Consider the following 57671-nt stretch of genomic DNA (forward strand, 5'->3'; position numbering starts at 1 on the left):
AGCTTCTACAAAAGGGTTTTAAGACCAAGGTAGGCAACGGCATTACATTTATTCAGAAGTCGTCAGGTGTTATTATCAAAGGATCTGATTTAGGACGAGAGTATTCTAAGCTCAACCTTGAAAAAAGGATAGCTGGAAGCTATCTGCCCGATGATAAGTTTGGTGTCGATAACCCCAAAACCACTGAAAAGGATAAATTGAAACAGTTGATTAAAAGTACAGCGCCTGTTTCTAAAACATTCCCAGATTTTGTGACTGCATTAAACAAGGAAGGTTATGGCGTTCAAACGAAAGACATGATTAATAAAAAGTCGGGGAAACCTTTTACAAGTATTCTCTTTACAAAAAATTTCAGTATCCCTGATGAAAGCAAAGCTGATCTGCCAACCAGGAATTCGAAAATGATCACGGGAGCGCAGCTTGGGCCTGAATTCAAATATTCTGTCATCGATGACAACATTAATAAGGGAACCTGGAACGATATCGGACACGGTTCTCCAATTACGAAATCTAACGTCAAACCTGAAAGCGAAAAGCCACTGATTAACAAACCGAATAAATCTGCCCTTGAAACTTCCAGTAGCGCGGGAAGCCTAGGATTAGACTATACAATTGAACGATTGCTAACCAGCAATAATGCAGGACAAATTGAAGCCGATTCAGCTAAATCACGTGGAAAAATTGCAGCAGAAGTAAAACGAAATGCTTCTGGTTATGATAATGAGTTTGGAACACGAGGACTGGAAGAAATGAAAGAAGAAAAGAGGAAGAATCTTCGGGCAAAACCCAAGAAGAAAAACAAGCTCTAAAAGTGACACGCTGTCACTTTATGACAAAATAACAAAGGGGAAACAAATCAATACAAAATATATATAAAATATCAAATCTATAATTTGGTACTATGTAGTTCTTTTTGTACATTTGAGTATAATATTTAGAACCAAATATATCTTTTTATGGTGACCTCAGAAAAAATAGTTGCGTTCATTCGATCTAGGGACGGTCTTAATGTATCAAAAATTGAAAAGGATGCCAAAGTACCTGCAAAGACTATTGCAAAAGCAATGATTGCTGATCCAATAGAAATTCCTTCAAAGCACTTAGAGGCTATCGAAGCTGCATTGGCTAAATATGGGTACAGCGATGAACAAAGGAAAAAGAATGCAAACATCATTTCAGTAGTTAACCATAAAGGAGGAGTTGGTAAAACTACAACTGTAATTAATCTAGCGAAAGCGTTAAGCTTGGAAGGGTTTAAGGTATTAATGGTGGACATGGATGGACAAGGAAATCTATCGCAGTGCTTTAATATTGGAGAACCAAAAGAGCAAGTTATTGATAGCTTATTAGGAAGGACTCCCCTACCTATATTAAGAATTGACGAAAATTTGTTTCTAACGCCATCTGATATACGCTTGGCTGAAAAAGAGAAAGATTTGGTTAGTGCAGTCGGAGCCGAGACTAGACTTTCGAGAAAGTTGGATGCTTTAAAGGGTGACTACGATTACATTTTAATTGACTGTCCACCATCGCTAAATATTTTAACAACAAGTTCGCTTATTGCGTCTGCATCTTGTATTGTACCGATTCAGCCTGAAGCATCAGCTTATCATGGAGTAAATAACTTGATAACATTGATTTCAGAAATACGGGAGCATTCAAATACAAATTTATCTCTGAAAGGCTTTGTCTTCACTATGGTAGATAAACGAACTAAGATACACTCAAATATGATGGACTACATTAAAGAGTCATTTAAGGGTATCCATACATTTGAAACAGTTATTACTCAGTCAACTGCAATCAAAGAAAGTCAGGTAGCGAAAGAAGATTTGTTTAAGTATAGCCCGCAGAGCGCTCCTTGGAACCAGTATGTAAGCCTAGCAAAAGAATTAATTAACTTATAATCAAGATATTATGGCAAAGGTCAAAGTTAATCCAATGGATAAATTCAAGGAAAAGACAAGCGATGTTAAACCATCTGCATTTGTAACTGAATCTCTTATTAAATCTGAAATAATTATTCTTCCTGAGTTAAAGAACTTGATTCCGGCCCTGGCAGAAGACGAATCCAAGCAATTAGAGGAAAACTTAATCAAATATGGTATCAAAGACCCACTTTCTGTTTGGGAAACTGATGTAATAACGGTTCTTAATGGATTAGAGGCAAATAGCCCATCCCATGAGCTGTTTGCAAACTTAGATAATGATTCGACCGTATATGTCCTTTTTGATGGCCACAATAGATATGGAATAGCAAAGGAGCGAAATTTAGATTTTAAGGTTAACAAAATGAACTTCAATGGTCTTTCCGAAGTGAAGGATTATATGATAGATTATCAACTTGGCCGCAGAAATCTTACACCAGAACAGATTTCTTATTTACGTGGATTAAAATATAATGAGCTAAAAAAAGCAGGTAAGGCATCTGGAAAATCAGTTAAAGAAAAAATAAATGTTGCAGAAGAACTTGCTCAGGAGTTTGATGTAACTCCCAGAACTATAAAAAGAGATGGTGAATTTGCCGAAGGAATGGACAAATTAACACCCGAATTTAAGAAGGATGTTCTTTCTGGAAAATCTAAGTTGGCAAAAAAAGACGTTCAAGCGTTAAAATCGGTCAATCCTGATGCGCCAATAGACTCGATGGAAGGTGTGCTGCAACTCCTAAAAGAGCAGGAGGCAGAACAAAATGTTGAGCAAAATCTGCAATCCGTACAAAAGGTCGATGAACTGGTTGATATTACATTCTCTAATTATATAGACTCAGAAGATAGCATAAGTGCAATTCAAACAGAGCCGAATCAACTTAATGCTTTCAATTTAGATGAATTTAAAGACGATTCACAGCAATCTACGCTAATCGAAAATTCGGAACCTGCTGATATTCAGGAAGCTGAGCCTGTCTTAACAGTAGAAGAGATAGAGGGAGATTTAAAGCAACTCTTCGAGCAACACCTATCTAAGGATGTTCTAATTCAAATCATTAATAAAGCAGGAGAGCTTCTAAATCTAAGGGATTAAAGTGACACGCTGTCACTTTTAAAAATTTCTCTGCGTGTAAATCAATATTTTTTATTTATTTAATGCTTTGATTGTATAACTTAAAGAATTTAAAGATGAAACAAATATTGATCATACTATTGGGACTTTTTATGATCTCCTGTTCAGGGAACTCTGAGGGTGACAGCGTGAAAGATGAATACTTAGGCGAATGGGATAAGATGAAAGGGAAAGCAAGCACACTTACAATCTATGAAGAGAATAATGGACTATTTCTTAAATATAGCAAAGGAGACAAGTACCCTCTTAAATTTGAGAAAGAAGGAAATTATTACTCTGCTGTAACTGGATTTGGTGCTACTCCTATACTTATTGAAAACAACGTGTTAGAAATTAACGGCACGAAATATCAGAAAAGGTAAGTTACAATTATATAGAGGGGTTTATTATTTAAAAAAGGGGGCTGATATTCACCCCCTTTTTTTAGTTTTTGAGATTCCTTTCTTGCATTCTCCTGTTAAATTCCTCCTTGAAGGATTTTCTTGATTTCTCGAAATACATCGGATCAGACTGTTCTTTGTACAATTTGGCCGCAGACTCTTCCTCTATCATTCTTTCCTGTTCTGCACCACTAATAATTTTCTGGTACTGAAATTGTTCTGGAACTTCCGGAGCTGGATCTGGCATGTATTCTAAAAGAAAGTAGCTTCTTAAAATCTTCACTTTTGCGAAAACTTCAAGATCATATCCCAGGCTGGCCGGATAAGATTTTTTATAAGATTCTGGGATCACGTAATCGAGGCGATTACTTTCGACCTCTTGTCTATTATCTGCGAAATAATTTCGGACGACATTACTTTCAATCTCCTTCCCGGTAAGTTTTTCCTCTTGTGCATGTGCTGCAAAGGGAATTGATGCTGCGAGTAAAAGAAAAACCCATACCCGTTTTCGTGTTTGTTTCATAGCTGTAATTCAAGCTGTTTGAATTTTTAAAATAATTGACATTTTAAATGTAAAATAAAAATTATAGATTTGAAAATATATAATTTATAATCTATAATTCTTTTAGCTATGAGCGCTACTAATTCTGAAAAGGAAGGGCGTGCTAAGGGTGTTGAACTCGTGCTCACCCTTGCACTCTTTTTGGTTTTCTTACATCATTACTGGTACAATTTTTCATTCTTTTCGCAAATTCCGTCAATTGGAGGAATTAACCCAACTGAGTTTTTTTCAAAAATATTGCTTAGGCTTAATGAAAGATATAGCCTGTTTTTTCATCCACTCATTACTAAAATAACTGTCTATTTCCTTCTGATAATCTATTCAATTGGGTCAAAAGGTCGGATTGATCCAAGCATAACAGTAAAAGATGTATACAAATACGGGGCGCTTGGAACAATCATTTTTTTCGGCAACATCTTTATTCTCTATACAAAAAGTTTATTTCCAGGCTATATAGGAGACTTTTTATACTTGTTCAGTACGTCCTTGGGTATTTTCTGGGTTATTAAAGCAGGACAATATGCTTCACGCATAATGTTCTTCAAGAATAACAATGACATTTTTAACAATGAGAATGAAACGTTCCCGCAGAATGAAGAATATATGGAGAACGATTATTCTATCCACTACAAAACCACGTACTACTTCAACAAAAAATGGAGAACTGGCTGGATTAATATCATAAATCCATTTAGGGCCAATATGATCTTAGGTACTCCCGGATCTGGTAAGTCTTTTACCATACTTAATCCGGCTATTTGGCAATCAACTTGGAAAGGGTATTGTCTCTACGTTTATGACTTCAAATATCCCACGTTAACTATTGAAGCTTATAATGCTTATCAAAAAACCTTAAATGAAAATCCAACGGCGTGGGGCAGGAAGCCGAACGGCGAGTTGCTAATCCCCAAATTCTGTGTGATCAATTTTGATGACATTGAATATTCTCACAGATGCAATCCCTTGCTTCCATCGACAATGACCGAAATCTTGGATGGTTATCAGAGTGCTTCCACAATTATGCTCAACCTTAACAGAACTTGGGTAGATAAACAAGGAGACTTCTTCGTTGAGTCGGCAATTAATTTTCTTGCATCGGTCATTTGGTACATGAAAATGGTAAGTGATAAGTACACAAAATTGTATAACGTCGAGCTAGCGAAATCACCTGCGTCTCAAAATGCTGAGAACCTTGCGCTATACAAGCGCTTTCGAAACGTATGCACTTTTCCTCATATTTTAGAATTTGCCTGCCAGAAAGATTACGAAGAGATGTTTCGGATTATGGCATCTTATCCGGCACTAGAAGCCTATGTGCGGCCTTTTGCTAGCGCTGCGCTAAATGGGGCAGCTGAACAGCTTGAAGGACAAATTGCCTCGGTTCGAATACCTCTTGCTAGGCTTTCATCTGAAACTTTATACTGGATCATGTCAGGTAATGACTTCGGCTTGGATATCAACAATCCGGACGATCCAAAGATTTTGTGCACAGGAAATAATCCGGAGAGACAAGAAGTCTATGGGGCGGTATTCTCATTGTATACTTCCAAGATGATTAAAATGGTTAACAAGCAAGGTAAGTTGAAGTCAGCCCTTTTTTGGGATGAATTACCAACAATGTTCCTGAAAGGAATAGATACGCTTATAGCGACAGCTCGTTCTAATAAAGTAGCTACTTGGCTTGGTTTTCAGGATTTTGAACAACTTACCAGTGCATATGGCGAAAAGGCAGCAAAGGTTGTAATGAACATGCCTGGTAATGTCTTTTCTGGTCAACTCGTTTTTGAATCTGCGAAAAAACTTTCAGAACGTTTTGGGAAAACTCAACAAGAACAGGAAAGCATTGCTTTTGGCAGAGAGGATACAACTGTAACATTGTCTACACAGCTCAATGATACGATACCACCATCAAAAATTTCAACCTTATCCCAAGGCACATTTGTAGGCCAGTTTGCTGACAACTTTGGTGAAGAAACTGAGCTTAAAACATTTAACGCCCTAATTACAGTTGATCAGGATGGGATGAAAAACATTCATAAAAAGCCACCAGTAATTAAAGACATAGAAAAGTTAGTTGCTAGTTATTACCCCGGCGCTAACTACGCTACGATGTCCAAGCAAGACTGGAAGAAAAAGCTTTTGGAGGATAATTATATGAATATCAAAAATGAAGTGAGGGAACTCGTGAGAATTGAAAGTCTAGAATTTCCCAAAGAAAGAGCAGCTACGCCAGCCTAACGAACCACTTATCTTCTAATTCTTTCTTAGGCATTTAATAAGCTCAATCCGAAATATTGGCTATCGAAAGTGATTTTTATAGCTTTTAACCTCCCGTTTGATAGCTTTTTACCGTGTTTTCTTAGTGTTTCTATAAAATTTAAATCTGTAACTGCAGCATTCAACATAAATTATATAATTTTATGACAAATTATTATCTTAGTTCACCGACAATTGATCAAAATGATGTATTAGAAGAATACTTTTCTTTTATAACACTCGATCACCAAAACGACAATATGAATCCTGAAATTTTTGAAAAGCTTGATGCTATTTATGAAGAACCCGAAGCACTTAGATATTACTACAAGATAGTATTCTCAATGTGCCTTAAATTAATAGTATTGCATAAATTCGAAAATGGTGAATTGACCCAGGAAGAATTTGACCAACAGTCTAAAAAACCCAGCGAGAAAAACCTAATGGAGCCTTATGGGTTATCATATCTACAATACAGAGCTTTGAAGGATGCGAAAGGAACTGGTCCTAACATGCTGACTTTAAAAAGGACAGTGGATAGATTAGGGTATAGCTTTGACAAGATCCTTTATTCTGAGAAAGTGATAAAGGTTGTATCAGATGAGCTTGAAAAGATTAAAAATAAGAATCGTGTTATGAATGGTTTGGGTTTAGACATAAAGCCTAAAAAGTAATGCTACCTACCCACAGATTTGGAAAGAGACGCCTTTAAAGCGTCTTTTTTTTGTTTAAATTCCTGATAAAGTGTTAGATAGGGTAGTGGGTTAATTAGTACTCCATTTTTTTTCACAGCGTAATGTAAATGGATGCCCTTTGCAAGGCCAGTTTCTCCCATTACACCGATTACAGTTCCAATTCTTACTTCTGAGCCGCTACGAACATATAATCCGCTCAAATGGCCGTAGATAGTTTCAAAACCACTTGGATGCTTTATTGAGACACTCAATCCTAGGCCACCATTGTACCCAGACTGACTTACAATTCCATCTGCGGTCGCATAGATAAATTGAAAGCCTTTTCGACAGGCAAGGTCAATTCCTTCATGTTTAATGTATCTTTTTTTGATGGGATGAATTCTATGGCCATAAAGGCTTGTAATAAATGGCTTTTCATTTATCTCAATAGGATTTATGCTTGGTATTGCAGTTAAATATGTGCTGTCTACAATGCCTAGATAAATGTATGATTCTAATATCTCCTTCAAATTAAGCTCGTCTCTCAACAGGTTAATAACCGCACTTTTATAATCGACTGAATCATTCTGCTGATTTTCATAATGTCCGTCTTCCTGGTCAATAAAAATTTTTTCTTGCCCTTTTCCGGACAATGAAAGGCACATCGCTATCAAAAAGCTACAAAATCGAATAATCTTATTCAGGGCTAATTTTTTTATGTCTAAACAAATTTATAAATTTATAATTTAATATTTGCTAATCTATAATTTATAACTTTCATAACCATGCAAAAGAATATTAGTCAGCAAAACGACTCAAAAAGACCTATTACAAGAGAGGAAGCGGAAAGTTTAGCTCCGTCAAAAGGAATGGCAGCAAATGACGGTGTTATTATCAACGACCGCATTGAGCATGCCAGAGACATTCAGTTTGCGGGTACTGTAAAGGCCGAAATCAGCAAAACTCAGATTGATATCGCTAGGATAGCACAAATGTATAAAGGTGTTGACCTTTCCCAGGCCATGAACGATCTTGCTCAGGACAAGCAATCCCTTCAAATCCTTTCTCAGAAGAATGTGTATCAAAACTTGATGCAAGGAGAAGTTGTACAAGTGAAGAATGTTTCGAGAGACGGGGAAGGCAAACCGCGACATTTTTTTGGTGTTAAGCTTTTCCAACTGGATAAGCAGATTAATTCGAATATTCCTGTTTTAAAGTTGGGATTTTCCACTTTCGATTCTGTAAATCTGTCAGAGAGCAAGAAGGGATTGAGTCACTCCTTAGTAGTAGATCCTCGATTTGATATTAAGTTGTCAAGCCTGTTAAAAGAAAAGACACACACAAATGATGGCCAGACTAAGGAGCTGGTCAGGGAGATCAAAGATACACTATCATCCAATGCTACTTCTACGCAGAAAGCGCACACGCTTAATCAACAGTTAAATAACGTTGGTGACTACTACTTATCCAATGATCCAAAAGGAAAGAAGCAATTTTTGGATGAATCTGGAAAACTATTCGTGCTTGAACAAAAACAGAAGGTTGCGCTAATAGGAGAGAATGGCGCACCTGGGGGAATTCACAAACGAAAACATGAGATTCCGGTAACTGATCTACCAATCAAATATAAAGGTGTTCAGTTAACAGAAAAACAAGTTCATAACCTACTCATAGGCAACCCTATCGAATTGTCTGGTCTAAAAGACCCAAAGCTCGGCAAGCCATACTCAGCAACGGTGAACCTGAATTTACTAAGTGGAAAAGTAGGGGAATCCGATAAAGCAAGTGGAATTGAGCTTCCGAAAGGGAATAATATAGACGCCAAAAAATCACTTTTAAACAGCACTGCCTCCGAAAGTTATAAAACACCTGAGCAGGCCAAAAAGACCATTGACACGCCGGAAAAGCCTGCTGTCAAACAAAGACTTTGAACTAATCCACAACACCGATGAAAGCCAAAAGCATTTTAACACTGGATTATATTTTCGAAACATACGGGCCAGATGCGCTCGAACCCCAATTTATTCCTTCACGGGAAGACGATGGAGAAGACATATTTATTCCCAAGATCCGGGGAGATATGTCCTATGAAGATTGGAGCCTTCTCCCACAAGAATTTAGACTGTTTGTTACACAAATTTTCATTATGAAATTTCAATAAATATAATCAGATGTCAAAAACTATCTATTTACAGTCTGAAAACAACCAGGAGGTTGCTTATAGCTATGAAAAGTTATCTGACTTGAAAGGCGAATTTGAAAAAAGGAAGATTACCATAGCACCCAACGCAAGTATCGGTACTGAAGTTAGGCTTGGTAATAATATAGCCGTAGGTGAGAGAACAATAATCCGGTCCGGATCTAGTGTTGGTTCAAATACTACATTCGGAGATGATATAGTTGTCGAAAAGAACGTTAAGATCGGGTCTGATTGCCGGTTTGGTGATAATTCAACTGTTTTTGAATCAGCAAGAATAGGGGATAGGGTCCTAATTAAGCAAGATTCTGACATTGGTGCAAGGTCTTCCATTGGTTCTAGTTCTGTAATCGATAGCCATGCAAGTATCGGTAAAGAAAGCATTATCGGAACGAATGCAACCATTGGGTCGAGCGTTATAACAGGGTCAAATTCATCTATTGGTACAGGTGCAGCTCTTGGTGCAAATACCCATATCCATGATAATGGTGTTGTTTATGACAGCGAGATTGTCAAGGCAAATTCGGTAGTGCGGCCACCTATAAAGCCAGTTAATTTGGTTAACGACGAGCAGGTTGAAGTGTTTAATAACATGAATGCAAAAGGTGTCAAGTATGTTGCCTTCGGAAGCTTTGCTGTTGACGCTTATGAGCAAGCAAGAAGTGTAGGGTCAATTAAAGTTTGGGTTGAACCTTCAACCGAAAATATTAACAAACTTAATGAAGCACTTAAAGAATCTGGAAAGGATAGAATTACGACAAACTTTGATCCGGGTATAAAACGTCCAATTAAAAGTGAACTTGACAAAAGTACTTCTCAATCTTTTGGAATTGATTTTTACCCTTCCATCAATGGCTTTAAATCAGAAGAATTTCAAAAAATCCATGATCGGAGTGTACTTGTTCAAGGAGCTGAACAAAACCGTACTCCACTATATCCTGATTCTAAAAAAGAGCAACTTTCCATAAACCACATGTCCTTGCAGGATCTGTTCCATAATGTTGGAAGTACTCAAAGCCAAGCCAAAGAATACAATTTAAATGTGCTACACAAGACGATGGTCGATCTCAAAAAACAAGGCCAGGAGCTTGATATCATTGATCCTTTATTATATTTAGATTCTAATCGAACAAATATGGCAACTAAAAAATCTTATATTTCCTACCCTGGGCATGAAGATAAGCCAAAGGAGTTTGTTCCTAAATACGAAAAGCGAGATTTCGCGCAGCTGAGAAAGGATTTGGATTTAGAGCTGGTACTAAACTACTACGGGTACTCTTTAAGTGATAAATCAAAGCCTAATGACGTTTACCGCGTTTATAAGTCAGGTATCGAAGGAGATAGCCAGCGTCTAGCCGTAATGAATAATCCAAAAGGGGATTATAAAATGTACGTTGATTTGAACAATACAAATTTTAGAGGAGACTCAATTGAATTTGTTAAATTCAAAGAAGGTGGATACAAAGAAGCATTCCCTGTAATGGATTCAATGCTTGGCAATCCAACTTACAAGCAATCTGTATCTCAAATACTGCCAATGAAGCCGGCCACCCCAGGCCAATTTTTAAATGACGAGAAGTTACGTCAAGCAGATATCCTAAAAGAATATAATGCAACCCATATTGGAGAAAAAAGGGCAGGGTATTTAGTGAACGAGAGACAGTTAGATATTAAAACTGTTTTGGCTCCTGAATTTAAACATCAAATTTTAAGTGTAAAGAAGAATGGCGAGTTTGAAAATATAGCTTTTCCTTTAACTTCTCAAAAAGGAAATATTCTTTCATTTGACATCCGAAATAAGGATTATAAAGCTTTGCCGGTCGGCGGCAAATGGGATGGAGTTTGGAAAACAAACGATCATGCTGTATTGCTGAAAGATTCAGAATTCACATTTAAGGACAAGGCAGTTCAACTTGAAAAGGGCACTATTGGTACTTTAAGCAGATCTGCCGGAGTAGCTTCTTTTCATACTGATCATGCAGTTCATGGTCCAATTTCCTTGGTAGCTGATAAAGACAAGCATCAATTTGAGAAAATCCCAGCTAATCGGATTATTATCTCTGAGTCTCCAATAGACTCACTGTCTTATCACCAACTATCCCCTCCGAAAGCAGGCGAATACAGGCAGTATATATCGCCAGCCGGAAACCCTTCAAGGGAACAAAAAATGCACATCTCAAACCTAATTTCCTCCAATCCGCAGGCTCAGTTTGTAATAGGGATGGATGGAAATGCACCCGGTAACAGATTTGCAATCAACTATCTAGCAGTAGATCACCCACTTAGGGATGTGAACAATAGTATTGTACCTAACATTTCCTACATAAATTCTACAAAATCAAAAGTCGAAGACAAACCACAAAAGGACATTGGATACAACATTTTGAAAGTTGAGATCAATCACCCCAAGGTGGATGGCCAAGACAATGCTAAGAAATCAAGCGACTCAATCATTGATCGTTTGGTAGCGGCTATCAATGTGCATTCAACAGATGATTCCAAATTAGCGAAGGAGTCGTTTTTGAGTAGAAATATTGTCGAAAAACCTTCGGCATTTTCCAGTTCCTATGAGATTAAATTTCCTAACATATCCAAAATGCTAAGTTCTGCATTGGATTATTTAGCAAAGGAGATCACTTTGAAAGACGGAAAGCCGCTAATTGCTATTCTTAGACCATCATCGGTTCAAAATGATTTCAATGATGTTTTAAAAGACCGCAAGGGTCAACCATTGCCTGAGTCAAGTAATTTGTCCCTATCTCGTATTCCTTTGTTAAGTGACTTTGCTCAAAAGAATGAGCAAAGTCAAAATAACAGTATCGCTCCATCACCATCGGTTTCTCCGAAAGCTTCATTCAATGAGCCAGCTATGAAAGCAGCTACTCCCGAAGCTCCAACCCCAATCAAGAAGCAGAGAATTTAATACAATTCTTATCTTATTTATTAGTCATGAAAACTGTAATCGCAGAAAAACCTTCTGTTGCTCGCTCTATTGCTGAGTTTTTAGAAGCAACAAATAAAATGGATGGATACTTCGAGGGTAACGGGTATCGAGTAACCTGGGCAATCGGTCATCTTGTATCTCTTGCCGAATTAGATACTTATGCCGGTTTCGGAGAAGTAAATGGACAAAAGCAAACTTGGGCATCTTCCATCCAGCGACTTCCATATATTCCTACGCCCTTCAAACTTGATTGTTCAAAAGATCCTGGATTGAGAAATCAGTATTTCAAAATCAAATCTCTTTTTGAGTCTGCCAGTGAAATTATAGTTGCAACAGACGCAGGGCAGGAGGGAGAGTTAATATTTCGCTACATATACGCCCTTACGGGTTCTCGGACACCATTTAAACGACTTTGGATCTCTTCCTTAACAAACGAAGCATTTCAAAAAGGATTTAGTAATTTGAAGCCAGGACGAGACTATGATAATCTTTATTACGCTGCCAAAGGAAGAAGTGAAAGTGATTGGATCTTAGGTATTAATCTGACTCGCGTTTACACCGTAAAATACGCAAATAGCGACATTAAAGTAGTTTCCATAGGCCGGGTTCAAACGCCAACATTAAATCTTATTTGTCAGCGATATTTAGACAATGTAAACTTTAAAAAGACCGCTTTTTTCATTCCCACATTGTTGCTAAAACACGAGCAAGGGAAGTTTCCTGTAAAGTATCACAAACAATTCGCAACTAACGAAGAAGCAGAAGCTGTTTTAAAGTCCGTCGGTGGATCGATTGTATGTACAGGCGTTGATAAATCAATTGTAAAAACAGCACCTCCCAAGCTTTTTAGCTTAACACACCTGCAACAGCATGCGAACAAAAAGTTTTCTATTTCTGCCCAAGCTACGCTTGACACACTTCAAAGCTTATATGAGGCAAAGTTTGTGACCTATCCGCGAACTGACAGCAATTACTTGTCGGACGACATGGAAGATGATGTAATTAAATCTTTTCAGTTTTTGAAAACACTTGGTTCTCTTTCTGGCCCCGTAACCTCAATTCTTTCAAAAAAGCTTAACAGAGCGCCTTTCGATAATAGCAAGGTTACTGATCACCATGCAATAATTCCAACCGGTGTGAAACCTGATTTCGGCAAAATGACGAAGGAGCAGCAGCTCATATTCCTGTCTGTTGTTGAGCGCTTTATTCAAACTTTTTCAGATGAATGTGTTGAAAGTAAGAAAGTACTATCCTTTAAGGTTGGCTTTGATGGATTGTTTAGAGTTGGAGGAAAAGTCGTTATCCAAAATGGCTGGAAGGCTATAAATCTTCTTGGTAAAGTTGCAGTGGATGAAGATGATTTGATCCCGGACGATGAGAACACGCTGTTACCCGATGTGAAAGAAGGTGATATTTGTTTCGTAGAGAAGAAGGAAGTCCATAAAGGATTTACTACACTCCCACAATTATTTACTGAGGCTAGCTTGTTAAAGCAAATGGAAAATGCAAGTGACACGTTGGATGATACCGAAGAAAAATTTGGGATTGGCACACCGGCAACCAGAGCTAACATTATTGAAACAATTCTTAAAAGGTTTTTTATAAAAAGGGAAGGAAAAAAGCTTATTCCCACCCAGGCCGGTTTAAGTGTTTATAAGTTGACGCATAATGAGTTGATCGGAAAGATCAAACTAACTGCGAGGTTTGAAGAAAAGTTAAAATTGATTGCTTCCGGTGAGTATAGCTATTCTACATTCATTAATGAGATTGCTTCATTAGCTGCAACTTCTGTATTATCTGTTTATACGAATGAGGTAGATCCTAATACGATCTCTATGACATCTCAGACGGATAAGGAGAAAGTTTTATGTCCTGCTTGCAAGAAGGGATCTTTAACAGAAAATCAAAAAGGTTTTGGCTGTACCGAATACAAGAGCGGAGCTTGCAAATATGTAATCTGGAAGGAATTTAGAGGCCGCACCCTAACTTATGCAAATGTCAAGGATTTGGTTTTAAAAGGGAAAACTAAAAAGCTGACTTTTCATTCGAAAGAGGGTAAGCCCTACGAAGCCTTTGTCGTACTTAAAGATGGGAAATTAGAAGTAGAGTTTGAAAAGAAGTTTTCAGTCAAGGCATAATGCCTTTTAATCGAACATTTGGGAAAAAAGGTATATCTATGTCAATGTATTACAATATATTGTAATACTCAATTTTATTTTATATCTTTGTTGTGTTGGAACGGTTGACAGACCACAACATAAACCTCTTATTTTTAACTATTTAACTTCAAAAATCATGCAAAATCTAACAATTATCGGAAATCTAGGTGATGATGCCAAACAGGTGGATCTGAAAGATAGGAAACCGTTTCTTGCTTTCTCAGTTGCTTGCACTCGTAAAAATAAAGCTGGCGAATCCTTGACGCAATGGTACAACTGTCGAACTTCAAATCTTGCGCTATTGGAGCACTTGACAAAAGGAAAAAAGCTTCACATATCAGGAAGACCAGATTTCTCTACATTCACGGACAAGGACGGAGAAGCGAAAGTTTCTGTAAATATTTCAGTTGATCGAATTGATTTAATCTAATATGAAGTGTCTCGTATATTGCATGGCGTTAGCTTGTCTAATGTCATGCATCGCAAGCGTTATCCCACATACTGTCTCCAAGTGTTTATCAAATACCGATGTTATGCACATGAGCCGAAATAGGGTGAGTACGGATGTTATGATATCATCAATCAACAATAATTGTTGTCGATGCTTTACAACGGCTCCGGACGACCTGATTTATTTAAAAGACCAAGGTGTTCCAGACATTGTGATAAAAAGGATGATTCAGCTTAATAATCCCAAACTGACCAAACCTGTTTCAGCCAGACCGAGAAGCCCTCGAATTCCTTCTTCATGGTATAAATAATGCGATGCTGTAAAAGTGACACGCTGTCACTTTTACAGCATTTAGGGTTGTCGGGAATACTACATGTAACCTTTTTTATTATTAAATGGGTTGTCGAGAATACTACATGTAACCTTTTTCATTATAAAATGGGTTGTCGAGAATACTACATGTAAGCACATACCTCGTTATCAGCCGAAGGGAAAACGACTGATTATTGTCCATTAATTAGTTGGTAAAATCCGGTTTTATACCCTTCACTTATTGATATGCTTTTTTGACTAATGTACACCTGTCTTCCGTCGATAAGGTGAATATGAGTCAATGAAATAATGTACGAGCGATGGACACGGCAAAACTGTGCAGCAGGCAGCATTTCCAAAATATCCTTTAATGCCATATATGTCACAATTCGGTGCTTGGTAGTGTATACTGATATATAATTATTTAAGCCTTCTATATAGAGGATATCTTCAAATGCAACCCGGTGAAAAGTGTTTTTAGAATCTCCTTTTAGAAAAATATGGTCTTTCGCTGGAGCAGATGAAGGTGTGGTGCTGGACTTCAAGGCTAGAAACTTAGTCAAAGAATGCTGGAAGCGCTCAAACTCGATCGGTTTTAACAGGTAGTCAACTGCATCTAAATTAAACCCGTCCAATGCATATTCGGGGTATGCGGTCGTGAGAATGACTTTGCAATTGTTACCACAAATTTTTAAGAACTGAAGGCCGTTTAGCTCTGGCATTTGAATATCCAGGAATACTAAATCTATTAACCCTTCATTGACCAACCTTATACCCTCGTACACGTCCGTGGTCGCTTTCACCAACACGAATCCAGGTATTTGAGCCAGATAATTATCAATGATCTGAGTTGCATATAACTCATCGTCTAGCGCCAAACAACGATTCAGAATCTGATTGGTCATAAGCATAATATAAGGGATGAATGAAAAATTTCTCCCTCACTTTTAGTTGATAGGGTATGGCGCCCCGGATAGAGAAGTGCCAGCCGCCGTTCTACGTTTTCCAAACCAATACCAGTGGATTCGACCTGTGAATGCCGGTTGATTCGATTCGACACCCGGAAAGTGAGTTGAGATTCGCAGATCGCTAAATCGATTAAAATAGGTGCGGTCGCATCATTGGTAACACCGTGCTTGAGCGCATTTTCAATAAAGGGCAATAGCAGCAAAGGTGGAAGCTGAATACCTTCAATATTGCCTTTTACCAACAGTTTATACTGAAAAGTAGGGGAAAAGCGCAGTACATGCAGGCTAAGATAATCCTCAATGAATTTAATTTCTTCACTAACAGCCACCAGCTCAGTCCGATTTTTGGCCAGCGTATACTGCAAAGTCTTGGAAAGCTTCATCACCGCCTGCGCCAGTGGACCAGGGATTGGCAAGGCCATAGCATAAATGTAATTCAGTGTATTGTATAAAAAATGTGGATTGAGCTGTAACCTTAATAGCGCAAGCTCAGCCTGTCGAAGCTCCTGAGATAACTGCTGATTGTGTGATTCGGTTGTATAAGACTTGGTCAGAAGAAAAATGATAAAGCCAATAAAGACCCCTGGAAACGAATAATAGATATTTTCGTAAATAAAGAATAGTAAACTAACCCCTTCATTCTTGGCCAAGCCAAACCAGTGGACGAACAAAATTTCTTCAAGCAAATATCGCGTCAAGACAAAAGTTAAAAGCAATCCACTAATGCAGCCGATCAGCTGCGGTAAGGTATTTCGTTTCCAGTATCTGGGAAAGATAACAAGTATACAAGGGAGGATAACACCTAATTGTAATACTTGCGAGCTCACAATGAGCAAGATGCTTTGCCAGGATGCCCGGTTGAAGACCATAGCGCCTACTAGTAAATACAGCATGGACCCAAACCAGATCAGCACAAGGGTTAAGGGCATTTGACTTCGTTTCATTGCTCAAAAATACAGCTTAATCTACCGGTTAGCAGAATATTATGCGAATTGCCTAACCTATTATGCCAATGCAAACCATCCCACTTATGCATAGGCTTTCAGGCCACTGAGATAATAAATTAGTGGCCAAACAGTCAGACACGAATCTTTGCCTAAAACAAAAAAAGTGTCTTATGAAGCAAATTTGGGGATGCGCATCGATCCTGACTATCACCGGTTACCTGGCATGCGTAACTTTCTTATCAATTGGTGTCGCTTTTGGCCAGCGCACTGTCGTTAGCGGCCAGATTAAAAGCCAAATTGATTCATCGATGTTAATAGATGTTCATGCCGTGTTAACATCCTATTTCTCACCAACCATTGTCCGGTATGCTACTTCACAGTATGAAGGGAATTTTACATTTGTCGATGTTAAAGAAGGCATATACCAACTTACCCTGTCTCATATCGGTTACGAAACACGTATCATTGATTCGATAGCTTGCCTTGGGGAAAAAGTTGATTTGGGAGGGCTATATCTTTCATCAAGCCAGCAAGCCTTGGATGAAGTAATTATCCGCGCAAAAAAGCCGATAATTTACTACGAATCCGACCGATTTCGTGTTGATGTTAAGGCCATGAATACGAACGGGGATCAAGGAGTTGATCTTTTGAACCGCATCCCGGGTGTAAAACTGGATCGGGATGGCGAGTTGAGCTTGCAAGGTAAAACCGGCATTTTAGTTTACATCGATGGTAAGCAAAGCTATCTGGCAGGAAGCGCTCTATTGAGCTACCTCAAAAGTTTACCTGCCAGTGATATTGCGTCTATTGAATTTTTGCCGACACCACCTGCTACTTATGATGCTGCCGGCTCTGGCGGTGTGATTGACATTCACCTTAGAAAGCGCAGTGAGGATGGATTTTCTGTGAATTCTAACCTGTCCGTTACTCCGTTAGCCAGGACTAGATCGGGGGTAACGACAATGCTTACAGGGCGATGGAGAAAATGGCAGGGATATGGGCAGGTAGGTCTGGATCATAGCCCCACTTATGAGTTAGAGAAACAGGATAGACAAGCAGCGGGCAATCATTTCCATCAGGAAAGCAATCAAATCACCCAGCCAACAGATTTGACCAGTATGTTAGGGATCAGTTATCAGCTAAATACAAACCAGGTTATTGGACTTGATAGCAAAGCGTCACGCGCATGGAGTAACTTGCAAACTAATGGGAAGTTAGCCCAATCAAATGTATATCTACCCCTGAGTATTGACTTACAACGAAGTAACCAAACACATGGGCAACGCGAGGCTTTCCACATGTTCTATAGCTGGACAATTGATACACTTGGCTCTTGGTTCACAGTTGATGCAGACTATTATCGGAATGAACTTAGTCAATGGGATAAATTCAGCAACAGCTCCACACAGGCTCCCACAGCTGATTTAAGTTTTATTGCTCGGCAAGACCAAATGCGATTCTCCAAAGTTTATTCAATAAAGGCTGACTGGACTAAAAAAAAGAAGTTTGGTATGTTGGAAGCTGGCTTGAAGAGCAGCTATATAACTAACTCTAGCAGCATTGCTCTGGATTCAATTTTAGGGGCTGATCAGCGTCCGCAGACAGGATATAGCAATGCCTTTAATTATTTGGAACAAATTCAAGCTGCCTACCTAGCCATTCGAAAGTCATCCAAGTACCTAGATATGAACATAGGTTTGCGTTATGAACATACGAGGGGAGTTGATCAACCGCGTCAATTTGTTGATCGCCGGTATGGATACCTTTTTCCATCAGCTTCAATTGCAAGCCGGTTGGGGGAGCACCAGATAAATGTGTCATACAGGAAGAGTATTATGCGCCCGGTTTATACCAATTTAAATCCCTTCTCTCATTACTCAGACGCCTTTAATGCAGTGGCAGGTAATCCGGGACTTAATCCTGCACTGGCTCATATTGGTGAGTTTAGCTACATTTTTAAAAATATTCGGCTTTTAACAGTAAATTTTATTGAAATGCAAGATGCCACGCTGGACGTGCTTACATTTAACCCACAGCGGCAAGTCAATCTCTCTCGACCTGAAAGTTTGGGCTTAGTGCAAACTTTATACATTGCCACAGGCCAAGCTCTCAAACTGGCTAAAAGCTGGTCGATTAGTACTGATATAGCTGTTCTTTACAATCGTATTGTCTTACCGATTGATCTGAGACAGTGGAGTATGACAGGTCAGGTCAGTTCAGATTGGCAATTCAGAAAGGGATGGTCAGCTTCATTGCTTGCTAAATATGCTTCACCAACTCTGTACGAGCTGTCTCATGTCTCGTCGGTCGGCACCGTCTCTGTTGGGTTAAAAAAAGCAATTGCAAAAGGAAAGGGATTCATCGCTTTTGATGCGAATGATCTATTTTACAGCGACCGCTATAAAGCGTTTTATCAGTTTGGCGAAATACAGCAAGAAACTTCGAAGAAATGGCAGAGTCGCACGGCTCGAATCACACTCAATTATACCTTTGGCCGATCCAAGGTTGACCTGAATAATAAACGGGAAACCACATCCGAGGAGATTGACCGTTTAAAGTAACATTTAATCTTCCCAGTGTAATTCGTAATAGAAGCTATTGAAAGCTAAAATTGAATTTTGGGTTGTCGGGAATACTACATGTAACTGCTTACCTAAAACTCTAAGCTTTTGATAATCGCATTTATTAGCACCTGGGCTGATCAATGATTACTTACCTAAGAAAATCGTTATCCTGGTCGAAGATCTTTACCAAAAACCTAAGTGATTTACACGCAGCAGCTGGCCGGCCAGGTAATGGAACCCTAGCTTTTTATGATTTGTAAAAATTTGGAAGGAACAGATGGGAAGAAAGGTTTGCTATTACAATATATTGTACTAATCAACTCTTTTCGTATCTTTATAATGTTGAAACGGTTGACAGACCGTCATTATAAACCTCTTAAAATAAACATTTTATGGAAAATTTAATCAGTTCTTCGGTTCTTACAACATTATCGGATTGGGACATTGTTACATCAACTTTGGATACGAAATTCGAAGATTCAGTAGTTGGTTTGTCTGACTACAAAACTATTCTTCGTGGCGACAATGGAGACTTATTGAATGTTTGCAAAAACAGTTACACCCCACAAACGAACGCACAATTTATTGATGCAGTAGAAAGGTTTGCAAGTGTTACCAACTTCCCGGTCGAAGCTATTTATGAAGTGGATGGAGGCAAAAAAATGCTGGGGTATCTTAGATGTACTGAAACCTTTGAAGTTGGTGGCTTTGAGTTTAAAGACTATCTCATGTTAGGCAATTCCCATGATGGCAGCACAGGCTTTTTTGTGGGGAATTCTAACATTATGGTTCGATGCAATAATCGTTTTGCACAGCAATTCAGAATGCTAAAAGTTAGGCATTGCAGCAGTTTACATAACGGAGTAAATCAGATTTTATCAGGGTTTGAAAGTTATAAAAGAGAATTGTCAGGTTATTACAAAACGTTAGATGAATTCTCAAAAGTTGAAGTTTCAGACGAAATTAAGCAAAGTCTGATTGCGCGTCTAGCCAATTTGAGCAATGAAGAAATTCTAGGAGACAAGGAGGTCAGCAAGCGCAAAAGAAATATTATGACTTCAATTGATGAGAGTCTAAGTAGTGAAATGGAAGACATTGGCTTCAATCTTTACGGACTTTTCGGCGGAGTTACTCATTACACCACCCATGTATTGAAAGGCGCTGATGAGAGTGGCATGTTTGGTAGCGCTAAAATTTTGAACCTCGAAGGTTACAACTATTGCAAAAGTGTAGCAAGGCAAGTTTTAAGCTGTTAATTTTTACCGAGTAAGTGGCTACGGCCACTTACTATAATTTTGCCGACCGGAGCCGAAGGCTCCGGTTTTGACAATGATTGTATCAGATTTCTTTAATTAGAAACATTCAGGTTATGTTTTTCACTAGGAAAATTCACGTAACAGGATCTACAATCAGTTTTGAGTTTTTAATTTCCTAAGTTTTAGTAATTTGATAAAGTTTAAATTATATATTTGATATATTATAATTTAAACTTTATTTGTATGACTAGTATAAATGAAAATAATTTCGAAGCCGAAAACGGCTACTTTCAGAATCGTATAAGAAGTTATATCCAGCAGTATCATCCCGACCTGCTTGATAAAGGAGATGACTTTGAAGAAAAGATTAAAGCCTGGTCTGAGGATACAGTAGATCATGTTCTTACTCTTGAAAAGGAAGGCTTTCAAAGCACAGAAGCTATTGAACAATCGTTAGCCAGGACACTTGAAAGCATATCATCACCAATAGGAACTCTTCGTGATTTTATTATCGAGAATGAGGATACCATCCAACAACTGACCGGAATATCAGATGCGTCTGATAGAGAAGTTTTATTGAAGTTACTGCCACTTGTTCAAACGGAAATTGAAACCGTGGAATTTTCCACAAATCCGAGTGACATAAGCGATGCTAAGGCTCATTTACTTCGGAAAATTTCTCTGACACTTCTCCAACGAAACTAATCAGTTTCCATTTCCCATTTGTTTAATGAATAAGTTCGACGTATTAACTAATAATATAGCGGCTTTATCTACTGCTTTTGAATTATCAAAACAGGGACGCAAAGCAAACTCAGAAGAACGCGAAGTTCTATCTGGTTATTCTGGTTTTGGCTCAATAACAGAGATTTTACTAGATCCCAAAATTGACCAGTTATGGACTGGAAAAAAACATCGTGTACAGCCATACGTTCAGGAAATACACGATTTAATTGAGCAATACAAACCCATCGAAAAGAAGCGATATGTTGACTCTGTTAAGAACAGCGTCTTAACAAGTTTTTATACGCCGGTTCCCATTGTAGATGCCATTTCAAACGCACTTAAAGACAATCAGGTCAATATTAAATCTATTCTTGACCCATCCGCAGGGAGCGGATTGTTTGTTGACCGTTTGAGAAAAAGCCATTCTCCTAATGATGTTGTCATGTTTGAGAAGGATTTGCTTACTGGCCTTGTACTTTCCGTAAAATCTAATGACAGAACTAGGGTTGAAGGCTTTGAAAATATTGGTGGGAGGTATCAAAATCATTTTGACTTAATTACTTCCAATATTCCTTTTGGAGCAATATCGGTATATGATCCTACTTTTCAAAAGAAAGGGCCGGTTGAAGCGCGAGCAGTAAATCAGATTCATAATTATTTCTTTTTGAAATCGCTTGAACAAGCTAAACCAGGTGGATTAGTAGCCTTTATAACCACTAGTAATTTTGCTGATTCGGGATCCAACAGAGATTTTAGAGAAAGTTTATTGCAGCAGGGAAAGCTTGTTTCAGCTGTCAGACTCCCACATAATTTATTTGAATCAGCTGGTACGCAAGCAGGCTCCGATTTGATTGTTATCCAAAAGCGGAGCAAGCCAACCAATATTTATAGTAAAACTGAAAAAGCGTTTTTGGAGACTACTTCACATGCCTCTGACTTGGCCAGCCTAAGCAATGGCAACGATGTCTTATCAAACGACTACTTTGATAGCAATCCTAAAAGTATAATTCACACAAGTAAAGTTGTCGATACTAACCAGTATGGAAAACCTGCATTTATATATAAACACGATGGAGGCGCAGAAGAAATAGGGAAAACCCTGCATGGAATCCTCGCAAATGATATTCAAATCAACTTTGATAGTGAAGCATATGGCAAGATTAGTAAGCTTCCACGCAAAAACTCAGTCTCAACTGGCCAGCTTGATCTTTTTGCTCCACAACTTGATTTGTTTGCTCAATCACCAGAGGTTGAAGTAAGAGAGGCTAACCCTTTGCCATTTACCGGCAAATTGTTTGACCATATAAGTGATGATAGTATTGTGTCGCAAAGCGGTAGGATAGGTAAGGTAAGTAAAGAAGATAACGGCAATCCCCTGGTTGAAGATTTTCAATTATCACCAAAGCAAACCAAGCAATGGGAGGCGCTAATTGATATTCGTGATGCTTATTTTGGGCTTCTTAAAAGTGAGAGGGATAATCAAATTGAAGATAGGGAGTCACGACAGAAGTTAAATGAGTCATATGACCTATTCACAACTTTTTATGGCCCTTTAAAGCATAAAAGCAACATGGATACGATCCTTCTCGACCCTGCCGGAAGAGAGTTGCTTTCATTGGAAAAATTTGATAAGGATAGAAATGATTATGTAAAGACAGATATTTTCTTTGAGCCAGTACACATTGCTTCGGCCAAAATTGATGTTTTTACTCCTAATGAATCACTAGCTGCGTCTTTGAATCTGTTTGGTCGAGTGAATTTTGATTACATGGGTAGTGTTTCCGGACTCGACACAGACCATCTCAAAAAGGAATTAAGTGATAAACTATATTTCTCACCATTAGACGACGAATACCAGGTCAAAGATGTTTTAGGTTCAGGAAACATTTTGCTGAAAATAGAGAACATAAAAGATCTGGCTAATCACAATGATCCAGAAATTCAAAGGACTTTGGCATTTCTGGATACTGTTAAACCTGAGCCAGTTCCTTTTGACTTGTTAGATTTTAATTTGGGTGAAAGGTGGATCGATCCAAAAATCTATTCTCGGTTTGCTACCAACTTTTTTTCTTCTGACGTCGAAGTAAACTATTCACCGGCAATTGATGATTATGCTATTAAGTCTTTTGGATACAATTCTAAAATTGGTACAGAATATGCGGTTCAAACAGATCGTCGTACTTACACAGGGGTTGATTTACTAAGATATGCACTACTAGATAATGTTCCGGATATCACAAAAACAGTTGAAGGTCCGGATGGAAAAGATGTAAAGGTAAGGGATGCTGAAAATGTAAGGTTAGCTTCGCAAAAAATTGATTTGATTAGAAATGGTTTCTCTGATTGGATTCAAAATCTTCCCGAAAAAGACAAGCAGGGCATTGAGAGTACGTACAACAATCTTTTCAACGCTGAAACTAAGCCTAAGTATGATGGTTCTCATATGACTTTCCCAGGCTTAAAGCTTCAAAATGTTGGTCTTGAAAAATTATACGATTCTCAAAAAGACACATCTTGGATGTTGTTGCAAAATGCAGGAGGTATAGTAGATCATGAAGTTGGAACAGGGAAAACCTTAACAATGATCGTAACTGCTTACGAAATGAAGCGCCTAGGTTTGGCAGCTAAACCAATGTTAATTGGATTAAAAGCTAATGTAGGAGCGATTGCAGATACATTTAGAGCAGTGTATCCTGATGCAAAAGTACTATCACCCAATGAAAACGATTTTGCAAAGCCTAACAGGGAGAAATTGTTCAGCTCTATCGCCAATGAAAATTGGGATGCAATCATTTTGACTCATGATCAATTTTCTAAAATCCCGCAAAGTTTAAATGTTCAGAGAAGAATTTTAGATAAAGAAGTTGATAACCTTGAAAAGGACTTGCGCGAATTGGAAAAATCGGGTTTGTCTGTTGGCACTTCATTGATGAAGGGGCTGGAAAAAAGGAAAGTTTCTCTATCGAATAACTTGAACGAAGTTGTAACCCAGCTTAAAGACAAAAAGGACAATGTGATAGATTTTGAGAAAATGGGAATTGATTCCCTGATGGTCGATGAAAGCCATAAGTTCAAGAATCTGATGTTTACGACAAGGCATGACCGTGTTGCAGGCTTGGGTAATCCTATTGGATCGCAAAGGGCTTTAAATATGCTTTTTGCAGTTCGCACAATTCAAGAGAAAAGGGGAAGCGATAGTGGCGTTACATTTTTTTCAGGAACACCAATTTCCAATTCTTTAACGGAGTTGTACCTTCTCTTCAAGTACTTACGACCAAAGGAATTAGAGAGAAGGAAAATCGAAAACTTTGATTCATGGTTATCTGTTTTTGCTAAGAAAACGACTGACTACGAATTTTCTGTAACCAATCAGCTAATTGAGAAATCAAGGTTTAAGAATTTTATAAAAGTACCGGAACTCGCTTTGATGTATAGTCAGATCACTGACTATCGCACCGCGGAAATGGTAGGGGTTGACAGACCGAAAGCGGCACATAAATTGGTGAATATGAAGCCGACGGAGGATCAAGCAGCTTTTACAGATAAGCTAATTGAATTTGCTCAGACAGGAAATGGTATGTTGTTGGGACGAGCGCCGTTAAGCAAATCCGAAGAGACCGCTAAAATGCTGATTGCAACTAACTACTCAAAAAAGGCTGCATTAGATATGCGCCTTATTAATCCGGATCTTTCTGATCAGCCCAACTCCAAGGTAAGTGTATGCGCAGACATCATTGCAAAACATTACAAGGAGTCAAATTCTTATAAGGGAACGCAGATGGTATTTTGCGATTTAGGTACTCCTTCGACTAACTCAAATTTTAATGTATACGATGCACTGAAAATCAAGCTCATAACGGAATTTGGTATTCCTGAAAAGCAGATTCGATTTATTCACGATGCGAATAATGATAAGCAAAGGCAACAGATAATAAAAGAAACTAATGAAGGCTCAATTCGTGTATTAATCGGCTCGACTGAAAAGTTGGGAACCGGTGTAAATGCACAGCAGCGCATTGTGGCTCTTCATCATTTAGATGTGCCCTGGAAACCAAGTGACCTGGAACAGCGTGTAGGACGTGGATCAAGAGCAGGTAATGAAGTTGCTAAAAATCATTTTGGAAATGAAGTTCAAAATTATGTCTATGCGGTCGAAAAAACCCTTGATAACTTCATGTTTAATTTGGTACAAAATAAGTCTCTGTTTATATCCCAAATTAAGAACCAAAACATTAACATTCGTAGAATTGACGAAGGTAGTGCTGATGAAAGCAATGGTATGAATTATGGCGAATATGTAGCCCTGCTTTCTGGAAACAAAGATTTACTTGAAAAAACTAAAATTGAAAAGCAAATAACAGGTTTGGAGGCGGAGAAAAAAATCTTTGGCAAAGACATATCATATCAAAGGGCAGTTTACTTACAAATGGGTGTATCATTGGAGAAGACAGAAGAAAATATTTCCAAAGTTAAAGCGGATCAAAAAGCCGTTGTTCGATATGGTAAGGATGGTAAACTAATCCCATTTGTCGATATGGACAAAGTGGAAGATCTAGGTCGGCTAATGTTACAAGCTGAAATGACAAACAAGAAGCACGGCACAAAGTTGATTAGCCATATAAAAGGCTTTGATCTTACCCTAGACACTTTTCAAGCTTCTATTGTAGACATCGATGCAGGCACTCAGAAAATGTCACATCGATGGGAACTGAGATCGTCTAACGACATTGGCTACAAACACAATTCGGGATATCTGCAAAGTGATAAGGTGAAAACAGCAGGGGAGTGGGTAAATAAATCTGTTTCCCCAGAAACCTTTGAAAAGTTAATTAAGGGAATGGAAGAACGAAAGGCCAGTTACATCAAGGACATGGAAATGACCAAAGATGTTTTGTCCAAAGCTTGGCCAAAAGAAGAAAAGTTGAAGGAGTTGAAGGATAGCCTGGTAGTCATTGAGAAGCGTCTGACTGAGAGCCTTAATCCAAATAAGGATAAGGAGCAAAATGCCGGTAAGGAAAATGGAATGAAAGAAACTGAGACCGAAAAAATTATTCCCTTAAATGGGAAAGTGGATACTCCATCGGGGGATGAATCACAATTCAGAAATAGATCCTTCATCCGCAGGGGAATGTAACTCAAAATTTCGAGTCCAGATAATTGGAACAAGTGGGGAAAAAACTTAATTCTATATCAACTATTACAATATATTGTAATAGTTGATATTTTTTTATATCTTTATTCTATCAAAACGGTTGACAGGCCGCTTTAATATACCTCTTATAGTTTATGTCTAAAGAATTCAAAACGATCGTTGTTGAGCATCTTGACAAAGAAGAAAACGAAGATGTTGTCAATATCTTGAATCAAATCATTGATCAGGGAATAGTTGGTAGTGGGAGTAAAGCCTTTATGTATGCTGTTCGCCAATATCCAAATAACACTCAGGTTATAGCAAGTCTCAAATTGTCTCTTGAACGGGTTAAGACCGAGTTAGAAGACTATCGACGAAATGCTAGAAGATTGAAAGAGGTTATTTCGTTCGTTTCTAGCCTTGATAGCCACGATTCCGATAGTCTATCACACCGCTTCAATGAGCTCTGAATAAGTGACAGGCTGTCACTTTAACGACAAATTTTTCCTAGTGGGAAAATTAAAATCTCATTCCTTGTTGCCTGTAAAAAGGGCTGACCAGTACGTTGGCTTTCTTTAAGTGGCTCACTTTTTTACACTGTGAGTTGCTATTTTAAATAGGCCTATTAAGCGAGAAAAAAGGAAGATTTGTGGCTTTTTTTTCGTTTTTCCGTTAAAATGCGTCTTTAGACCTATATCATTATTTGAGAATTTAACATTTATAAATTATGAAATTAGCGAAGCGTAGTGACAAGGATCTCATTGTAAAAATACTAACTGACTCATTTCAAGACAATAAGAGTATCAATTACCTTATTCCGAATGATTCAAAACGTTTGAGCAGAATTTCAGAGCTAATGGCGTACTCATTCGAGGTGTGTATGGCAAGTGGTAAAGTACTTCTCTCCGATGATGAACAAGCATGCGCATTGGTTTCAGCTCCTGAAAAAAAGAAAACGACACTTTCTGGACTATTAAATGAAGTTCGGCTGGTCCTTTTTGGGATCGGATTAAAAAATGCTCTCAAAGCTATGAAAAGAGAAAAAGCAATTTCTGCTAATTACCCAGACAGACCGATTTACTACTTGTGGTTCATAGGCGTAAAACCGCAAGCGCAGTCCAAGGGAGTAGGAGGAAAGCTATTAACGGAGATTATTGAAGATTCCAAAATTGAACACCGTCCAATTTTCTTGGAAACATCTACAGTAAAGAATATTCCTTGGTATGAAAGGTACGGACTGAAAATCTACAAAGAGCTAGATTTTGGATATACACTATATTTAATCAGTAATAAGACAAATGACAATATCTAATACAGATATGCATGTGGTAACTGCAATCTTTATAGTTTTTGAAATTATAATGTTGTTGTTCCAGTTGCCTTTATATCTGGCGAAAAGAGAAAAGATGCGGAAGTATTATTTAATACTCCTCATATTATTGATAGTTAAAAATGTTGCAATGGGTTTCTTTCCAGACCCAAGAATAAATTTTATTCCCATTGGCGTTCAATACATATTAACGTACGGGGCTGGGTTTATTATGGCTTCATATTTTCCGTTTTATTTTTATAAAGCGTATGACATCAGTGAGTTAAAATGGCATGCAACAAGAGGAATTTACTTCTTTTTGCATCTTCCGTTTTTGTTGGTAGCCGGGGTAACATACTTATTGAATAAGAATATTGATCAGGCCATTGATAATGGCCTGATCATACCCGCAATTTATGGGATCATATTAGGGTACGTTCTGTTTAGGTCTATCCGCGAGAAGTACAAAAATGTAGAAAGGAAGGATTACCTACAAATCATCGGAGTTTACTTTGCAGTGATACCTTATGCAACCCTTGCCTTTCTTGCATACTTTCGAATTGAGCAGGTGAACGAAGCATTATTAACCAATGGTGGGTTTGCTATCATTACACTTTTATTTGTGAGGCAGTCAATTCGTGATGTACGAACCGATCTCGAAAGATTAAAAGAAATCGACAAAGCTGAGGAAGCATTGCCTGCTGTGTCATTGGAAGAAAATAAAGCTGTGGTTATGCCGCTGGAATTTGCATACGAAGAAGAAGCGGTCATAGTTAATGATTCGTATGATCCAGGGATGAGATTAGAAATGAATATGAATGAATTTGGTCTTACTACTAAGGAGAAGGAAGTCGTTAGGCTTTTAAAATTGGGCTATACTAACGAAGAGATAGGAAATTCACTGAATATTCAGGTGGGTACAGTCAAGAAACATTTAGAAAATACCTTCAGAAAGGTACTTGTTAAAAACAGACTTGAGTTGATCCATAAATTAGAGAATTAGACACAAAACTGTACTTTTTTCATCCATTTCGGTATTTGTCTTATATGGTACGTCTTAAGACGTACCATTTTTGTTTAAAAATATTTCAAAAAAAAATATCAAATTAGACTTTTTTCGTATTGTCACAGAAGAAGTTTTCTACCAATTTTGACGAAGTACTTTCAGCCACCAATATTTCCTACTTTACTCTTATGGAACCTGCAATTCAAAATGCAACGAAACATTTTCGGTCCTTGAACTGTGTAAATACAATTGAAAATGATCAAATCTCAATCCCTTCTTATTCTGTTGAAAGCATATTATTAAAGTTTGGCAGCGATGCTTTTGAACCTAATATTTTAAATAGTAGGGGATCCAGTTTAGAGCTTGTTCCTAAAATGAGACTTTATTTTACGACCAAGGAATGGTTCGGATTAGATTTTGATTATCGACTTTTTATTATGAAAGCTTTTTACGACAACCTTTAATTGCTGAACCAAGTATCGAAGCAGCTTGGTTTGTATGCACATTTTCTATTTTCACCATATATCATAGAGCCGAACTGTATTATTACAATTTAGGCGAACCACCTACATCCTCTAAATACATCAGGAAATTTGTAAGTTAAATTATGAAATATTAGATTTACATTTTATAATTTAACTTACTTTTTTATGCGATCCCCTTATAAGACGACAAATTGTTTTGTGGTAAGATATATTACGAAATTGCAAGCCTGTGGAGAAGCTTTTCCCCAACTACTCTCACCTTGATACAAAATACAGATCCTAAAATCTGCATTACCCTTACGAAACGTATAATGGATATAGTTACTCAGTTTGCTGCAGTTAATATTGAGTCACAAAAAATTAGATAGCCATGTTACTATCATCTAAAATTATTTTACTTGTGGTCGTCATGCTTTTCATCATTATTCAGATGAGAAAGAATGATTTTCCTGATGAGATAAGGTCTAACCTTCAAGATTTGCTTCGGATTGCGAATAGAAATGGTATTCAAATTCAGGAGCTTGGCAAGGCGGTGGACTTGCTGCGTAAGGATTTTGCCTACAGCACCATGCATCTGGAAGATTTTAATGAGGAATACAAGCGATTTTTAAAGCATTTGAATACATACTACAAAGAATCCGCTAAGAGCCAACAAGTTAGCGAGCAGATACAAACCGATATTGAAACGTTAAGTAGCCTGTTGAAGAATATGGATTTGACAAGAGAAAATTTACAAGGTATAACCAACTCTCATGAGAAAAGCATTGGTCAACTTGTTTCTGGTGCAGAATCTAATCTTAATGAAAGTATTGAGAGGGCTGAAAAATCCATGATCCGGATTCTAACTACTATAAAAGAGAATGCGAGATTGAATGTCAAGAACCATTACACACTTGAAGAATTTGAGCGCGACTTAAACGGAAATTAAATATGAAAACCATTTTGTATTCACTTATGCTGCTAGCCCTAGCCTTTGTATTAGTAACTGAGCTGTTAAATTCTAAGACTTCGGTTAAACCAATACCCATTGGGCAAATGATTAGCAATGTGCCACTTTCTATTGTTAAATCAGATAGTGTAAAGGCGGCTATTTTAGAAAAAATCCACATTCCTAAAACAAAACTTAGTGATGAGCAGTTTCTATTGATTTATAAAAATGTTGATGGTGAAGTTTGGAAGATAGAGAACTCGCTACCCTTTTGGGGTGCGGGAGAAAAAAATGATTCTGTATGGGTATATTTTTCTAACGTTAACAGGAAGGATGGTTATGTTTCATACTCAGACGTAAAACCGATGAAGTAGACATGAATACTCAAATCACTCACGGAGAACAGTTTTTAGCCTTCTCCGCTATCCGAAATCATTACAATGGCATCATTATTCTAAGTGTAAAAGATTTATTTACATGTAACAGAATTTGCGATTTGTACGCTGCAAACAAGAAAGTGCCGGATGACCTGTATCATGAATTTAAAGCGATCGTTACAGAACAGAAAGTCAACTAGGCTTAAGAGTATGATATGACATGTTAGAAATCTACTTGCATATCGTGAGAGTTGGCTTATCAAAGCAGAGGCTGCTTTCCATAGATTAATTTTTGAATGTTAGATATGATACCGAAATTCGGTTGTCGGGAATACTACATGTAAGTTCACGGGGCAAATGAGGCTGCTTCAAATTGATAGGGCCATATTCACTTATGACTTTCATAAAGAGCTTCCAACTTTTTCTTCCACAACCTTCATTCGCTCCAATATTTCGTTGACTGTCTGGGCAATGTGGTGCATTTGTGAAACAGGCTCTGGCAGGTCTTTGGACTGATAGCTATGGTATTTCCAGATTTCCAACACGTCACTGGCCACAACCTGATAAGGTTCATACAATGGGTTGAGTGATTCTAAAAGCACTGTTTTATTAACCGGATCAACAGTGAGCCTTTTGAAGACAAAATCCTGCTCCCCGCGCAGCATGGCAATGCATAGTGTGCCTGGTTTTAACTGTGTCCAGTCTTCCACAAACTTACAAATCACATCAGATCCTTCCGGAAGTGGCAGCATGGAATCACCAATCGTAGGAAACATCCGGAAGGTGCCGCCAGCAGGAAGGTTAGGCATAGAAAACTTGGGTAGCTTGGCAATGAAGTCTGGGTCAGCATACCCATGACGATAGCCCGCCTTGGCCTTGATGGGTACATACTCGACATTTTCTTTACTTGTCTGATCAGTTGAAATAGCCAGGACCCGCAAATTGCTGCCGGTAATGTAAACATCACTTCCCGACTCCAATTCTCGAAGCTTCAACTCTGAGAGTTTCGTAAGGTCAACCCGGAAAAGCGTGTCAATGCTAATATGAAAGAAATCTGAAAATTTCATTAGGTCAGCTGCGGTCGGGTTTTCTGTCCTTCCTGCTTCAAGGGAAGCCAGTTTAACACGGGTTAAACCAAGCTTTTGTGAAAAATCTTCCTGGGTCAACCGCTTGCGGTCACGCAGGAAACGGATGTTAGTGTGAAAAAAAAGTTTTGCGCTTGTCATGGCATAATGTTATTATTGAAATCACAACTTTGTTATTAAAAATATCAAAGCTAATAATAAATGCTATGATATGGAAACTGCAACTGATAAGAATGAGCTGATAACCAGGCTGAGAGCTGAAATCCTTTCCTTGCAGGGCATGCGTGTGGCTTCACACCATAAACAGATGGGGACAGGATTGGGGCCAATCCAGGATGCCTTTCCCCAGGGGGCATTTCCAGTTGGGGCTATGCATGAATTTATCAGTACGGACCAGGGACAATCCGCAGCAACGAGCGGTTTTATGGCTGCGCTTGCAGGTTTCCTAATGAAGCAGGATGGTATCTGCCTTTGGGTCGGGATGCAAAGGACTGTTTTTCCACCAGCTTTAAGCTTCTTTGGGGTAGCACCGGAAAGGGTCATATTTATTGACGTCAAAAAGGAGCGTGACCTGCTCTGGATGATTGAGGAAGGGCTTCGTTGCCAGGCACTTTCAGCAGTAGTTGGCCAGGTACAGGAAATTGGGCTAACCGCATCCCGACGGCTTCAACTTGCCTGTGAGCAGAGTAGGGTGACCGGCCTTTTGCATAGGATAAATCCACGCAGTATGAATCCAGTTGCCGCCGTCTGCCGGTGGCAAATTAGCCCACTCCCGACAGAGGGGCAAAACGAGCTTCCAGGTGTCGGGCATCCCCGCTGGAATGTGCAGCTGCTAAAAATCCGCAACGGCCAGCCAGGCAGCTGGCAGGTAGAATGGCAAAATCAGAATTTGAAATCCATTATAACGCAGGATAGCCAGGATAAGGGCGAGCTGCTTCAAGTAGGGTAGGTATGGCGCGCTATGTATCCATATGGTTCCCTCATTTAACCACAGACCGGCTTGTGTTAAAACGGCCTGAGCTGGCAGGTACTCCTTTTGTTTTGGCTGCGCCCAGCCGCGGACGTGTTGTAGTGAAAGCCGCTAGCGCACAGGCCCGGGGCTGCGGGATCGTCGAAGGCATGGTTGTGGCAGATGCCCGTGCTGTTCTGCCCTCGTTGGAGGTGATCGAAGACGATGCAGAGCTGGCAGAAAAGCTTCTGAATGCACTTGCTAAATGGACGCTACGCTACACGCCACTTGCAGGGATTGATCTTGATGACGGTTTGATTTTAGATGCAACCGGCTGCACGCATTTATGGGATGGTGAGATGGCTTACCTGAAAGATATCGTCGCTCGCTTGAAAGGCAGTGGTTATGATGCGCGCGCGGCCATGGCAGATACGATAGCCACCGCGTGGGCTGTTTGCCGGTACGGTAAATCCGAGCGTATCGTTGCGCCTGGCGCGCAGCTTGATGCACTGCTGGCCTTACCGCCTATGGCGCTGCGCTTAGAGCAGATTGCCATCGAAAAGATGTATAAGCTTGGGTTTTATCAGATAAAAAGCTTTGTGTATATAGCGCCATCTGTGCTTAGACGGCGTTTTGGGCAGGCGCTTTTAGACCGGCTAGGGCAGGCGCTTGGCCATGTCCATGAAGCCTTCGAGCCAATCCAACCACCTGAGCCATTTACTGAGCGATTGCCTTGCCTGGAACCCATTCGCACCGCACCGGGCATCGAGATTGCCATGCAAAAGCTGCTGGAAATGCTGTGCAGCCGGCTTGTCAAAGAAGGGCAGGGGGTACGCAAAGCAGTACTGAAATGCTACCGGATTGACGGTGAAATGCGGCAGGTGGAGATTGGCACCAGCTTTGCCAGTTGCAGTGCAGGACACTTGTTCAAACTCTTTGAGTTAAAAATCCCAACCATTGAACCGGCATTGGGCATTGAGCTTTTTGTATTGGAGGCACCGATAGTAGAACCGCTTGGAGAGCAGCAAGACCAGCTCTTTAATTTAGGTGCGGCAAACAAATGGGTGGAAATTGCAGAGCTCCTTGACCGCCTTGTTGCAAGGGCGGGCCCTGACATCAGCCATCGCTACCTACCCGCCCAGCACTACTGGCCAGAGCGCTGCACCATTGAAGCGGCCACTTTAAAAGAGCAACCGCAGACTCCCTGGCGCATTGACCGGCCCCGGCCCGTGCATTTGCTACCAGAACCCCAGAGGGTAGAAGTCTCAGCCCCCGTTCCGGATTACCCGCCCATGCTTTTCCGCTATCAGGGAAAAGTCCACAAGATAAAAAGGGCAGACGGTCCCGAGCGAATTGAACAGGAATGGTGGATACAGGAAGGTTTGCACCGCGATTACTATACAGTCGAAGATGAAGCAGGGGCCAGGTTCTGGATATTCCGGCTCGGCCACTACCAGGATGATAACAAGCCCGAGTGGTTCATACACGGATATTTTGCATAAGTCTTAAACAAATCCAGGCATGGCTTATACCGAATTACAGGTAACGACAAATTTCAGTTTTCTCAGGGGTGGCTCACATCCTGAGGAACTGGTGGAGTATGCATGCGCAATTGGCTACAAGAAAATAGCCATCACCGACCGCAACACGTTGGCTGGGATCGTGCGCGCACATGCTGCGGCGCGTGAAAAGGATATTCAGATCATCCCTGCAGCGCGGCTTGATTTGATCGACGGCCCAAGCCTTCTTGCATACCCAACAGATAAGGGCGCTTACGGGCGCCTGTCGGGGCTTCTTTCAACGGGGAACCTGCGGACCGAGAAAGGCAAATGCGCACTTTTCCGAAGGGATGTATACGCGCATAGCGAAGGGATCATTTTCGTTGCTGTTGCACCCGATGAGCTCAATACAGATTTTGATTTTGAACCTGGCTTTGAAAGGGCCCTTAAAGATTATCGGGATGCCCTGGGTGATCAGCTTTACATTTCGGCCAGCCGGGGTTACCTGGGCAATGATGCCAAAAAGCTTTACCGCCTTTCACAAATCGCTGACCGGCTTGGTATCCCGCTTGTAGCCACTAACGATGTGCACTATCACCATCCCGAGCGGCGGCAGTTACAGGATATTTTGACCTGTATCCGTGAAAAGTGTACGATCTATGACGCTGGCTTTTTGCTGCACCAAAATGCTGAGCGGTACCTAAAACCAGAGAAAGAGATGTTGCGCCTGTTCAGGGCATATCCCGATGCAGTACGCCGCAGCCAGCAGATTGCTGATGCCTGCCAGTTTACGCTTGATAGTTTGAAATACGTATATCCGGAAGAGATCACCAGTGAAGGCCGAAGCCCACAAGAAGAACTCACCTATCTGGCATGGAAAGGTGCCAGGGATTTCTACGGTGATCCACTGCCCGAAAAAGTAATAAATGCCATTAACCATGAAATGAAATTTATTGAAGAGATGGATTATGCGGCCTATTTTTTGACTGTATATGATATTGTGCGGTTTGCGCGGCAGAAAGGTATATTATGCCAGGGGCGGGGCTCGGCTGCCAATTCGACGGTCTGTTTCTGTTTGGGCATTACCAGTGTTGATCCGACCAAATTTGATTTGTTGTTTGAGCGGTTTATATCATCGGCGCGGAATGAGCCCCCCGATATCGACGTAGACTTTGAGCATGAGCGGCGTGAAGAAGTCATCCAGTACATTTATGAAAAGTATGGACGGGACCGGTCTGCAATCGTCGCCACTGTGACCCAGCAGCACCAGAAAGGGGCAATCCGTGATGTGGCCAAAGCGATGGGCATGTCTGTCGATGCAATCAACCGGCTATCTGGCTCTATCTGGGAGTTTACTGACGAGTGGTTTGAAGGCAAGCGGATAACCGAGCAGGGATTTAATGCAGATGATCCACATCTTGTCAAGGTGCTGGACTTAACGCATCAGTTTATGGGTTTTCCCCGCCAGCTGGGCCAACATACGGGCGGCTTTGTGATCACCCAAGGAAAGATCACAGATCTTTGCCCGATCCTAAACGCTCGAATGCCGGGCCGCACCAACATTGAATGGAACAAGGACGATATCGATACGCTTGGTTTTCTGAAGATTGATGTCTTGGCGCTGGGGATGCTGACCTGTATCCGGAAAGCGTTTGATTTGGCCAAGGAGCATTACGGCCTTTCCCTGACGCTGGCCAATGTGCCGCAGGATGATCCGGTGGTGTATGATATGATCGGTCACGCAGACACGATTGGCGTGTTCCAGATCGAAAGCCGCGCGCAGCAGTCGATGCTACCACGCATGAAGCCCAAACATTTTTATGACCTGGTCATCGAGGTCGCCATTGTTAGGCCAGGGCCCATTCAGGGGGATATGGTGCACCCGTATTTGCGACGCCGGAATGGTGAAGAAGCCGTCGAGTATCCTTCCAAAGAGCTGGAAGCAATCCTGGGCCGAACGCTGGGCGTACCGCTCTTTCAGGAGCAAGCCATGAAAATCGCCATTGTCGCCGCAGGTTTTACGCCGGCAGAAGCCGACAAGCTGCGCAGGAGCATGGCAACCTTTAAACTATCCGGGATGGTTTCGCAATTTGAAAAGAAGCTGATTGATGGCATGACGTCGCGCGGATACTCGGAAGATTACGCGAAAAGGATTTTCCGGCAGCTGGAAGGCTTTGGAAGCTATGGGTTTCCTGAAAGCCATGCAGCCAGTTTTGCCCTTTTGGTATATGTGTCTTGCTGGCTCAAATGCTATTATCCTGATGTCTTTGCGGCTGCGCTGCTTAACAGCATGCCCATGGGTTTTTACCAGCCTGCCCAGATCATCATTGATGCCCGAAAGCATGGGGTTGTCGTAAAGCCGGTTGATGTGAATTTGTCTTATTGGGACAATATGTTGGAACCAGCCGAAGGGAAATATAAGGTGATTAGGCTGGGTTTCCGGCAGGTAAAAGGAATCAGGCAAGATGAAATGGAACTGCTTGTTGCCGCGAGATCTCAGCCTTATGCATCCATCCACCTGGTGCGCGACGCAGGTGTCTCGCAAAGTGCCATTGAAAAGCTTGCTGATGCGGATGCATTCGGTACCATGGGGCTTGACCGCAGGCGGGCGATGTGGGAAGCGACTGCGCTTGCAGACCGGCCGTTTGGGCTTTTTACTGGTCAGCAGTCGCAAAGCGCATTTGAGCAGCCGGTCGAGCTTCCTAAGCTGACGCCTGCTGAGCATGTTGTCCAGGATTATGCTTCCACTTCACTTTCGCTTAAAGCGCATCCGGTAAGCTTCGTGCGGCAGCAGCTTGCCGCCAAACGCGTGGTTGCAACCCAGGATCTTTCCAGCCGCAAAGCGGGCACCATTGTCCGGGTAGCAGGCTTGGTGCTCGTCAGGCAGAGACCGGGGACAGCGGGCGGTGTTTGCTTCATCACCATCGAGGACGAGACCGGAGTTGCCAATTTGGTCGTCTTTCAACACCTTTTTGAAAAGTACCGCAAAGAGATTTTGCGCGCGCGCCTTTTGATGGTCGAAGGCAAGTTGCAGATCGAAGGTGAAGTAGTCCATGTGATAGTTCGCCACTGCTATGATATGTCCCCACTACTTCGCGAACTGAATGTGGGCAGTGGCGCGGACCCGGAGGTTCAAACACTTTCACGTGCAGATGAAAAAGATGAATACGCATCTGCGGCAGTAAACAAAAAAACGCAGGTAAGAAAGAAAGACGTCCAAATGGAAATCTTCCCATCGGGGCGGAATTTCAAATAAACAGACCAGTGTATGACTGCATCCTATAACCCATTTTTAGTACTAGACATGCCTTATCTCAAAGCGCTGCTTAGTAGCGGAAAATACTTTATCGTCCTACAACGCTTTAATTGGCCTGGCTTGCCAGAAGGCCAGGCTTTTATAGCGACTCCTTATCAAGATCAGAAGGCCGCGCAAAAACACGCAACGAAGCTGACTGCCCAGGAAGGGCGAATGCTGGACGTGCGTACTGAGCATGATAAGTTTAGCAAGCTCTTCAATGACCCTAGGTATGTTGTTTTTGTTAGCAAGTTTAAAGAAGGAGATTGGCAATCAAGAGTTATAAAGCACTACCAAAAGAATATTCACTCTTTTTTAACTGCTAACACTGGTATTGCGCCAGATGAAAAGACCAACATTGAGCTAACCTTTGAGGACGGGCACCTAATGGCCCATGTCATATCAAATGGGGAGCAGTATCGTTGGGAGGCTTGCAAGCTGATTGAGTAATATACAAGCAGCATCTAATTAAATTTCATGTAGCGATTTCGGTTGTCGAGAATGCTACATGTAAAGGCTGTCGGAGTTGTATAGACTCAGGATGCATTTAAGCTGCATAACAGAGCTGTATAATGGGGATAGTCAATAGAGTTGCATTGGTAGAACAATTTGGGTTGTCGCGAATACTACATGTAAGGTTTTAAGAAAGTCGACGGCTTCCTGGTAGCAGCTGACCCACGTTATTAACAAGTTGAAGTTGATATTGTCTCTTCGCATGCAAAAAGAGGACATTTTAGAGTGCGTAGAAACCGTGGTTAAAACGTACTGGAGCCCATTTTCCATTTTATGCGATTCTCTACTCAGGAGTGCCATAAGTGTACAGTTAATACAAGTAGGTATACATTAAATAGTACTTCGCAACTGCTTTATTACCTGTGGATAGGCTTGTTGAAACGGGCAGCAATAATAAGCAATCCAAGAAGAATGAATGGAATGCTAAGTATTTGACCCATATTAAGGACCATGTTATTTTCAAAAGCTTCCTGATTTTCCTTAAAAAACTCATCTATAAAGCGGAAGGAAAACAAGGTCGATATCATAATTCCAAATAGTACACCGTGTCCCCATTCAAGGCGCTTGCGGTGCCATAAATAAAACATAAGCCAGAATATCAAACCGCAATAAATTGCTTCGTATAATTGAGCTGGGTGTCTTGGAACGTTATCAATATTAGTGAATACAAATGCCCAAGGCATAGTGGATGGAGTTCCGATCATCTCCGAATTCATTAAATTCCCTAAACGTATAAATACCCCACATAACGGGACGAGAATGGCAATCCGGTCTAAAAGCCAAAGGAAATGCAGTTTTTTACGTCTGGCAAAAATGAAAGCCGCAATGATCAGACCTACACCACCTCCATGGCTGGCTAGTCCTGCAAGACCAGTAAAATGGAATGAAGGTGTTAACGAGACAGGTAATATCTCGATTGGATGCTGCCAGTAATATAAGGGCTCATAAAATAAAATATGTCCTAACCGAGCGCCAACCAAGGTTCCGATAATTAAAAACAGGGTAAGTTCATCGATTTCGGTACGTGGACGCTTCTCAATTTTGAAGATACGGCCTGCAACCAAGATGCTCAGGGAGATGCCAATTGCCCAGAAAACACCATACCAACGCGGTACACTTGCCCAAGAGAATACTTCGGGGTCAGCATCCCAGATTATGTAACTTAACATCAGCAGGTTTGACAAAAGATGAGCAAGAATAGAAAAAACGATGCGTTATAAAGAAGCCCTCGAACGTTTTGTTGTTTGCTAAGATCTGGGAGTATTGCACACAGAATTTCTTCTTCTGAAATGAGCTGATCTTGAAAATCTATCTTTTGTTGCTCCCAAGCACGTTTTAACCTACTGTTGTTCATTGTGATAACGGTCTTTAAGTTTTTGTTTTACGCGGTTCAACCTTGTGCTTACATTAGTTGCAGTTAGATCAAGTATGCCAGCAATTTCCTTATTGGAATATCCTTCGACCGAAAGAATGATAATAGCCCTGTCACAATCACCGAGAGTACTAACCAACCAGAAAAATTCCTGGGTAAAATCTCCCGTCAAGTCAGCGCCGGAAGAAATATGATCAAGATGCAGTTGTGATAATGGTTCATTTGCATCCAGGTGTGAGCCTTTTTCCTCTTGGCTAAAATGGTATTAAGAGCAACCTTATAAATCCAGGTACTGATCTTTGACTCTCCTCGAAACGTTGAAAAGGAACGCCACAGCTGTAAAACCACATCTTGCCTGGCATCTTTAAAATCATCAGATTTGGGAAAATATGTCTTGCAGATACCGTTAATAATACCGGTATGATCCTGAACGGTTCTGATAAAATCTTTTTCAAGGGACATAGATGCTGCGTCTTCAATGCTGTTTTAACTATTAGTAAGCTTATTCAAAAGAATTGTCACAGATTTGCCATTTTTATTAAACTAATTTTTCTCTTTGGATGCGCATCAATTGTAGCCAGCATGAAACCATAACAATACAACATTGTGAAAGAGTTGGATTTAGCTTGTATCGGCCTGGAAGTTAAAAAGCGAAAATGGTGTGTTACGCCTAGTGGTAAGCAGCACACTATCTGACTGACAACCTACGCCTTTTTATAAGCTTGAAAGTGGGCGAGCTTGCGCCGAAAATAAACCGGCTTCTATTGCAAATAGCCTCGCACCGCGCTGCAATCCGATCAAAAATTTCAAGCCTTTCAGTGTTGAGTACATGCAGTTTGCTGGCAAGCAGGATTATCTCTGCTTTAAACATTTCCATTTCAGAAATCAGCAGGTAACAATGGGGGAGTGAAAACTGCTGATTTTTCCCCGAAAATATATACGTATCAAGCTGAGCAACCATCTCTTTGAAAACATCCAGTATCACTTGATTACTGTCAAAGTAATCTTGCATGTCCTGATTGTGGGATGGCCTGGAAAAATCATGAGGTGCATTCAGCCGATTTTGTGCGTAGATTTTACGGTAAAGGGCACTAATTTGTTTGCGCTGGGCACTATCGATTGTAAGGTCACTGATTACACACTGGTTTATCCACTGCGCAGTTCGCTTAACACTTTGGCCTGCACCTTTGATAAGCGATTTTCGCTCGGCAGCTGCCTTGAAATATTTTTCAAACACCTTAAAATATTGGGTATTAACTCGTGAGTAGGCTTCAAGCGCCTTTTGTAATCCATCCGTAGCATCCATCTCGCGCTTTGGCACGTAGATTTGGGATGCGTTTACTATTTCGAGAATAGAGCAAGCATACTTAATACGCTGAGCGAGCGATTTTTCAAATGGCGTTTTGACAATCAGTAAAGTTTCAGTCATTCCTATTAACTGGGACAAGAGGGTACAATGCGCCATTATTGTCGACGCAAATCAGAGTTAAAAGCTTATTTTAAAGATATATTAGCAGGCAAGCAGCGCGCTAATCTGCTAGCGGTAGGGCTGGTAACCGAATGGAAACGGCAGTGCCCTTGTCTTTCATGGATTTTACACTAAGGTGCCCTTTGTGTATGTCGATAATCTTCTTTGCAATGGTGAGCCCTAAACCAAAGCCCGGCACATTTCCCACATTACCAGCCCGCATCATAGGTAAAAACACATCATCGAGCTCAGCGCCCGGGATACCGATGCCCAGATCAGTGACGGTGATTGTTACCCATGAAGGTTCCAGGTCTACTTTTAGCTCGACTGGCTCTTGCCCGGAGTATTTACTTGCGTTATCCAGGATATTGGTCAGAACGGTACGCAGTAGCGTCGCATTCCCTAAAATCCTTAGATGAGAACTTTGCTGGGTAAAGGTATCTGTCAGAACGAGGTCAATTTGCTGGTCTGGGCGCTTCTCACCAAAGTATGTGATAGTATCCAGCACCGTGTCTACGATGTTAATGTCTTCGCGGACCCTGGCCGACTGCAAACCTTCCACTTCTGCAAGGTGTAGCAGCGAATTGGCAAGCTCGATAGCGCCTTCCAATCTGATCAAAGCCTTTTCCATGCTTTGCTGGACGTCAACCAGCTGCTTGTCATAGGCGAGCGAGGTTTCCAAAATCCCCTTTACCACAGTCAATGGCGTGCGGATCTCATGGGATGCATAGGAAACAAAGTGCTCCTGGCTGATGGCCAGACCCTGTAACCGGCTTAGCAGCTCGTTAAAGGAGTTTGCAAGATAGGCCGCTTCATCGGTGCCTTTGCGGCCCTGCAACCGGAATGAAAAGTCGCTCACTGCGGCTGGATCCATCTGAGCGATTAGCTCATCGAAGGGCAGCATTGCGCGGCGCGCAAAGAAAAAACCAGCAAAAGCGACAATTACCAGCAAAATAACATTGCCGCTGGCCAGAATAAAAAAAAGGCTCTCACTTGCCTGTATCCCGGTAAGATCATGTGCCGTGACAACCGAGACGTAACGCTTACCGTCCACATTAAAAGACAAGGCAATACCTTCTTTTAGTCTTTTCAAAGGCCGGGACTTATAATTGAAATAAACTTCCTGCTGCCGGGCTTCTCTAAGCAATTTTGGTGTAAGCTTATAATCACTTGTTCCCGAAGATTGATAGATAATTTTGTTGCTACTATCTAGCAAAAATTCATGTTGGTCGGGAAGGGTCAGGTAGCTGGAACGGTGAAATTCAAGCCTGTTTTCAAAATAGAGCTGTCCGGCCAGTGCCCTTCGTTGCAACCGGCTATGCATCAGTGACTGCCGGTAGGATTCATACGCCTGGTAAATAAAGATTGAAAAGACTAGCAGTAGCGCCGCCACCAGCAGGCCAAAAACAATCGTAATACGTTGCTTGATGCTCATGGCTCAGGACCCATCAGGTAGCCAACCCCAAATACGGTATGCAGCAGCCGCGGTTCAGACTTGTCGATCTTACGGCGCAAATAATTGACATACACATCAACCACATTGGTATTGGTATTAAAATGCACATCCCAGACATTTTCGAGTAGGTCTACCCGGTTGATGACCTTGCCCTGGTTGAGCATAAAGTATTCCAATAACGCATATTCCCTGGCAGTCAACTCGACCCTTTCACCGGCGCGCCATACCCGATGTGAATCGGTTTCTACTTCCAGGTCAAGTAGTTGCAGCCGCTTAGGCCTGGGAGCGCGGGAAGGGTGGCGTCTTGCTAGGGCTTTCAAACGGAAAAGCAGCTCTTTGAATGCAAAAGGCTTTGCCAGATAATCGTCAGCGCCTGCTTCAAAACCCAGTACTTTGTTATCAAGGCTTCCCAGCGCGGTAAGCATGATCACTGGCACGGCCGGCCAGTTTTGCTTGATGAACCTACAAAGGTCATAGCCGTTCAGACCAGGCAGATTAACATCGAGAACAACAACATCAAATTTGTTTTCATTGACCATGCTTCTTCCGATCACCCCGTCGAATGCCACCGCAACGGTCGCACCTTCTGATTGTAACCCTTTCTGAATGAACTGCGTAAGTTCCAGGTCATCTTCAACAACTAAGACATTCATGCTGGTATTTTCTGGCTATTTGATTGGGTAAAATTATGAATCGAGATTAGAATATCATTAAAAACTACCCCTTCTCACCAAATTCTAATAACCTTCTCACCACCCTCTAACCAGGTGCCCATTTAATTTGAAACAGTAAGATGTACCCCTAGTGCCAAAGAAGGTGCTGCACGATATTAAATCTATGAACCGCTGTCTATTCCTAACCTTTTTTCTAATCCTGATCTTTTACCGGCATCCACCTGCACTGGGGCAAACCCTGAGTTTGCAAGGGGCCGTCGAAGCCACCATTAACCATTATCCTACGCTTGCCGCGCAAAGGTCAGCCCTGGAAGCCTTCCGTGCCAACTTGCAGGTGCTACGCGATAACCGGCTGCCTAATGTCAAGTTGCATGACCAGGTTAATCTGGGTACCGCCAACGGGCTTTCCGGCTCGTACTTTTCGATGGGCCTTATCGTACCTACGTCTGGTGGACGAAGGCCGGAAAACGCATCGGACCTTGCTTCGGGCAATATCGCGCTGGCTTCTGCTGACTGGGAAATCTATAACTTTGGCCGCTTTGGGGCTGAAAATAAACTGGCCAATGCCGACATCGCAGTAGGCGAGTCGGGACTGGAACGTGAGCAGTTTGGACTTCGCCAGGTCGTTATTAAAACCTATCTGGATTTGGTATGGCTCAGGCAAAACCTCAAAATCGAGCAGCAGAACCTGGCCAGGGTTGATACGGTCAGGCGTATTATCAATAACCTTGTCCAAAACGGCATCCGGCCGGGACTGGATTCTTCACTGGCTTCTGTCGAGCTATCACGCGCCAAGCTGAGCTACTACCAGATGCAGGAAGAGTATCGTAGGGCCAATGTGCAGCTGGCTACTTTAACTGGCAGGCAAGTCAACGAACTGGAAATTGATACCACCTTTAACGCCGCTTTGCTGCTGGGTGAACCTGCACCCAGCACCGTGCTGACATCGCATCCACTGCTCAGGTACCAAAATAACCTGCTTACACGCCAGAATGCGGAGATAGACATGATCCGTAAATCGGCCCTGCCCAGGGTCACGTTGCTTACTGCCGTCTCAGCAAGAGGAACCAGCCTTGATATTGACAATAATTTCGGCCCAATCGGCCAGGGCTTTGGATATAGCCGTACTAATTTTTTAGTGGGACTCGCAGCCACTGTCAATCTTATTGATTTCAAAAGGGTCAAGACGCGCGCTATCCAGCAGCAGTGGCGTGTCCGCGAAGCGGCGAGCCTCTTGACTGTCGAGCAGGTGCAGCTGCAAAACACATTGACGATGGCAGACTCTGTGATGTCCTCCATCCGGCTTTCCTTGCGCGAGCTTCCTGTCACGGTAAGATCAGCTACCCTTGCCTACCAGCAGCGCATGTCCCTTTATAATAATGGGATTGAAAATATCCTGGGCATCACCGATGCTTTGCAGCTTCTCACCAGGGTAGAGCGGCAGGTGATCGACGTGCAGCGGCGGGCGGTTGCCGTCAGACTGGAAAAGGCCTATGCTACCAGTGATTTTGAACCATTTTTTGATCTTTTCAGGCGGCCATAACCCAGTATAAATATGCTATCAGCCTCATTAAAACGCCCTATATCAGTCATGGTACTCATTGCGGGGCTCGTTGTTTTCTCGGTTATGTCGGCTAGCCGGATACCGATCGATATTTTTCCACGGCTTAACTCACCGGTGATCTATGTGATCGAGCCCTATGGGGGTATGTCTCCCGCGCAGATGGAAGGTTTCTTTGCTACCCGCATGCAGGACCAGTTCCTGTACATTGGTGGTATCAAAGAAATTTCCAGCAAAAGCGTTCAGGGTCTTACTGTTGTCAAGCTAGCCTTCTATGAAGGCAGCGACATGGCCCAGGCTGCGGCCGAAGTCGCTATCCAGGTCAACCGGGCGATGAAGTTCTTTCCACCCGGCGCATTGCCGCCGCAGGTGGTTCGTTACGATGCTTCTTCGGTGCCGATCGGTGACTTGGTTTTCAGCAGCAAGACACGCTCGCTCAAAGAAATCCATGAACTGGCCGTTACCCGGATAAGGCCACTATTTTCAACTGTTCCCGGACTTACTGCGCCGCCACCGATCGGTACCAACTCTCGCACGATCGTTATCAATCTTGACCCGCAGAAAATCCGCAGCCTAAACATTTCGCCTGACGAAGTAGTGGAAGCCCTTGCTGCCAACAACGCTATGACCCCTTCTGGAAACATCCGGATTGGAAATACCTCTTATATCACCACGCTGAACTCGCTGGAAGACCAGGTATCAGATTTTGGCCAGATCCCGGTTACCACAGACGGTCACCGGACTGTATTCCTTCGTGATTTGGGAAATGTGGCCGATGCGTCGGATGTAACGGCAGGCTACGCGCTGGTCAATGGCAGCCGCTCCTCTTACATCCCTGTCGTGAAAACCGCTGACGCATCCACTTGGGATGTGGTGACAGCATTAAAAGCCAGGCTTCCCGAAATGCGCAGTCTGCTGCCCGACGACATTGAAGTTAACTACGAATTTGACCAATCTGTTTTTGTAATCAATTCAGTAAAGAGCCTGCTTTTTGAGGGAGGGCTAGGAGCTATCCTTACCGGCCTGATGGTGCTGCTATTTCTGGGCGACTGGCGCTCTTCGCTGATTGTAATCATTACGATCCCTGTCTCTATCGTCGCCGCTGTGCTGATGCTAAGCCTTGCAGGTCAAACGATCAACATCATGACTTTGTCGGGTTTGGCACTAGCCATCGGCGTTTTGGTGGACCAGGCCACGGTGACCATTGAAAACATCCATCAGCATATTGAAATGGGCAAGCCCCAGAAGCAGGCTATTTACGATGCCTGTAAGGAAGTCGCGCTACCACTGCTGCTGATCCTGCTTTGTATCATTGCTGTTTTTGCACCTTCTTTTATTATGTCGGGCGTTCCCAGGGCGATGTTCTTGCCGCTGTCGCTATCAATTGGTTTTGCCATGACGGTATCCTATTTCCTGGCTCAGAGCCTGGTGCCGATCCTTGCTAACTGGATGCTTAAAGAGCATGTGTATGAGAAATCCGCTGGTGCTGAGCCTAAGGTTACATTCTTTGATAGGATTCGAGGCGGTTTCATGCGACAGAACGAGCGTTTTGTTAAAAGCAACAAACTGGTTGTTGGGCTTTATCTGGTGCTCATTTTTGCACTGGCGGCAGCAGGATTCGTCTGGATTGGAAAAGACATGCTACCGCAGCTCAATTCCGGTCAAATGGTGATCCGCATGAAAACGCCTGACGGAACAAGGCTTGAACGGACCGAGGAAAAAGTGAGTGAATTGTTGGCATTGGTCAATGAAGCCTCTGATGACCACCTGGCAATTTCATCGGCTTACGTTGGCGTTGTGCCAACCAACTATGCGACCACAAATTTGTATGTAAGCACGAGTGGCCCCAATGACGCGGTGATCAAGGTAGGCCTTGATCCCGAATACAAAACCAATATGCAGGATTTGAAAGAAAGGATCCGAATGGCCGTAGCCGAGCGGATGCCAGAGATTACCTTATCATTCGAACCCGCCGATCTAACCGAAAAACTTATGAGCGGCGGGGCTTTCACGCCCATCGAGGTGCAGGTTGCCGGAAGGGATATGAAAGAAATTGAAGGCTATGCTAATAAGCTGGTCAAGGGCTTGTCGGAGCAAGACCATTTACGGGATGTGCGGATCATTCAGCCACTTAAATTTCCAGTCATCAACATAAAGCTCGACCGACAGAAACTGGCAACTATGGGACTGAGCTTACAGCAAACTGCGAGATCCATCACCGCTTCAACATCGTCCAGCCGTTATACGGAAAAGAATCAATGGCTCGATCAAAAGGCTGCATATACCTATCAGGTGCAGGTCCAGATCCCTGAATTTGCGATGCGAAACATGGCTCAGTTACAGGAAATTCCGCTGGTAGCAGGTCAGCCCAGACCAGTGCTTGCCGATGTAGCTACCTTCTCGGTCGATACACTTCCAGGAGAATACGCACGGATAGGGCCGCGGCGCTTTGTAACCGTTTCAGCCAACATCCATCACCAGGATCTGGGTAGTGCCACCCGATCAGTTGAAAAGGTAATCGCAGGGTTGGGAGCGGCACCAAAAGGCCTGGTAACAGAAGTGAAAGGGATGTCATCGCTATTAACAGAAACTTTGGACAGCTTGCAACTTGGACTGGGCATTGCAATTGTGGTGATCTTTTTGCTTTTGGCTGCCAACTATCAGTCATTTAAGTTGTCGCTGGTGATCCTTTCAACAGTGCCAGCCGTAATCGTGGGCTCAATTGCATTTCTGCTATTGACTGGCAGTACGCTAAACCTGCAATCTTACATGGGTATCATTATGTCAACGGGTATTTCCGTTGCCAATGCGATCCTGATCGTAACGAATGCCGAGCGGCTGCGATGGGAGTACCGCGACGTGCGCCGCGCTGCGTTAGAAAGTGCAGGCGCGCGTCTCCGGCCAGTGCTCATGACCAGCTTTGCGATGGTGGCCGGTATGGTGCCGATGGCATTGGGAACCGGGGAAGCCGGAGAGCAGGTTGCCCCGCTTGGCCGCGCGGTGATCGGCGGATTGATTGCTTCGACGCTGGCGGCACTTTACATCGTACCCCAGGTATATGTGTTTTTGCAAAATAAAACAGCTTATAAAGATCCATCCCTTTTACCCGTTGAAAACGCGCAGGCTAGCGCCCCAGATTTACATGTCAATGGCCATTCAGAACAACCTACTTATGAAAATCATAACATATAATTGTCTCGCTCTTACAATTGGGCTGACCGTGTTCAGCGCTTGCTCGTCCTCAGAGTCTGCCGAAACCAAAACACAGAAAAAAAGCGTAACCAAGCCAGCTGTAAAGCTTGGGATGGTGAGCTCTGCGAAAGTGGGCCAGCATGTTCAGCTGCCTGGCGAATTCATGGCTTTTCAGGAAGTGAGCATCTACCCAAAGGCGGACGGGTTCGTAGAAAAAGTGCTTGTAGACCGTGGAAGCAATGTCCGCAAAGGGCAGGTGTTGATGGTCTTGGAGGCTCCTGAAACCGAAGAGCAGTTGGTAGCAGCCCGCTCGAATTACCTAAAAGCAAAAGCCATGCTGGTGGCTAGTCACGAGCATTACAAAAGGCTAAAAGCCAGTGCTGGCATCCGTGGCTCTGTGTCAGCGCTGGACCTGGAAAGCGCCAATGCCAAGATGATGGCAGATAGTGCAGCGGCGATGGGGGAGCAGGCTAACTTTAATGCGCTTACCAAGATCAAATCTTATCTTACAGTGCGCGCGCCCTTCGATGGCGTCATTACGGAAAGGAATGTTCACCCTGGTGCGTTGGTTGGCTCCGGAGTGCGCCTGCAAGGGCCGATGCTGATGCTCCAGCAGCAAAACCGGCTTAGGTTGGTCGTAGATGTGCCTGAGACATATAGCGTTGGATTAAAGCAAGGAAAACAGGTCAGTTTCACAGTTAATGCAATGCCTGGCGAGCAATTCAAGGGTAAGGTCAGCCGCCGTTCAGGAAATATGAACCAAAAATTCCGCTCAGAGACTATTGAAATAGATGTGGCAAATGCCAAGGGGGAAATCAAGCCTGGTATGTTCGCCGAAGTTGTCTTCACTCCGGAAGGTACGCAGGGTGCTCTTACCGTGCCAGCAGAAGCGGTCGTCACATCGACAGAAGGGCAGTATGTGATTAAGGTTAATCAGGGAAAAGCCCAGTTTGTTGAAGTCCGTAAAGGCATGCAATCGGATGAGATGACAGAAGTTTTTGGCGCGCTCAGAGATGGGGACCAAATCATTGTCAATCCACGAAATGATATGAAAGATGGGGCGCAGGTTGCCATGAATTAGAGCGACGGAAATTTGAAGTTACTTGGATCTCTAACTTGTCATTACCATGATACTACTAGATCTATTATGCCTGCTTATTTTGGGTGTAGTGTGTTTTTGGGTTCATTATCTTTCTACTGTCCTTACTTCAAACAAGAGCAGAAATAAACGTAGACTGCGAGCAAAGCAGAAAAGGAAGATGTCTAAATCCCAGATTAAAAAGGAACTGGATAATTTACTGGTGCAATACAATCAGGGCAGTATTAGTGAGCAGCAATACTATGAAAGAGCCAACCCATTGATTGATAAATTATCTGATCTATATTCGGAAGTTGTATGGACTTATGAGGCACATAATAATACTTATTAATCCCTAAGAAATCTCGTAGATGAACACCGATAAAGAAAAAGATAATCTATCACCATTTAAGCCCAATGACCACCTTGCCAACGAGCGGACTTATCTGGCTTGGGTTAGAACTGGCATCGGCATCATGGCGTTTGGCTTTGTGGTAGTAAAATTTTCGCTTTTCGTTAAACAGATTGGTTTTGTATTGCATACGAAAGTAACTGCGCCCTCTCATGGCTATTCATCGATAATCGGAATTATTCTGGTCGCCCTAGGTACGCTTTCCATCCTGTTTGCTTTCTTACAATACCGCAGGACTGAAAGGCAGCTTGAAACCGGAGAGTACAAACCCACTACAGTACTTACCACAGTGTTGACTGGGGTTATTTTCCTGATTAGCATTCTGCTGATTGCATATCTATTACAGAGTGTATAATGTCGGCATAGGTATTATACAAAATGGTTGAAGATTGATTTTAATTCAAGCTTTTTACCCTTTTATAAGAATTACCCAAAATTGCCGATGATCACAGAGATATCTTGTCAGGGAAAAGCGGTCGGCAAATAGGTGTTTATTTTGGTCCCAACAACAGCACTGCGTATCTCGCTAATTTTAATACAGATGGCTGTCTCAGACTGCCGTTTTATTTAACTGTCAATACTTTTGAAAGATATTATTGGAAACATACTATCAACGCTCGCCCTGATATTAATAATCCTTTGGCTGATCGGGTATCTTGGATTTGACGGCTTTGGGATGGGCAACATCTTTCATTATTTGCTTGTGATAGCGGTTGTAGCTATTCTTCTCAGAGTAATTCGAGGTTAAAAGGTAATTACAAACCTACCGAAATATTGCATGTTAGCTGGAAGTGTCTCAATAAATCAGAGTTGGGAGATCAAGTAAATTACATCCGGGTAACCCATTCTATACTATTTCTTTGAAGTCTGATTTTTTGATCCTGTTCCATTTTTTTTAACAATCTTGATATGACTTCCCGAGAAGTATTGAGATCATTGGCAATCTGATGATGGGTAATTAAAATCTGACTGGTCTTAGTAGTGCTAAACCGATTTTTTAGGTAAAATTCCAGCCTTTCATCCATGCCCTTAAATACTACATTGTCAAATACCACCAGCAGCTCTTCAAAGCGGGCCCGGTAGTTGGCGATGACAAAGTAGTACCAGGTTTTATATTTTTGCATCAGCTCGTCCATTAACTGGATCGGGATCAGAATTGCAACGGTATCTTCCAGGGCTTTGGCCATGATCTCACTAGCCTCTTGTTTGGTATTACAGATCATGGACAAGGCGCATGCGCTTCCCGGTTCCAGATCATAGATAAAGGCTTCCTGCCCATCATCACCCTGACGGTAAAGTTTCACTCTCCCGCTTCCAATAAGCAAGGTATGTTTAATGTACTGTCCGGCCCGCATGATTACTTCTCCGGCTGGAATCGTTTTCAGGCTGCATTCCCGGATCAGGTGCTGTTTTAATTCAGGTTCGAAATCCGGGAAAACGGTGTCGAGAAAGTAGGAAATATCTTCACTCATAACTAGCTAAATGATTAAGCGGGGCATAAAGTCATAAAAAAAATGCGAACTAAAAGGTTCCGAGATGTTTGTTTCTAAAAGCTTGGGGACATAACAAATATTATTTCCCATATGTGACCTTTATCACTTTCCCGGCGCTTGACACTTCTGATTTTTGCAGCATAAACAATGCAAAAAAATGGAAATCATCGCCTACATAGCGTCTGTATTTATTGGTATCTCATTGGGTATGATCGGCGGGGGCGGCTCCATTTTGACTGTCCCTGTCCTGGTCTATATGTTCGGTATTAGTCCTTTGGTATCAACATCGTACTCGCTGTTCATTGTCGGATCAACCAGTCTTGTCGGGGCATATAGCAATTACCGTAAAGGCGCAGTCAAAATCAAAACTGCACTGCTGTTCGGAAGCACATCGATCACAACGGTTTTCCTGACGCGTAAGTTTTTAATTCCCTTGGTGCCCCATGATCTTTTTAGCATTGGAGCCTTTCAGATCACCGAACCTTTACTGACGATGGTACTCTTTGCTGTGCTGATGGTGGCGGCATCGGTAGGCATGATCAAGAGCAAGGAGCGAAAACCGGGGTGTTTGGAGTGCGACTTAAAAGGTAATATTGCCCGGATGCTTTTAAGTGGCATCGGTATTGGACTTACTACGGGCTTTCTGGGAGCAGGCGGCGGGTTTTTGCTGATACCGACCTTGGTATTGATCCTGGGTATGCCTATGAAGGAAGCTGTGGGCACTTCGCTTCTGATTATCGCGCTTAATTCGCTGATTGGTTTTGCAGGGGATATAGGACATTTTGTGATTGACTGGGCTTTTCTACTGAAAATTACTGGTATTGCCATGGCAGGGATTTTAATCGGGGGCATCCTAGCCAAAAGGGTTAATGCTACTTCTTTGAAGAAAGGGTTTGGCTGGTTTGTGCTGGTGATGGGGATTTACATTATATCCTCCGAGCTGATACATCTCAAATAAATTTTCAATTACTGGCCAAGCAGGTGAAATGATTTTCATTTTTTCCCCGCAATGTGACTCTTGTCACTGACCGGCCAGCTAAACATCCTGAAATTTGTATAGTTAATTCAAAAAGGTTTGAAAAATCAAAAGACCATCACTATGGAAATTGAGCAAATTTATACCGGCTGCCTCTCGCAAGGAGCCTATTATATCGAAAGCAATGGGGAAGCTGTCGTAATCGACCCACTGCGTGAAGTTGAGCCCTATATCAACCGTGCAGAACAAAATGGGGCAAAAATAAAATTTGTCCTGGAAACGCATTTTCATGCGGATTTTGTATCAGGCCATATTGACCTGGCTGAAAAAACAGGTGCGCAAATCGTTTTTGGTCCGACCGCTAAACCCGGCTTTGATGCTCTTGTAGCCGTGGACGGCCAGGTTCTGAAAGTGGGCGATGTGTCGCTTACAGTATTGCATACGCCAGGGCACACCATGGAAAGCACCTGTTATCTTTTAAGTGATCAGCAGGGAAAACAGGTTGGCATTTTTACAGGGGATACCCTGTTCATTGGTGATGTTGGGCGTCCTGATCTGGCACAAAAGGTATCCGCCGGACTGACACAAGAAAAGCTGGCAGAGCATCTGTTTGATTCCTTGCGAAATAAGATTATGCCGCTTGCTGATGATATTATTGTCTATCCGGCCCACGGCGCAGGAAGTGCGTGCGGTAAAAACATGAGCAAGGAAACAACCGATACATTGGGTAGCCAGAAAACCTCCAACTATGCCCTCAGACCGGATATGACCAGGGAAGAATTTGTCGAAGAAGTTACGGGTGGCCTGATGCCACCCCCTGCTTATTTTCCCGAGAACGTTTTGATGAATGTCAATGGCTACGAAAGCATTGACAGGGTTCTTGAAAGGGGAGCCCAGGCTTTGGATGCGGCGGCTTTTGAGGCGGTGGCAAACCAAACTGGCGCGGTCGTCCTTGATACCCGGGATGCAGAAATCTTTGCAAAAGGGTTCGTGCCTAACTCGATCAACATCGGGATAAATGGCGGCTTTGCTCCCTGGGTTGGAGCGCTTATTCCCGACATCAAACAAAGCATATTGATTATTACTGAGCAGGGTAGGGAAGAAGAAGTGGTGACCCGTCTTGCGCGTGTGGGCTATGACCATACGATCGGATATTTAAAAGGCGGGATCGATGCCTGGGTCAAAGCCGGTAAAGAAACCAGCCAGATCCAGTCAGTAACCGCTGACCAGATGAGTCAGCGCTTGAAAATTGACCCTGCCATCGGCGTGCTGGACGTACGTAAGGCAAGTGAGTTCCTCTCTGAGCATATGTTGGATGCAGAAAATATCCCCCTGGATTATATCAATGATCACCTGGCGCAGATCGATAAAAACAAAACGTACTTCGTACACTGCGCCGGCGGTTACCGGTCGATGATCTTTAATTCAGTACTCAAAGCACGGGGATATGACAATCTGATCGATGTCAGGGGAGGTTTTAAGGCAATTAAGGATTCAGGCAAGCTTGAAGTAAGCAATTATGTTTGTCCAAGTACACTATTGTAAGATAAGATCATGGGAATTATGTCATTGTTTTTCGGAAATAATAAAACAGACTTGAAAGGCCTTGTCGGGCACGGGGCACTGATCGTTGACGTGCGTAGCCCTGAGGAATTCGCATCGGGCCATATTGATGAGAGCATTAATATTCCGCTTGATAAGATAAGCGACAAAGCATCATTTTTGAAAAAATATGGAAAGCCTGTCATTACCTGTTGTCGTAGCGGCACGCGCAGTGGGCTGGCAGAAGGGATATTAAAAATGGCCGGGGTCCAGGTTTATAACGGCGGGGCCTGGGATAAGCTCAGACAAAAAATTCAATAAAAAAACACCTTTAAACTATTATGCTGGAAATAATAAAACAGCCCTGGCCATGGTATGTGGCCGGGCCGCTGATCGGGCTAACAGTGCCTGCACTTTTAATACTGGGTAATAAGTCCTTTGGGATTTCATCATCGCTCCGGCATGTTTGCGCCATGTGCGTTCCGGCTAAAATCCCGTTTTTTCAATACGATTGGAAAAAGGAGTTGTGGAATATGTTTTTTGTGCTGGGTATCTTTTTGGGAGGGATGATAGCGGTGACATTTCTGGCCAACACCGCGCCAGTCCAGCTGAACCCATCATTGGTAAAAGAGCTGAGCATTTATGGTGTTACTGATTTTTCATCGCTCGTGCCTGTTGAGCTGGTAAGTTGGAATAAACTTTTGACGCTGCCCGGTTTTATCATGATGGTTGGTGGTGGGTTTCTGGTAGGGTTTGGTGCGCGCTACGCGGGTGGCTGCACGAGCGGTCACGCGATTATGGGACTTGCTACCCTGCAATGGCCCTCGCTGGTTGCAACAGTATGTTTTATGATTGGCGGATTTGTAATGGCAAACTGGATATTGCCTTTCATATTAATGATGTAAGCAGATGAAAGATAACTTAAAAGCACATTGGGAAAATATTTATGGTACCAGCTCACCAGAGCAGTTAAGCTGGACAGAACAGAAGCCAGCGCATTCATTGGCCCTGATTCAGGATACAAATACCGCGAAAGATAGTGCAATCATTGACATTGGTGGCGGCGACAGCCTGCTTGTAGATTATTTATTGCTGGAAGGTTACTCGGATATAACAGTTTTGGATATTTCAGCCAAGGCGATAGAGAAAGCCCAAAAAAGGCTTGGAGCAAAGTCTGAGCAGGTTACCTGGCTGGTGGTCGACATACTGGATTTTACACCGGAAAGACAATACGCAATCTGGCACGACAGGGCGGTGTTTCACTTCCTGATCACTGCTGAGCAGAAAGCCCAATATAAGCGCATCGCTGAAAACGCGGTCGCAAAAGGGCATATGATTTTGGGCACTTTTTCTTTGTCCGGCCCTCAGAAATGCAGTGGATTGCCGGTGAGTCAGTACGATATGACTGCACTTGCCGATGTCTTTAAAGATTCGTTTGCCGTAAATACACATTTTTATGCGGGGCATATTACCCCTTTTCAAACAAATCAGGATTTCCTTTTTGCGGATTTCATTAAAGTAAAACAGTAAAAGAGAATGGCAAATTTATCAATAGCTCACAGCTCACAAAGTGAGCATGACATCCGTACAACGGATTCAATATGTATCAATGAAAGCCAAAAACAACATAAATGGTATTATAACTTAAAATACCTTGTGGTTGGATTACTTTTTGGCGTACTATTTGTGAAAGCAGAAGTGATCAGCTGGTTTAGGATCCAGGAAATGTTCAGGCTGCAATCGTTTCATATGTACGGCATTATTGGAAGCGCCGTACTGGTCGGAATGATTTCAGTGTGGCTTATCAAACGGTACCGGATCAAAACCATTTCAGGGGAAGCTATCATCTTCACCGATAAGAAGTTCAATAAAGGCCAAATTTATGGAGGCCTATTATTTGGGCTGGGCTGGGCTTTGACCGGCGCTTGTCCGGGGCCTTTGTTTGCACAGATTGGTATGGGGGCAACTGTTGTAATCGTCACGCTAATTAGCGCAGTGGCAGGAACCTGGGTGTATGGCCGGTTTAGGGATCAATTACCTCATTAGTTTCAGTAAAGAGTTGAATTAAAAAAGATTTTGTTATGAAAATACGACAATTCGAAGATAAATACTTGGCACATTACAGTTATGCCATCCTAAGTGAATGCGAATCAAAAATGGTATTAATCGATCCGGCCCGGAATCCAGAGCCTTATTATGCGTTTGCAAAAGAGCATCAAGCCCAGATTATCGCTGTAATAGAAACGCATTCACATGCCGACTTCGTCAGCAGTCATCTGGAAATTGCCCAGACCACTGGTGCTGCCATTTATGCGAGCCGAAAAATTGACGCTGCTTACACTTTGACGCCTTTTGACGAAGGAGACACATTAGCTTTTGGCAAAATCATATTGAAAGCTATTAACACACCAGGCCATTCGGATGACAGCATATCCGTTCTTTTAGAACATGATGGCAAACCTAAATATTTGTTCAGTGGGGATACGCTGTTCATTGGCGATTGTGGCCGTCCGGATTTGAGAGGAACTGGCAAAGACATGGACGCGCAGCGCAACAGACTGGCAGCTAAAATGTATGATTCACTTCGCAAAAAACTACTTCCATTACCTGATGATGTGATCCTCTATCCGGCGCATGGAGCGGGCACTTTATGCGGAAAAGCGCTGAGTGATGCTGCCAGCAGCAGCATGGGAGAGCAAAAGAGAGAGAACTGGTCCCTGCAACCCATGAGTCAGGAAGCCTTTGTACAACAATTAAGCTCTGATCAGCCCTTTATTCCAGGCTATTTTCCTTTTGATGTCGATCTGAATAAAAAAGGTGCACCAGCATTTGGGGACAGTATTGGTAAAGTAAAGCTGGCTTCATCATTCGGGCAAAGTAAGGTTGAGCAATTAGATCCTGATCTATGGGTTGTAGATAGCCGCGACCAACAGGATTTTAAAAACGGGCATCTGGCCGGATCCATTAATATTATGGACGGAGCCAAGTTCGAAACCTGGCTGGGGAGCATGATTGATCCTTCGGAGCAGTTTTACCTTGCTGCCCAGAATTTAGAAACTTTAAAAGAGCTTATTAAGCGCACAGCATCCATCGGATATGAAGCCAAGATCAAGGAAGCTTTTGTATTAAACGGTGGGAAGCAAACTATTCAGCCTTTGGACCTGGAAGATTTTAGGGATCATCAGGACAAATACACCATTGTTGATGTAAGAAACAGCTCGGAAGTATCTGAGAATCCAATTTTCAGTAGTAGTATTTCGATTCCGCTGGCCGATTTGAAAAGCAGGATTGATGAAATCCCTCATGATAAGCCGATTGCAGTACACTGCGCGGGTGGATACCGAAGCGCTATTGGCAGCTCATTGATTGCTTCGTTAATTGGGGAAGGCAAAGCCGTATATGACATTGGAGAACACATCAAAGAGTTTGATGAGCAGCCTGCTGTTGATTAGTGATTAATCTTCCGAGAGCATTTTAAAAAAAAAATGACTTTTGATTCACTAAAAACCCGATCGTTTGCGTTAACAATATTAAAGCAAGCGGTCGGGAGACCTGATCTGATATAACTTCCACTTGCAATATTTGATTTTACAGTGAAACAATTCAGTATAAAACATCAAGTTCAAGGACGCAAGCCTGTCAGGGCGGTGGTCTTCTTGTTTTTTATTTTGTTTTTGTTGTCCAACTGTCAAATTAAAAAATCTTTGCGTGATGCACTTCTAGATCACTCAAGCAAAGAGAATACCACGCAGAGAATCGATAAAGGTTTACCTGTTGCTACTACGGTGACCCAGCATGAGCCTTGTGGAATTCATAACAACTCTGCTTATGCTGATCAGCACCTTAGTACCACATCAGATACGGCTACCTTGCCGGCGGCTGAGTTCTTTACATTGTCGTATCTGCCATTTCTGCTGATATTCGCTAGATTCCTGGGAGATGTGCACAGCCCCTTGGCGCATCACTTTAAAGTTTTACTTGCCAAAACTGGCATTCCCATCTACATCAAAAACAGATATCTTCTGATTTGAGCCTACATAATAAATCTAACTTTTTATTGGTACTAACAAGATTTTACCCTTGTTGATGCCGCAGTTTTAAATTTAATAGATTTAATATGATAAGGCTTAAGCTTTGTCTGTCAAGCATTTTCGTGATGTTTGTCAGCTCGTCCTTGCATGCACAATCCAGTTTGGGACTTACCAAAATTTGGGAAATGACCCTTTCCGATTATCCATCATTAAGCTCAAAACAAGCGCAGCTGGATGAATCCAGATTCACTAAGAGGCTCACCCGGAATAATGCCTATATGCCCAATGTGCAATTGCAGCTCCAAAATTCGATGGGGACCTATGCCAGCAGCAGCGGTGCATTTTTTCCACTTCCTGGCGTGATTAATATCAATGGCCGG

49 protein-coding genes and 1 pseudogene (1 of these 50 running past the window's edge) are annotated in these 57671 nt (G+C 42.1%); 38 read left to right on the forward strand and 12 right to left on the reverse strand.

Annotated features, from left to right (window positions below; genetic code table 11):
* The 4 genes and pseudogenes from ACTIE6_RS08025 to ACTIE6_RS08040 all read left to right on the forward strand — a co-directional run.
* Positions 1-809, forward strand: a pseudogene (locus ACTIE6_RS08025) (hypothetical protein); the annotation flags it as partial.
* Between the two features lie 147 nt (positions 810-956).
* Complete coding sequence (locus ACTIE6_RS08030; RefSeq protein ID WP_138484458.1) at positions 957-1907, forward strand: AAA family ATPase; 951 nt, start codon at positions 957-959, stop codon at positions 1905-1907.
* A gap of 10 nt (positions 1908-1917) precedes the next feature.
* Positions 1918-3024: a hypothetical protein gene (locus ACTIE6_RS08035; RefSeq protein ID WP_439556144.1), complete on the forward strand. Its 1107-nt coding sequence runs from the start codon at positions 1918-1920 to the stop codon at positions 3022-3024.
* A 95-nt stretch (positions 3025-3119) separates the two neighbouring features.
* Positions 3120-3425 (forward strand): hypothetical protein, encoded by a 306-nt coding sequence (locus tag ACTIE6_RS08040; protein WP_439556145.1) that lies wholly within the window; start codon positions 3120-3122, stop codon positions 3423-3425.
* Positions 3426-3486: 61 nt separating this feature from the next.
* Here the strand turns inward: ACTIE6_RS08040 and ACTIE6_RS08045 are convergent, their stop codons facing one another.
* Positions 3487-3966: a hypothetical protein gene (locus tag ACTIE6_RS08045; protein WP_138484464.1), complete on the reverse strand. Its 480-nt coding sequence runs from the start codon at positions 3964-3966 to the stop codon at positions 3487-3489.
* Positions 3967-4074: 108 nt separating this feature from the next.
* On the opposite strand from ACTIE6_RS08045, the gene ACTIE6_RS08050 reads away from it, so the two are divergent.
* Together ACTIE6_RS08050 and ACTIE6_RS08055 are read left to right on the forward strand one after the other, a co-directional pair.
* Entirely contained in the window at positions 4075-6243 is a 2169-nt protein-coding gene (locus ACTIE6_RS08050; protein ID WP_439556146.1) for a YWFCY domain-containing protein, read from the forward strand.
* Positions 6244-6425: 182 nt separating this feature from the next.
* Positions 6426-6935: a hypothetical protein gene (locus ACTIE6_RS08055; RefSeq protein WP_138484468.1), complete on the forward strand. Its 510-nt coding sequence runs from the start codon at positions 6426-6428 to the stop codon at positions 6933-6935.
* A gap of 2 nt (positions 6936-6937) precedes the next feature.
* On the opposite strand, the gene ACTIE6_RS08060 is transcribed toward ACTIE6_RS08055, so the two are convergent.
* Entirely contained in the window at positions 6938-7588 is a 651-nt protein-coding gene (locus tag ACTIE6_RS08060; RefSeq protein WP_439556147.1) for a M23 family metallopeptidase, read from the reverse strand.
* A gap of 132 nt (positions 7589-7720) precedes the next feature.
* Between ACTIE6_RS08060 and ACTIE6_RS08065 the strand changes: the two genes are divergently transcribed.
* The 4 genes from ACTIE6_RS08065 (at position 7721) to ACTIE6_RS08080 (ending at position 14665) form a co-directional block, all read left to right on the forward strand.
* Entirely contained in the window at positions 7721-8866 is a 1146-nt protein-coding gene (locus tag ACTIE6_RS08065) for a hypothetical protein (RefSeq protein WP_439556148.1), read from the forward strand.
* Positions 8867-9106: 240 nt separating this feature from the next.
* Entirely contained in the window at positions 9107-12055 is a 2949-nt protein-coding gene (locus ACTIE6_RS08070) for a toprim domain-containing protein (protein WP_439556149.1), read from the forward strand.
* 26 nt (positions 12056-12081) lie between these two features.
* Positions 12082-14214, forward strand: a complete 2133-nt coding sequence (locus ACTIE6_RS08075) for a DNA topoisomerase (RefSeq protein ID WP_439556150.1) — start codon at positions 12082-12084, stop codon at positions 14212-14214.
* A gap of 157 nt (positions 14215-14371) precedes the next feature.
* The gene (locus ACTIE6_RS08080; protein WP_139012903.1) at positions 14372-14665 is read left to right on the forward strand and encodes a single-stranded DNA-binding protein; all 294 of its coding nucleotides are present in this window, start codon (positions 14372-14374) and stop codon (positions 14663-14665) included.
* A 524-nt stretch (positions 14666-15189) separates the two neighbouring features.
* Here ACTIE6_RS08080 and ACTIE6_RS08085 read toward each other — a convergent pair.
* Positions 15190-15903 carry a LytR/AlgR family response regulator transcription factor gene (locus ACTIE6_RS08085; protein WP_439556151.1) on the reverse strand — a complete coding sequence of 238 codons (714 nt, stop codon included), beginning with the start codon at positions 15901-15903 and terminating at the stop codon, positions 15190-15192.
* A complete protein-coding gene (locus ACTIE6_RS08090) occupies positions 15900-16910 on the reverse strand; it encodes a sensor histidine kinase (protein WP_439556152.1) in 1011 nt (336 codons plus the stop codon). Before ACTIE6_RS08090 ends, ACTIE6_RS08085 begins: the two co-directional genes overlap by 4 nt.
* A gap of 173 nt (positions 16911-17083) precedes the next feature.
* Between ACTIE6_RS08090 and ACTIE6_RS08095 the strand changes: the two genes are divergently transcribed.
* From ACTIE6_RS08095 to ACTIE6_RS08140, 10 genes are all read left to right on the forward strand, one after another.
* Positions 17084-19474 carry an outer membrane beta-barrel protein gene (locus ACTIE6_RS08095; protein ID WP_439556153.1) on the forward strand — a complete coding sequence of 797 codons (2391 nt, stop codon included), beginning with the start codon at positions 17084-17086 and terminating at the stop codon, positions 19472-19474.
* A 395-nt stretch (positions 19475-19869) separates the two neighbouring features.
* Positions 19870-20733 carry a DUF932 domain-containing protein gene (locus ACTIE6_RS08100; RefSeq protein WP_439556154.1) on the forward strand — a complete coding sequence of 288 codons (864 nt, stop codon included), beginning with the start codon at positions 19870-19872 and terminating at the stop codon, positions 20731-20733.
* A 243-nt stretch (positions 20734-20976) separates the two neighbouring features.
* A complete protein-coding gene (locus ACTIE6_RS08105; protein ID WP_439556155.1) occupies positions 20977-21438 on the forward strand; it encodes a hypothetical protein in 462 nt (153 codons plus the stop codon).
* A 25-nt stretch (positions 21439-21463) separates the two neighbouring features.
* Positions 21464-26593 (forward strand): helicase-related protein, encoded by a 5130-nt coding sequence (locus tag ACTIE6_RS08110; protein ID WP_439556156.1) that lies wholly within the window; start codon positions 21464-21466, stop codon positions 26591-26593.
* A 152-nt stretch (positions 26594-26745) separates the two neighbouring features.
* Entirely contained in the window at positions 26746-27060 is a 315-nt protein-coding gene (locus tag ACTIE6_RS08115) for a hypothetical protein (protein ID WP_439556157.1), read from the forward strand.
* Positions 27061-27317: 257 nt separating this feature from the next.
* Positions 27318-27902 (forward strand): GNAT family N-acetyltransferase, encoded by a 585-nt coding sequence (locus ACTIE6_RS08120; protein WP_138484493.1) that lies wholly within the window; start codon positions 27318-27320, stop codon positions 27900-27902.
* A complete protein-coding gene (locus tag ACTIE6_RS08125) occupies positions 27889-28902 on the forward strand; it encodes a helix-turn-helix transcriptional regulator (RefSeq protein ID WP_439556158.1) in 1014 nt (337 codons plus the stop codon). The genes ACTIE6_RS08120 and ACTIE6_RS08125 overlap by 14 nt, the downstream gene beginning before the upstream one ends.
* Before the next feature lie 191 nt (positions 28903-29093).
* Positions 29094-29369 (forward strand): hypothetical protein, encoded by a 276-nt coding sequence (locus tag ACTIE6_RS08130; RefSeq protein WP_439556159.1) that lies wholly within the window; start codon positions 29094-29096, stop codon positions 29367-29369.
* Between the two features lie 391 nt (positions 29370-29760).
* A complete protein-coding gene (locus tag ACTIE6_RS08135) occupies positions 29761-30318 on the forward strand; it encodes a hypothetical protein (RefSeq protein WP_138484497.1) in 558 nt (185 codons plus the stop codon).
* A gap of 2 nt (positions 30319-30320) precedes the next feature.
* Positions 30321-30692 (forward strand): hypothetical protein, encoded by a 372-nt coding sequence (locus ACTIE6_RS08140; RefSeq protein WP_439556160.1) that lies wholly within the window; start codon positions 30321-30323, stop codon positions 30690-30692.
* 404 nt (positions 30693-31096) lie between these two features.
* Here ACTIE6_RS08140 and ACTIE6_RS08145 read toward each other — a convergent pair whose 3' ends face one another.
* Entirely contained in the window at positions 31097-31921 is an 825-nt protein-coding gene (locus ACTIE6_RS08145) for an XRE family transcriptional regulator (protein ID WP_439556161.1), read from the reverse strand.
* Positions 31922-31991: 70 nt separating this feature from the next.
* On the opposite strand from ACTIE6_RS08145, the gene ACTIE6_RS08150 reads away from it, so the two are divergent.
* Genes ACTIE6_RS08150 through ACTIE6_RS08165 form a run of 4 tightly spaced genes read left to right on the forward strand, consistent with a single transcriptional unit; the run spans position 31992 to position 37973 of the window.
* Complete coding sequence (locus ACTIE6_RS08150) at positions 31992-32729, forward strand: ImuA family protein (RefSeq protein WP_439556162.1); 738 nt, start codon at positions 31992-31994, stop codon at positions 32727-32729.
* A gap of 2 nt (positions 32730-32731) precedes the next feature.
* Positions 32732-34231: a Y-family DNA polymerase gene (locus tag ACTIE6_RS08155; protein WP_439556163.1), complete on the forward strand. Its 1500-nt coding sequence runs from the start codon at positions 32732-32734 to the stop codon at positions 34229-34231.
* Positions 34232-34250: 19 nt separating this feature from the next.
* The gene (locus tag ACTIE6_RS08160) at positions 34251-37484 is read left to right on the forward strand and encodes an error-prone DNA polymerase (RefSeq protein WP_439556164.1); all 3234 of its coding nucleotides are present in this window, start codon (positions 34251-34253) and stop codon (positions 37482-37484) included.
* Between the two features lie 12 nt (positions 37485-37496).
* The gene (locus ACTIE6_RS08165) at positions 37497-37973 is read left to right on the forward strand and encodes a hypothetical protein (protein WP_439556165.1); all 477 of its coding nucleotides are present in this window, start codon (positions 37497-37499) and stop codon (positions 37971-37973) included.
* A 419-nt stretch (positions 37974-38392) separates the two neighbouring features.
* Here ACTIE6_RS08165 and lgt read toward each other — a convergent pair whose 3' ends face one another.
* From lgt to ACTIE6_RS08195, 6 genes are all read right to left on the reverse strand, one after another.
* On the reverse strand, positions 38393-39220 hold the full coding sequence (gene lgt / locus ACTIE6_RS08170) for a prolipoprotein diacylglyceryl transferase (RefSeq protein ID WP_439556166.1): 828 nt from the start codon (positions 39218-39220) through the stop codon (positions 38393-38395).
* A 156-nt stretch (positions 39221-39376) separates the two neighbouring features.
* Positions 39377-39580: an RNA polymerase sigma factor gene (locus ACTIE6_RS08175; protein WP_439556167.1), complete on the reverse strand. Its 204-nt coding sequence runs from the start codon at positions 39578-39580 to the stop codon at positions 39377-39379.
* A complete protein-coding gene (locus ACTIE6_RS08180; protein WP_439556168.1) occupies positions 39577-39870 on the reverse strand; it encodes a sigma-70 family RNA polymerase sigma factor in 294 nt (97 codons plus the stop codon). Before ACTIE6_RS08180 ends, ACTIE6_RS08175 begins: the two co-directional genes overlap by 4 nt.
* Positions 39871-40096: 226 nt before the next feature.
* Entirely contained in the window at positions 40097-40837 is a 741-nt protein-coding gene (locus ACTIE6_RS08185) for a hypothetical protein (RefSeq protein WP_439556169.1), read from the reverse strand.
* Positions 40838-40937: 100 nt separating this feature from the next.
* Entirely contained in the window at positions 40938-42311 is a 1374-nt protein-coding gene (locus tag ACTIE6_RS08190) for a sensor histidine kinase (protein WP_439556170.1), read from the reverse strand.
* Positions 42308-42985: a response regulator transcription factor gene (locus tag ACTIE6_RS08195; protein WP_026630118.1), complete on the reverse strand. Its 678-nt coding sequence runs from the start codon at positions 42983-42985 to the stop codon at positions 42308-42310. The genes ACTIE6_RS08190 and ACTIE6_RS08195 overlap by 4 nt, the downstream gene beginning before the upstream one ends.
* Before the next feature lie 184 nt (positions 42986-43169).
* Between ACTIE6_RS08195 and ACTIE6_RS08200 the strand changes: the two genes are divergently transcribed.
* The 5 genes from ACTIE6_RS08200 (at position 43170) to ACTIE6_RS08220 (ending at position 49997) form a co-directional block, all read left to right on the forward strand.
* A complete protein-coding gene (locus ACTIE6_RS08200) occupies positions 43170-44549 on the forward strand; it encodes a TolC family protein (protein WP_439556171.1) in 1380 nt (459 codons plus the stop codon).
* Between the two features lie 12 nt (positions 44550-44561).
* Positions 44562-47759: an efflux RND transporter permease subunit gene (locus tag ACTIE6_RS08205; RefSeq protein ID WP_439556172.1), complete on the forward strand. Its 3198-nt coding sequence runs from the start codon at positions 44562-44564 to the stop codon at positions 47757-47759.
* Positions 47740-48840, forward strand: coding sequence for an efflux RND transporter periplasmic adaptor subunit (locus ACTIE6_RS08210; RefSeq protein WP_439556173.1), 1101 nt, complete (start codon positions 47740-47742; stop codon positions 48838-48840). The genes ACTIE6_RS08205 and ACTIE6_RS08210 overlap by 20 nt, the downstream gene beginning before the upstream one ends.
* A 368-nt stretch (positions 48841-49208) precedes the next feature.
* The gene (locus tag ACTIE6_RS08215; protein WP_439556174.1) at positions 49209-49604 is read left to right on the forward strand and encodes a YidH family protein; all 396 of its coding nucleotides are present in this window, start codon (positions 49209-49211) and stop codon (positions 49602-49604) included.
* Between the two features lie 228 nt (positions 49605-49832).
* Positions 49833-49997 (forward strand): lmo0937 family membrane protein, encoded by a 165-nt coding sequence (locus ACTIE6_RS08220; protein WP_439556175.1) that lies wholly within the window; start codon positions 49833-49835, stop codon positions 49995-49997.
* A 79-nt stretch (positions 49998-50076) separates the two neighbouring features.
* Here ACTIE6_RS08220 and ACTIE6_RS08225 read toward each other — a convergent pair whose 3' ends face one another.
* On the reverse strand, positions 50077-50721 hold the full coding sequence (locus tag ACTIE6_RS08225; RefSeq protein WP_439556176.1) for a Crp/Fnr family transcriptional regulator: 645 nt from the start codon (positions 50719-50721) through the stop codon (positions 50077-50079).
* 178 nt (positions 50722-50899) lie between these two features.
* Here ACTIE6_RS08225 and ACTIE6_RS08230 point away from each other — a divergent pair, with 178 nt between their 5' ends.
* From ACTIE6_RS08230 to ACTIE6_RS08270, 9 genes are all read left to right on the forward strand, one after another.
* Positions 50900-51700 carry a sulfite exporter TauE/SafE family protein gene (locus tag ACTIE6_RS08230; RefSeq protein WP_439556177.1) on the forward strand — a complete coding sequence of 267 codons (801 nt, stop codon included), beginning with the start codon at positions 50900-50902 and terminating at the stop codon, positions 51698-51700.
* 141 nt (positions 51701-51841) lie between these two features.
* The gene (locus ACTIE6_RS08235; RefSeq protein WP_439556178.1) at positions 51842-53263 is read left to right on the forward strand and encodes an MBL fold metallo-hydrolase; all 1422 of its coding nucleotides are present in this window, start codon (positions 51842-51844) and stop codon (positions 53261-53263) included.
* Between the two features lie 18 nt (positions 53264-53281).
* Entirely contained in the window at positions 53282-53581 is a 300-nt protein-coding gene (locus ACTIE6_RS08240) for a rhodanese-like domain-containing protein (RefSeq protein WP_439556179.1), read from the forward strand.
* Positions 53582-53601: 20 nt separating this feature from the next.
* Positions 53602-54165 carry a YeeE/YedE family protein gene (locus ACTIE6_RS08245; RefSeq protein ID WP_439556180.1) on the forward strand — a complete coding sequence of 188 codons (564 nt, stop codon included), beginning with the start codon at positions 53602-53604 and terminating at the stop codon, positions 54163-54165.
* A gap of 4 nt (positions 54166-54169) precedes the next feature.
* On the forward strand, positions 54170-54790 hold the full coding sequence (locus ACTIE6_RS08250; RefSeq protein ID WP_439556181.1) for a class I SAM-dependent methyltransferase: 621 nt from the start codon (positions 54170-54172) through the stop codon (positions 54788-54790).
* Positions 54791-54796: 6 nt separating this feature from the next.
* Positions 54797-55306, forward strand: a complete 510-nt coding sequence (locus tag ACTIE6_RS08255) for a DUF6691 family protein (protein ID WP_439556182.1) — start codon at positions 54797-54799, stop codon at positions 55304-55306.
* A gap of 35 nt (positions 55307-55341) precedes the next feature.
* Complete coding sequence (locus ACTIE6_RS08260) at positions 55342-56712, forward strand: MBL fold metallo-hydrolase (protein ID WP_439556183.1); 1371 nt, start codon at positions 55342-55344, stop codon at positions 56710-56712.
* Positions 56713-56853: 141 nt separating this feature from the next.
* Complete coding sequence (locus ACTIE6_RS08265; protein ID WP_439556184.1) at positions 56854-57291, forward strand: hypothetical protein; 438 nt, start codon at positions 56854-56856, stop codon at positions 57289-57291.
* A gap of 185 nt (positions 57292-57476) precedes the next feature.
* Positions 57477-57671: part of a TolC family protein coding region (locus tag ACTIE6_RS08270; protein WP_439556185.1), annotated on the forward strand (this coding region is incomplete at its 3' end). The annotated region continues 933 nt past the right edge of the window; the window shows 195 of its 1128 annotated nt.

It is taken from the genome of Dyadobacter sp. (assembly GCF_051859145.1).
Lineage (GTDB): Bacteria > Bacteroidota > Bacteroidia > Cytophagales > Spirosomataceae > Dyadobacter.

Excerpts from the sequence above, each read along its gene's own strand:
- ACTIE6_RS08030 (WP_138484458.1), top strand. The coding sequence starts at position 957 with ATGGTGACCTCAGAAAAAATAGTTGCGTTCATTCGATCTAGGGACGGT.
- ACTIE6_RS08035 (WP_439556144.1), top strand. The coding sequence starts at position 1,918 with ATGGCAAAGGTCAAAGTTAATCCAATGGATAAATTCAAGGAAAAGACA.
- ACTIE6_RS08040 (WP_439556145.1), top strand. The coding sequence starts at position 3,120 with ATGAAACAAATATTGATCATACTATTGGGACTTTTTATGATCTCCTGT.
- ACTIE6_RS08045 (WP_138484464.1), bottom strand. The coding sequence starts at position 3,966 with ATGAAACAAACACGAAAACGGGTATGGGTTTTTCTTTTACTCGCAGCA.
- ACTIE6_RS08050 (WP_439556146.1), top strand. The coding sequence starts at position 4,075 with ATGAGCGCTACTAATTCTGAAAAGGAAGGGCGTGCTAAGGGTGTTGAA.
- ACTIE6_RS08055 (WP_138484468.1), top strand. The coding sequence starts at position 6,426 with ATGACAAATTATTATCTTAGTTCACCGACAATTGATCAAAATGATGTA.
- ACTIE6_RS08065 (WP_439556148.1), top strand. The coding sequence starts at position 7,721 with ATGCAAAAGAATATTAGTCAGCAAAACGACTCAAAAAGACCTATTACA.
- ACTIE6_RS08070 (WP_439556149.1), top strand. The coding sequence starts at position 9,107 with ATGTCAAAAACTATCTATTTACAGTCTGAAAACAACCAGGAGGTTGCT.
- ACTIE6_RS08075 (WP_439556150.1), top strand. The coding sequence starts at position 12,082 with ATGAAAACTGTAATCGCAGAAAAACCTTCTGTTGCTCGCTCTATTGCT.
- ACTIE6_RS08080 (WP_139012903.1), top strand. The coding sequence starts at position 14,372 with ATGCAAAATCTAACAATTATCGGAAATCTAGGTGATGATGCCAAACAG.
- ACTIE6_RS08085 (WP_439556151.1), bottom strand. The coding sequence starts at position 15,903 with ATGACCAATCAGATTCTGAATCGTTGTTTGGCGCTAGACGATGAGTTA.
- ACTIE6_RS08090 (WP_439556152.1), bottom strand. The coding sequence starts at position 16,910 with ATGAAACGAAGTCAAATGCCCTTAACCCTTGTGCTGATCTGGTTTGGG.
- ACTIE6_RS08095 (WP_439556153.1), top strand. The coding sequence starts at position 17,084 with ATGAAGCAAATTTGGGGATGCGCATCGATCCTGACTATCACCGGTTAC.
- ACTIE6_RS08100 (WP_439556154.1), top strand. The coding sequence starts at position 19,870 with ATGGAAAATTTAATCAGTTCTTCGGTTCTTACAACATTATCGGATTGG.
- ACTIE6_RS08105 (WP_439556155.1), top strand. The coding sequence starts at position 20,977 with ATGACTAGTATAAATGAAAATAATTTCGAAGCCGAAAACGGCTACTTT.
- ACTIE6_RS08110 (WP_439556156.1), top strand. The coding sequence starts at position 21,464 with ATGAATAAGTTCGACGTATTAACTAATAATATAGCGGCTTTATCTACT.
- ACTIE6_RS08115 (WP_439556157.1), top strand. The coding sequence starts at position 26,746 with ATGTCTAAAGAATTCAAAACGATCGTTGTTGAGCATCTTGACAAAGAA.
- ACTIE6_RS08120 (WP_138484493.1), top strand. The coding sequence starts at position 27,318 with ATGAAATTAGCGAAGCGTAGTGACAAGGATCTCATTGTAAAAATACTA.
- ACTIE6_RS08125 (WP_439556158.1), top strand. The coding sequence starts at position 27,889 with ATGACAATATCTAATACAGATATGCATGTGGTAACTGCAATCTTTATA.
- ACTIE6_RS08130 (WP_439556159.1), top strand. The coding sequence starts at position 29,094 with ATGGAACCTGCAATTCAAAATGCAACGAAACATTTTCGGTCCTTGAAC.
- ACTIE6_RS08135 (WP_138484497.1), top strand. The coding sequence starts at position 29,761 with ATGTTACTATCATCTAAAATTATTTTACTTGTGGTCGTCATGCTTTTC.
- ACTIE6_RS08140 (WP_439556160.1), top strand. The coding sequence starts at position 30,321 with ATGAAAACCATTTTGTATTCACTTATGCTGCTAGCCCTAGCCTTTGTA.
- ACTIE6_RS08145 (WP_439556161.1), bottom strand. The coding sequence starts at position 31,921 with ATGACAAGCGCAAAACTTTTTTTTCACACTAACATCCGTTTCCTGCGT.
- ACTIE6_RS08150 (WP_439556162.1), top strand. The coding sequence starts at position 31,992 with ATGGAAACTGCAACTGATAAGAATGAGCTGATAACCAGGCTGAGAGCT.
- ACTIE6_RS08155 (WP_439556163.1), top strand. The coding sequence starts at position 32,732 with ATGGCGCGCTATGTATCCATATGGTTCCCTCATTTAACCACAGACCGG.
- ACTIE6_RS08160 (WP_439556164.1), top strand. The coding sequence starts at position 34,251 with ATGGCTTATACCGAATTACAGGTAACGACAAATTTCAGTTTTCTCAGG.
- ACTIE6_RS08165 (WP_439556165.1), top strand. The coding sequence starts at position 37,497 with ATGACTGCATCCTATAACCCATTTTTAGTACTAGACATGCCTTATCTC.
- ACTIE6_RS08180 (WP_439556168.1), bottom strand. The coding sequence starts at position 39,870 with ATGTCCCTTGAAAAAGATTTTATCAGAACCGTTCAGGATCATACCGGT.
- ACTIE6_RS08185 (WP_439556169.1), bottom strand. The coding sequence starts at position 40,837 with ATGACTGAAACTTTACTGATTGTCAAAACGCCATTTGAAAAATCGCTC.
- ACTIE6_RS08190 (WP_439556170.1), bottom strand. The coding sequence starts at position 42,311 with ATGAGCATCAAGCAACGTATTACGATTGTTTTTGGCCTGCTGGTGGCG.
- ACTIE6_RS08195 (WP_026630118.1), bottom strand. The coding sequence starts at position 42,985 with ATGAATGTCTTAGTTGTTGAAGATGACCTGGAACTTACGCAGTTCATT.
- ACTIE6_RS08200 (WP_439556171.1), top strand. The coding sequence starts at position 43,170 with ATGAACCGCTGTCTATTCCTAACCTTTTTTCTAATCCTGATCTTTTAC.
- ACTIE6_RS08205 (WP_439556172.1), top strand. The coding sequence starts at position 44,562 with ATGCTATCAGCCTCATTAAAACGCCCTATATCAGTCATGGTACTCATT.
- ACTIE6_RS08210 (WP_439556173.1), top strand. The coding sequence starts at position 47,740 with ATGAAAATCATAACATATAATTGTCTCGCTCTTACAATTGGGCTGACC.
- ACTIE6_RS08215 (WP_439556174.1), top strand. The coding sequence starts at position 49,209 with ATGAACACCGATAAAGAAAAAGATAATCTATCACCATTTAAGCCCAAT.
- ACTIE6_RS08225 (WP_439556176.1), bottom strand. The coding sequence starts at position 50,721 with ATGAGTGAAGATATTTCCTACTTTCTCGACACCGTTTTCCCGGATTTC.
- ACTIE6_RS08230 (WP_439556177.1), top strand. The coding sequence starts at position 50,900 with ATGGAAATCATCGCCTACATAGCGTCTGTATTTATTGGTATCTCATTG.
- ACTIE6_RS08235 (WP_439556178.1), top strand. The coding sequence starts at position 51,842 with ATGGAAATTGAGCAAATTTATACCGGCTGCCTCTCGCAAGGAGCCTAT.
- ACTIE6_RS08240 (WP_439556179.1), top strand. The coding sequence starts at position 53,282 with ATGTCATTGTTTTTCGGAAATAATAAAACAGACTTGAAAGGCCTTGTC.
- ACTIE6_RS08245 (WP_439556180.1), top strand. The coding sequence starts at position 53,602 with ATGCTGGAAATAATAAAACAGCCCTGGCCATGGTATGTGGCCGGGCCG.
- ACTIE6_RS08250 (WP_439556181.1), top strand. The coding sequence starts at position 54,170 with ATGAAAGATAACTTAAAAGCACATTGGGAAAATATTTATGGTACCAGC.
- ACTIE6_RS08255 (WP_439556182.1), top strand. The coding sequence starts at position 54,797 with ATGGCAAATTTATCAATAGCTCACAGCTCACAAAGTGAGCATGACATC.
- ACTIE6_RS08260 (WP_439556183.1), top strand. The coding sequence starts at position 55,342 with ATGAAAATACGACAATTCGAAGATAAATACTTGGCACATTACAGTTAT.